52 protein-coding genes, 7 tRNA genes and 1 pseudogene (2 of these 60 running past the window's edge) are annotated in these 55,790 nt (G+C 70.1%); 18 read left to right on the top strand and 42 right to left on the bottom strand.

Annotated elements, in window-relative coordinates:
- The 3 genes in view from alaS to ACGFSB_RS13060 are tightly spaced (at most 7 nt apart) and all read right to left on the bottom strand, a layout consistent with a single transcriptional unit that may run on beyond the window.
- Window positions 1-819: the 5' portion of an alanine--tRNA ligase gene (gene alaS / locus ACGFSB_RS13070; RefSeq protein WP_393397823.1), read on the bottom strand. 1,851 nt of this gene lie to the left of the window's left edge; only the first 819 of its 2,670 coding nucleotides appear in the window; it begins with the start codon at window positions 817-819; the stop codon falls past the left edge of the window.
- Window positions 819-1,193, bottom strand: coding sequence for a DUF6167 family protein (locus ACGFSB_RS13065; RefSeq protein ID WP_393397821.1), 375 nt, complete (start codon window positions 1,191-1,193; stop codon window positions 819-821). Before ACGFSB_RS13065 ends, alaS begins: the two co-directional genes overlap by 1 nt.
- A 7-nt stretch (window positions 1,194-1,200) precedes the next feature.
- Window positions 1,201-1,650 carry a DUF948 domain-containing protein gene (locus ACGFSB_RS13060; RefSeq protein WP_393397819.1) on the bottom strand — a complete coding sequence of 150 codons (450 nt, stop codon included), beginning with the start codon at window positions 1,648-1,650 and terminating at the stop codon, window positions 1,201-1,203.
- 160 nt (window positions 1,651-1,810) lie between these two features.
- On the opposite strand from ACGFSB_RS13060, the pseudogene ACGFSB_RS13055 reads away from it, so the two are divergent.
- Window positions 1,811-3,956, top strand: a pseudogene (locus ACGFSB_RS13055) (ATP-binding protein).
- Between the two features lie 22 nt (window positions 3,957-3,978).
- Here the strand turns inward: ACGFSB_RS13055 and rpsD are convergent.
- From rpsD to ACGFSB_RS13030, 5 genes are all read right to left on the bottom strand, one after another.
- Window positions 3,979-4,593 carry a 30S ribosomal protein S4 gene (gene rpsD / locus ACGFSB_RS13050; RefSeq protein ID WP_249591119.1) on the bottom strand — a complete coding sequence of 205 codons (615 nt, stop codon included), beginning with the start codon at window positions 4,591-4,593 and terminating at the stop codon, window positions 3,979-3,981.
- Window positions 4,594-4,981: 388 nt separating this feature from the next.
- Complete coding sequence (locus ACGFSB_RS13045; protein ID WP_393397817.1) at window positions 4,982-6,331, bottom strand: replication-associated recombination protein A; 1,350 nt, start codon at window positions 6,329-6,331, stop codon at window positions 4,982-4,984.
- Window positions 6,332-6,387: 56 nt separating this feature from the next.
- The gene (locus ACGFSB_RS13040; RefSeq protein ID WP_393397815.1) at window positions 6,388-7,044 is read right to left on the bottom strand and encodes a vitamin K epoxide reductase family protein; all 657 of its coding nucleotides are present in this window, start codon (window positions 7,042-7,044) and stop codon (window positions 6,388-6,390) included.
- A gap of 147 nt (window positions 7,045-7,191) precedes the next feature.
- Window positions 7,192-8,466 (bottom strand): histidine--tRNA ligase, encoded by a 1,275-nt coding sequence (hisS, locus tag ACGFSB_RS13035; RefSeq protein WP_393397813.1) that lies wholly within the window; start codon window positions 8,464-8,466, stop codon window positions 7,192-7,194.
- Window positions 8,467-8,479: 13 nt separating this feature from the next.
- On the bottom strand, window positions 8,480-9,187 hold the full coding sequence (locus tag ACGFSB_RS13030) for an MBL fold metallo-hydrolase (protein ID WP_393397811.1): 708 nt from the start codon (window positions 9,185-9,187) through the stop codon (window positions 8,480-8,482).
- 146 nt (window positions 9,188-9,333) lie between these two features.
- Here ACGFSB_RS13030 and ACGFSB_RS13025 point away from each other — a divergent pair, with 146 nt between their 5' ends.
- The gene (locus tag ACGFSB_RS13025) at window positions 9,334-10,155 is read left to right on the top strand and encodes a peptidylprolyl isomerase (RefSeq protein ID WP_393397809.1); all 822 of its coding nucleotides are present in this window, start codon (window positions 9,334-9,336) and stop codon (window positions 10,153-10,155) included.
- Between the two features lie 134 nt (window positions 10,156-10,289).
- Window positions 10,290-11,522, top strand: coding sequence for a DUF349 domain-containing protein (locus ACGFSB_RS13020; RefSeq protein ID WP_393397807.1), 1,233 nt, complete (start codon window positions 10,290-10,292; stop codon window positions 11,520-11,522).
- Between the two features lie 73 nt (window positions 11,523-11,595).
- Here the strand turns inward: ACGFSB_RS13020 and ACGFSB_RS13015 are convergent, their stop codons facing one another.
- The 15 genes from ACGFSB_RS13015 to pgsA all read right to left on the bottom strand — a co-directional run bounded on the left by ACGFSB_RS13015 (window position 11,596) and on the right by pgsA (window position 27,038).
- Entirely contained in the window at window positions 11,596-14,232 is a 2,637-nt protein-coding gene (locus tag ACGFSB_RS13015; RefSeq protein WP_393397805.1) for a RelA/SpoT family protein, read from the bottom strand.
- 227 nt (window positions 14,233-14,459) lie between these two features.
- Window positions 14,460-15,008, bottom strand: coding sequence for an adenine phosphoribosyltransferase (locus ACGFSB_RS13010; protein WP_393397803.1), 549 nt, complete (start codon window positions 15,006-15,008; stop codon window positions 14,460-14,462).
- Window positions 15,005-16,129, bottom strand: a complete 1,125-nt coding sequence (gene secF / locus ACGFSB_RS13005) for a protein translocase subunit SecF (protein ID WP_393397801.1) — start codon at window positions 16,127-16,129, stop codon at window positions 15,005-15,007. The genes ACGFSB_RS13010 and secF overlap by 4 nt, the downstream gene beginning before the upstream one ends.
- Before the next feature lies 1 nt (window position 16,130).
- Entirely contained in the window at window positions 16,131-17,888 is a 1,758-nt protein-coding gene (gene secD, locus ACGFSB_RS13000; protein WP_393397799.1) for a protein translocase subunit SecD, read from the bottom strand.
- A 169-nt stretch (window positions 17,889-18,057) separates the two neighbouring features.
- Window positions 18,058-18,549, bottom strand: coding sequence for a preprotein translocase subunit YajC (gene yajC / locus ACGFSB_RS12995; protein ID WP_393397797.1), 492 nt, complete (start codon window positions 18,547-18,549; stop codon window positions 18,058-18,060).
- 164 nt (window positions 18,550-18,713) lie between these two features.
- Window positions 18,714-19,820: a Holliday junction branch migration DNA helicase RuvB gene (gene ruvB, locus ACGFSB_RS12990; RefSeq protein WP_393397795.1), complete on the bottom strand. Its 1,107-nt coding sequence runs from the start codon at window positions 19,818-19,820 to the stop codon at window positions 18,714-18,716.
- Window positions 19,821-19,856: 36 nt separating this feature from the next.
- Entirely contained in the window at window positions 19,857-20,465 is a 609-nt protein-coding gene (gene ruvA / locus ACGFSB_RS12985; protein WP_393397793.1) for a Holliday junction branch migration protein RuvA, read from the bottom strand.
- Entirely contained in the window at window positions 20,462-21,019 is a 558-nt protein-coding gene (gene ruvC / locus ACGFSB_RS12980) for a crossover junction endodeoxyribonuclease RuvC (RefSeq protein ID WP_393398076.1), read from the bottom strand. Before ruvC ends, ruvA begins: the two co-directional genes overlap by 4 nt.
- Before the next feature lie 134 nt (window positions 21,020-21,153).
- Window positions 21,154-21,912, bottom strand: coding sequence for a YebC/PmpR family DNA-binding transcriptional regulator (locus ACGFSB_RS12975; protein ID WP_393397791.1), 759 nt, complete (start codon window positions 21,910-21,912; stop codon window positions 21,154-21,156).
- 74 nt (window positions 21,913-21,986) lie between these two features.
- A complete protein-coding gene (pdxT, locus tag ACGFSB_RS12970; protein ID WP_393397789.1) occupies window positions 21,987-22,595 on the bottom strand; it encodes a pyridoxal 5'-phosphate synthase glutaminase subunit PdxT in 609 nt (202 codons plus the stop codon).
- Between the two features lie 12 nt (window positions 22,596-22,607).
- Window positions 22,608-23,522, bottom strand: a complete 915-nt coding sequence (gene pdxS, locus ACGFSB_RS12965) for a pyridoxal 5'-phosphate synthase lyase subunit PdxS (RefSeq protein WP_160503800.1) — start codon at window positions 23,520-23,522, stop codon at window positions 22,608-22,610.
- A 137-nt stretch (window positions 23,523-23,659) separates the two neighbouring features.
- Window positions 23,660-24,205: a hypothetical protein gene (locus tag ACGFSB_RS12960; protein ID WP_393397787.1), complete on the bottom strand. Its 546-nt coding sequence runs from the start codon at window positions 24,203-24,205 to the stop codon at window positions 23,660-23,662.
- Between the two features lie 81 nt (window positions 24,206-24,286).
- A complete protein-coding gene (locus tag ACGFSB_RS12955) occupies window positions 24,287-25,447 on the bottom strand; it encodes a glycosyltransferase family 4 protein (RefSeq protein ID WP_393397785.1) in 1,161 nt (386 codons plus the stop codon).
- Entirely contained in the window at window positions 25,444-26,370 is a 927-nt protein-coding gene (locus ACGFSB_RS12950) for a phosphatidylinositol mannoside acyltransferase (RefSeq protein ID WP_393397783.1), read from the bottom strand. The genes ACGFSB_RS12955 and ACGFSB_RS12950 overlap by 4 nt, the downstream gene beginning before the upstream one ends.
- Window positions 26,367-27,038: a phosphatidylinositol phosphate synthase gene (gene pgsA, locus ACGFSB_RS12945; protein WP_393397781.1), complete on the bottom strand. Its 672-nt coding sequence runs from the start codon at window positions 27,036-27,038 to the stop codon at window positions 26,367-26,369. Before pgsA ends, ACGFSB_RS12950 begins: the two co-directional genes overlap by 4 nt.
- Window positions 27,039-27,295: 257 nt before the next feature.
- On the opposite strand from pgsA, the gene ACGFSB_RS12940 reads away from it, so the two are divergent.
- The gene (locus ACGFSB_RS12940; RefSeq protein WP_393397779.1) at window positions 27,296-29,494 is read left to right on the top strand and encodes an elongation factor G-like protein EF-G2; all 2,199 of its coding nucleotides are present in this window, start codon (window positions 27,296-27,298) and stop codon (window positions 29,492-29,494) included.
- Between the two features lie 177 nt (window positions 29,495-29,671).
- Window positions 29,672-31,339 carry a hypothetical protein gene (locus ACGFSB_RS12935; protein WP_393397777.1) on the top strand — a complete coding sequence of 556 codons (1,668 nt, stop codon included), beginning with the start codon at window positions 29,672-29,674 and terminating at the stop codon, window positions 31,337-31,339.
- 6 nt (window positions 31,340-31,345) lie between these two features.
- Here ACGFSB_RS12935 and ACGFSB_RS12930 read toward each other — a convergent pair whose 3' ends face one another.
- The gene (locus ACGFSB_RS12930) at window positions 31,346-31,909 is read right to left on the bottom strand and encodes an HIT family protein (RefSeq protein WP_393397775.1); all 564 of its coding nucleotides are present in this window, start codon (window positions 31,907-31,909) and stop codon (window positions 31,346-31,348) included.
- Between the two features lie 67 nt (window positions 31,910-31,976).
- Between ACGFSB_RS12930 and ACGFSB_RS12925 the strand changes: the two genes are divergently transcribed.
- On the top strand, window positions 31,977-32,633 hold the full coding sequence (locus ACGFSB_RS12925; protein ID WP_393397773.1) for a potassium channel family protein: 657 nt from the start codon (window positions 31,977-31,979) through the stop codon (window positions 32,631-32,633).
- 25 nt (window positions 32,634-32,658) lie between these two features.
- Here ACGFSB_RS12925 and thrS read toward each other — a convergent pair whose 3' ends face one another.
- From thrS to ACGFSB_RS12910, 3 genes are all read right to left on the bottom strand, one after another.
- The gene (gene thrS / locus ACGFSB_RS12920) at window positions 32,659-34,635 is read right to left on the bottom strand and encodes a threonine--tRNA ligase (protein WP_393397771.1); all 1,977 of its coding nucleotides are present in this window, start codon (window positions 34,633-34,635) and stop codon (window positions 32,659-32,661) included.
- Window positions 34,636-34,942: 307 nt separating this feature from the next.
- The gene (locus tag ACGFSB_RS12915) at window positions 34,943-36,184 is read right to left on the bottom strand and encodes a hypothetical protein (RefSeq protein ID WP_393398074.1); all 1,242 of its coding nucleotides are present in this window, start codon (window positions 36,182-36,184) and stop codon (window positions 34,943-34,945) included.
- A complete protein-coding gene (locus ACGFSB_RS12910; protein WP_266868974.1) occupies window positions 36,181-36,747 on the bottom strand; it encodes a DUF4365 domain-containing protein in 567 nt (188 codons plus the stop codon). Before ACGFSB_RS12910 ends, ACGFSB_RS12915 begins: the two co-directional genes overlap by 4 nt.
- 168 nt (window positions 36,748-36,915) lie before the next feature.
- Here ACGFSB_RS12910 and ACGFSB_RS12905 point away from each other — a divergent pair, with 168 nt between their 5' ends.
- The gene (locus ACGFSB_RS12905; protein WP_393397769.1) at window positions 36,916-37,641 is read left to right on the top strand and encodes a 3'-5' exonuclease; all 726 of its coding nucleotides are present in this window, start codon (window positions 36,916-36,918) and stop codon (window positions 37,639-37,641) included.
- Window positions 37,642-37,726: 85 nt separating this feature from the next.
- Here ACGFSB_RS12905 and ACGFSB_RS12900 read toward each other — a convergent pair.
- Together ACGFSB_RS12900 and ACGFSB_RS12895 are read right to left on the bottom strand one after the other, a co-directional pair.
- Window positions 37,727-37,798: transfer RNA gene (locus ACGFSB_RS12900), tRNA-Val, on the bottom strand.
- 62 nt (window positions 37,799-37,860) lie between these two features.
- Window positions 37,861-38,307: an SRPBCC family protein gene (locus ACGFSB_RS12895; RefSeq protein WP_393397767.1), complete on the bottom strand. Its 447-nt coding sequence runs from the start codon at window positions 38,305-38,307 to the stop codon at window positions 37,861-37,863.
- Window positions 38,308-38,399: 92 nt separating this feature from the next.
- Here ACGFSB_RS12895 and ACGFSB_RS12890 point away from each other — a divergent pair, with 92 nt between their 5' ends.
- Window positions 38,400-41,123, top strand: a complete 2,724-nt coding sequence (locus ACGFSB_RS12890; RefSeq protein ID WP_393397765.1) for an SCO7613 C-terminal domain-containing membrane protein — start codon at window positions 38,400-38,402, stop codon at window positions 41,121-41,123.
- 128 nt (window positions 41,124-41,251) lie between these two features.
- On the opposite strand, the gene ACGFSB_RS12885 is transcribed toward ACGFSB_RS12890, so the two are convergent.
- Window positions 41,252-41,323: transfer RNA gene (locus tag ACGFSB_RS12885), tRNA-Val, on the bottom strand.
- Window positions 41,324-41,389: 66 nt separating this feature from the next.
- Window positions 41,390-41,821 (bottom strand): TIGR02611 family protein, encoded by a 432-nt coding sequence (locus ACGFSB_RS12880; protein WP_393397763.1) that lies wholly within the window; start codon window positions 41,819-41,821, stop codon window positions 41,390-41,392.
- Between the two features lie 190 nt (window positions 41,822-42,011).
- Between ACGFSB_RS12880 and ACGFSB_RS12875 the strand changes: the two genes are divergently transcribed.
- Window positions 42,012-42,425 carry an SsgA family sporulation/cell division regulator gene (locus ACGFSB_RS12875; RefSeq protein WP_003959770.1) on the top strand — a complete coding sequence of 138 codons (414 nt, stop codon included), beginning with the start codon at window positions 42,012-42,014 and terminating at the stop codon, window positions 42,423-42,425.
- A gap of 230 nt (window positions 42,426-42,655) precedes the next feature.
- Window positions 42,656-43,237 carry a CGNR zinc finger domain-containing protein gene (locus ACGFSB_RS12870; protein ID WP_393397761.1) on the top strand — a complete coding sequence of 194 codons (582 nt, stop codon included), beginning with the start codon at window positions 42,656-42,658 and terminating at the stop codon, window positions 43,235-43,237.
- A 42-nt stretch (window positions 43,238-43,279) separates the two neighbouring features.
- On the opposite strand, the gene ACGFSB_RS12865 is transcribed toward ACGFSB_RS12870, so the two are convergent.
- Window positions 43,280-43,459 (bottom strand): hypothetical protein, encoded by a 180-nt coding sequence (locus ACGFSB_RS12865; protein WP_393397759.1) that lies wholly within the window; start codon window positions 43,457-43,459, stop codon window positions 43,280-43,282.
- A 200-nt stretch (window positions 43,460-43,659) separates the two neighbouring features.
- Between ACGFSB_RS12865 and ACGFSB_RS12860 the strand changes: the two genes are divergently transcribed.
- Window positions 43,660-45,213, top strand: a complete 1,554-nt coding sequence (locus tag ACGFSB_RS12860) for a DUF4874 domain-containing protein (protein WP_393397757.1) — start codon at window positions 43,660-43,662, stop codon at window positions 45,211-45,213.
- Between the two features lie 28 nt (window positions 45,214-45,241).
- Here the strand turns inward: ACGFSB_RS12860 and ACGFSB_RS12855 are convergent, their stop codons facing one another.
- On the bottom strand, window positions 45,242-45,685 hold the full coding sequence (locus tag ACGFSB_RS12855; RefSeq protein WP_393397755.1) for a hypothetical protein: 444 nt from the start codon (window positions 45,683-45,685) through the stop codon (window positions 45,242-45,244).
- Between the two features lie 204 nt (window positions 45,686-45,889).
- On the opposite strand from ACGFSB_RS12855, the gene ACGFSB_RS12850 reads away from it, so the two are divergent.
- On the top strand, window positions 45,890-46,423 hold the full coding sequence (locus ACGFSB_RS12850; RefSeq protein ID WP_393397753.1) for a DsbA family protein: 534 nt from the start codon (window positions 45,890-45,892) through the stop codon (window positions 46,421-46,423).
- On the opposite strand, the gene ACGFSB_RS12845 is transcribed toward ACGFSB_RS12850, so the two are convergent.
- From ACGFSB_RS12845 to ACGFSB_RS12835, 3 genes are all read right to left on the bottom strand, one after another.
- Window positions 46,420-47,244 (bottom strand): GNAT family N-acetyltransferase, encoded by an 825-nt coding sequence (locus ACGFSB_RS12845; RefSeq protein WP_393397751.1) that lies wholly within the window; start codon window positions 47,242-47,244, stop codon window positions 46,420-46,422. The two genes, ACGFSB_RS12850 and ACGFSB_RS12845, sit on opposite strands and share 4 nt — an antisense overlap.
- Window positions 47,245-47,318: 74 nt before the next feature.
- Window positions 47,319-48,140: an aminotransferase class IV gene (locus tag ACGFSB_RS12840; protein WP_393397749.1), complete on the bottom strand. Its 822-nt coding sequence runs from the start codon at window positions 48,138-48,140 to the stop codon at window positions 47,319-47,321.
- Window positions 48,137-49,162 carry a chorismate-binding protein gene (locus tag ACGFSB_RS12835; protein WP_393398072.1) on the bottom strand — a complete coding sequence of 342 codons (1,026 nt, stop codon included), beginning with the start codon at window positions 49,160-49,162 and terminating at the stop codon, window positions 48,137-48,139. The genes ACGFSB_RS12840 and ACGFSB_RS12835 overlap by 4 nt, the downstream gene beginning before the upstream one ends.
- Window positions 49,163-49,361: 199 nt before the next feature.
- Between ACGFSB_RS12835 and ACGFSB_RS12830 the strand changes: the two genes are divergently transcribed.
- The 5 genes from ACGFSB_RS12830 to ACGFSB_RS12810 all read left to right on the top strand — a co-directional run bounded on the left by ACGFSB_RS12830 (window position 49,362) and on the right by ACGFSB_RS12810 (window position 49,848).
- Window positions 49,362-49,434 (top strand) — tRNA-Gly (locus ACGFSB_RS12830).
- A 39-nt stretch (window positions 49,435-49,473) separates the two neighbouring features.
- Window positions 49,474-49,547: transfer RNA gene (locus ACGFSB_RS12825), tRNA-Cys, on the top strand.
- A 1-nt stretch (window position 49,548) separates the two neighbouring features.
- A tRNA-Val gene (locus ACGFSB_RS12820) sits at window positions 49,549-49,620 on the top strand.
- Window positions 49,621-49,657: 37 nt separating this feature from the next.
- Window positions 49,658-49,729 (top strand) — tRNA-Val (locus tag ACGFSB_RS12815).
- A 44-nt stretch (window positions 49,730-49,773) separates the two neighbouring features.
- Window positions 49,774-49,848, top strand: a tRNA-Val gene (locus ACGFSB_RS12810).
- A gap of 54 nt (window positions 49,849-49,902) precedes the next feature.
- Here the strand turns inward: ACGFSB_RS12810 and ACGFSB_RS12805 are convergent.
- From ACGFSB_RS12805 to ACGFSB_RS12790, 4 genes are all read right to left on the bottom strand, one after another.
- Complete coding sequence (locus tag ACGFSB_RS12805) at window positions 49,903-50,217, bottom strand: zf-TFIIB domain-containing protein (RefSeq protein WP_393397747.1); 315 nt, start codon at window positions 50,215-50,217, stop codon at window positions 49,903-49,905.
- Window positions 50,218-50,286: 69 nt separating this feature from the next.
- Window positions 50,287-51,219 carry an aminoglycoside phosphotransferase family protein gene (locus ACGFSB_RS12800; RefSeq protein WP_393397745.1) on the bottom strand — a complete coding sequence of 311 codons (933 nt, stop codon included), beginning with the start codon at window positions 51,217-51,219 and terminating at the stop codon, window positions 50,287-50,289.
- Window positions 51,220-51,494: 275 nt separating this feature from the next.
- Window positions 51,495-51,701, bottom strand: a complete 207-nt coding sequence (locus tag ACGFSB_RS12795) for a hypothetical protein (RefSeq protein WP_160503827.1) — start codon at window positions 51,699-51,701, stop codon at window positions 51,495-51,497.
- A 197-nt stretch (window positions 51,702-51,898) separates the two neighbouring features.
- The gene (locus ACGFSB_RS12790) at window positions 51,899-52,165 is read right to left on the bottom strand and encodes a hypothetical protein (RefSeq protein WP_363210965.1); all 267 of its coding nucleotides are present in this window, start codon (window positions 52,163-52,165) and stop codon (window positions 51,899-51,901) included.
- 195 nt (window positions 52,166-52,360) lie between these two features.
- On the opposite strand from ACGFSB_RS12790, the gene ACGFSB_RS12785 reads away from it, so the two are divergent.
- Complete coding sequence (locus tag ACGFSB_RS12785; protein ID WP_393397742.1) at window positions 52,361-53,686, top strand: serine/threonine-protein kinase; 1,326 nt, start codon at window positions 52,361-52,363, stop codon at window positions 53,684-53,686.
- On the opposite strand, the gene ACGFSB_RS12780 is transcribed toward ACGFSB_RS12785, so the two are convergent.
- Window positions 53,677-54,495 (bottom strand): TrmH family RNA methyltransferase, encoded by an 819-nt coding sequence (locus ACGFSB_RS12780; protein WP_393397740.1) that lies wholly within the window; start codon window positions 54,493-54,495, stop codon window positions 53,677-53,679. The two genes, ACGFSB_RS12785 and ACGFSB_RS12780, sit on opposite strands and share 10 nt — an antisense overlap.
- Before the next feature lie 85 nt (window positions 54,496-54,580).
- Window positions 54,581-55,790, bottom strand: partial view of a uroporphyrinogen-III C-methyltransferase gene (gene cobA, locus ACGFSB_RS12775; protein ID WP_393397738.1) — the 3' portion only. Its footprint extends 23 nt past the window's final position; 1,210 of the gene's 1,233 nt are visible here — the last part of the coding sequence; its start codon lies off the right edge, out of view; it ends in the stop codon at window positions 54,581-54,583.

Raw genomic sequence — 55,790 nt, 5'->3', positions numbered from 1 at the left:
GCCCTGCTCGGCGCCGTACCGCACGCCGGTCAGCTCGGTGGCCTTGTCCATGACGACGCGCAGGGTGTCGGTCTCGTACATGTTCTGTACGCCCTGGAGGATCATGGCGAGGCGCTCGAGGCCGAGGCCCGTGTCGATGTTCTGGCTGGGCAGATCGCCGAGGATCTCGAAGTCCTCCTTCGAGGTGCCCTCGCCGCGCTCGTACTGCATGAAGACCAGGTTCCAGATCTCCACGTAGCGCTCGTCGTTGACGGCGGGGCCGCCCTCGACGCCGAACTCGGGGCCGCGGTCGTAGTTGATCTCGGAGCAGGGGCCGCAGGGTCCGGGGACGCCCATGGACCAGTAGTTGTCCTTCTTGCCCAGGCGCTGGATGCGCTCGGCGGGGACGCCCACCTTCTCGCGCCAGATGGTCTCGGCCTCGTCGTCGTCGAGGTAGACCGTCACCCAGAGGCGCTCGGGGTCGAGGCCGAAGCCGCCGTCCGCCACGGAGCTGGTGAGCAGCTCCCAGGCGTACTTGATGGCGCCTTCCTTGAAGTAGTCACCGAAGGAGAAGTTGCCGCACATCTGGAAGAACGTGCCGTGCCGCGTGGTCTTGCCGACCTCTTCGATGTCCGGCGTACGCACGCACTTCTGCACGCTCGTGGCGCGCGAGAACGGCGGCTTGACCTCACCCAGGAAGTAGGGCTTGAAGGGCACCATGCCCGCGGGGACGAGGAGCAGAGTCGGGTCGTCCGCGATGAGCGACGCCGAAGGGACGACGGTGTGACCGCGCTCCTCGAAGAAGCTCAGCCAGCGGCGACGAATTTCAGCCGACTCCATCAGTGGTCCTCATTCCGGTTGTACGAGTACTTCGACTTCGAGAGGTACTTGCCCTGCTTGTGCTTGTCGGTCTTACTGCTCTTGCTGGTCTTGCCGTTCTCGATGGCCACGACGACCGTGCGCTGCCCGGGGAGTTCGGGGTCGACCGGGGCTTCGAGGCCGAGGGCCTCGCCCAGTTCGGCCTCGCGCTGGGCCATTCCGTCGCGGACGTCGAGAGCGAAGTCCTTGAGCTTGTGACCTGCCTCGAGCGCCTTGTTCGCGGCCTGCGCCGCGAGGCTCTCGGGGGTCAGCTGCTTGATCTTGCGATTGACTTTGGTGGTGGCCCACACACCGGCAGCGGCGCCCGCGGTGAACCAGAACGTACGGCGGAACATCGCTGCGTCAGTCCTTCTTCCGCTTGCCCCGCCGCCGCGCGGAGGGGACCGTGCGCCCCACGATCACGGTACGTCGGGAGGGTGCCTGGGGCACATTGTTTGTTTCGGGTGCTGCCTTGCGGCCCAGGGCCCTGCGCACCCCGTAGCCGAACGCCGCGACCTTGACGAGGGGCCCGCCGAAGGTGGAGGCCACCGTCGTGGAGAGCGCCGACGCGTTCGACGTGACTTCCTGGACGTCCGACGCGATGGAGTCGACCCGGTCGATCTGGGTCTGCGCCGAGCGCACCGCGGTGGAGGCGTCCGCGAGGAGCGGGACGGCCTGCTCGGTCACTTCCGCGACGAGCTTGGTGGTCGCCCTGAGCGTCTGCGCCAGCCTCACCAGCACCACGGCCAGGAAGGAGACCAGGATCGCCCAGAAGACGGCCACCAGAATCCCGGCCACCTCTCCACCGGACACTGTGCACCGCTCCCTGAATATCGGCCCTGAACATCGAAAAGTCGTCCTCCGACCCTATCGCGCCGTGGCGAAGGGTCCGTACCGCATTACCGCGCGCGATCAAGGGAGTTGCCAGAAGTGATTGTACGGAGTGCTTATGGATGAGTACGCTCCGTATCTCATGCGACGCGATCAGGGCACCGGTAGCGGTCGGCACGACTCCCCCGCCCGCCCGCCGAGACCCGGCAACCTCCCCCTGGAGCTCAACGCCTTCGTGGGGCGCGGTGCCGAACTCACTGATCTGTCCGCCGCGTTGGCCGCCGGACGCCTGATCACGGTGACCGGTGTCGGGGGCGTCGGGAAGTCGCGCCTCGCCCTTCGGGCCGCCGCCCGTGACCAGCCGTACGACGGTGCCTGGCTGGTGGAGCTGGCCGCCGTACGGGATCCGGACCTGGTCGAGCACGCGGTCGCCGAAGCGCTGCGACTTACGGACCACACGCCACGGGCACCGCGCCAGGTCCTGCTCGACCATCTCGCGGAGCGGGAAGTCCTGCTCGTCATCGACGGGTTCGAGCACCTGGTGGACGCGTGTGCCTCCCTGGTGCGGGATCTGCTGCACCGCTCCCCCGGCCTCCGGGTCCTCGCCGTGGGCCGCAGGCCGCTGGACACCGGCGGCGAGCGGATCCTCCCGCTCGCGCCGCTGCCCACGCCCGACGCCGCCGCGCTCTTCGCCGACCGGGCGGCGTCCGGCCTGCCGGGCTTCACCCTCGACGAGGAGAATGAGTCCGACGTGGCGGAGCTGTGCCGCCGCCTGGACGGGATCCCGCTGGCGGTGGAGCTGGCGGCGGGGCGGCTGCGGGCCCTCTCACCGGCGCAGCTGCTCGACCGGCTCGACGACCGTTTCGGACTGCTCACGGGGACCCGTCGCGATGTGCCGCCGCGGCATCAGACCCTGCGTACGGCCATCGGCTGGAGCCATGAGCTGTGCACGGCGGGCGAACGCCTTCTGTGGTCCCGGCTCTCGATGTTCTGCGGTCCTTTCGACCTGGAGGCCGCCGAGTACATCTGTTCCGGGAACGGGCTGCACGCCGACGACGTGCTCGACGTACTCGGTGAGCTGCTCGCGCAGTCCGTGGTGACCCGCGAGGACGGGCCGACGGGCGTCCGCTACCGGATGCTCGACACGGTCAGGGCGTACGGCGCCGACTGGCTCGAGGCGACGGGCGACGCGGCCCGGATGCGGCGGCGCCACCGCGACTGGTACATGGGGCTCGCCACCCACTGCGAGCTCGACTGGTTCTCACCGCGCCAGGCGCGGGTCGCGGAGCTCATCGACTGTGAACTACCCAATTTGCGGGGCGCGTTGGAGTACTGCCTGACCGAGCCCGACGAGGCACATCTGGGCCAGTATCTGGCGGGCAGCCTGTGGTTCTACTGGGTCGGCTGCGGGCGGCTCGCGGAGGGACGGCACTGGCTCGACCGCGCTCTGGACCTGGACGGCGACCACGACGACTCCCGCCTGAAGGCGCTCTGGGTGCTCGGCTACGTCGCGGTCCTTCAGGGCGACACGGTCGCCGCGCTCGCCGCGCTGCAAGAGTGCAAGGACGAGGCGGAACGTACCGGCAGCGCCATCGCGGGCGCTTACGCCGTGCACCGCATCGGCTGCCTCGCACTGCTGAACGACGACATGCCGCGTGCCGAGACCCTGCTGCGCTCGGCACTCGACCAGTACCGCGAGATCGGCGAGCTCAACAGCAATGTCCTGATGGGCCAGGTCGAACTGGCGATGGCGCTCGCCTTCCGTGGCGAACTCGCCGACGCGGTCGAGCTCTGCGAGGACGTACGTCAGGTCTGCGAGGACCACGGCGAGCGCTGGACTCTCGCGTACGCCCTCTATGTCCTCGGCTACGCGGCCTGGACACACGGCGACGCGGCGAGCGCCCGTGAGCTGGTCATGCGGTGCCTGTCTCTGGACCACGCCTTCCACGACCTGCTCGGCACGGTGCTCGCGATCGAGCTGCTCGCGCTGTTCACCGCGGCGGACGGCGACCCGGCCGAGGCCGCGGTCCTTCAGGGCATCGCGTCCCGCATCTGGCCGTCGGTGGGCCTGCCGCTGTTCGGCTCCGCGCACTTCGGCGGGCCGCATGCGCTGTGCGAGTCGCAGGCCAGGGAGCAGCTGGGCGACGCGCGCTACGAGGAGTGCCTGGCCGCCGGTGCTCGCCTCGATCCGGACACGGCGGTGTCCCGGGCCCTGCGCACGGACACCCGGAGCAACGCAAAAACCCGCCGCCTGCCCCACCACGAAGGGAGGGCGGGCGACGGGCTGAAGCAGGGAGAGCTACGTCCGGGTCAGCGGGCGTAGTACTCGACGACGAGCTGCTCGTCGCAGATCACGGGGATCTCCTTGCGGTTCGGGTCACGGTCCAGACGGAAGGCCAGGGCCTTCAGGTTCACCTGGAGGTAACGCGGGATCTCGCCGTCGGGGGCGAAGCCACCCTCACGCGAAACCACGAACAGCGGCTTCTCGCGGCTGCGCTCGCGGACCATCACGACGTCGTCGGGACGGACGCGGAACGACGGCTTGTCGACCTTGCCGCCGTTGACCTCGATGTGGCCGTGGCTGACCATCTGACGGGCCTGGTAGATCGTGCGGGCGATGCCCGAACGAAGGATCAGGGCGTCGAGACGGCGCTCGAGCTCGATGACCAGGGCCTCGCCGGTCTTGCCTTCGGCCTTCTTGGCGCGGTCGTAGGCACGGGCCATCTGCTTCTCGCTGATGTCGTACTGCGCGCGCAGACGCTGCTTCTCGAGCAGACGGACCTTGTAGTCCGAGTTCTGCTTGCGCCCACGGCCGTGCTCGCCCGGCGGGTAGGGGCGGGCCTCGAAGTACTTGACGGCCTTCGGGGTCAGCGCGATGCCGAGGGCACGCGACTTCTTGACCTTGGGGCGGGACTGGTTCGGCATGAACCAACCTCTCTGTTCAATGTGAAATCGGCTTCACCAGGGTTAGGGGAGGTCGCAATCCGCAGCCTGGGAAACCCATCGGATCCGGTGGTGCTGGATCCGGCGGGCAGCCGCTCCCTGGTCTGGGCACTATGTGCAGCACGCGAGTGGCCCACCGACCGCTTCCCGGAGTACGAGATGGTGGTGGGCTGCCCGCGACACCTTCGACGGTGCGCGACGCTCCTGGAGGTCCCTGGACGGTGAGGTCCGGGGGCTCCGGCTGGATGTCCCGTTCTGGTGGCGCCCGGTACGAGACCGGACACGGGACGCAGCACTTCGGGCAAGTGTACCGGGTGGTGGGGGGTGCCTCAGCCACAGGTGGCGGGGCGGCCCTGGAGTCCCCGCGGGGCTAATCGCCCTTGAGGCGCTCGCGGACTCGCTCGACCACGTCCGCATACCGTGCCTCGGCGCCGTAGCGCGTCGGTTCGTAGTAACGCTTGGCGGCCACCGCGTCCGGTGCGTACTGCTGGGCCGCGATCGCGCCCGGCACGTCGTGCGGATACACATACCCCTGGGCGTGGCCGAGCTTGGCCGCTCCCTTGTAGTGCCCGTCGCGCAGGTGCGGCGGGACGGGGCCCGCGAGTCCCGCGCGGACGTCGGCCTGGGCGGACTGGATGGCCATGGTGGCGGCGTTCGACTTCGGGGCCAGGGCCAGGGCGATCGTCGCGTGGCTGAGGGTGAGCGCGGCCTCCGGGAAGCCGATCATGGCGACGGCCTGGGCGGCGGCGACCGCCGTGGGCAGCGCTGTCGGGTCGGCGAGGCCGATGTCCTCGCTCGCGGAGATCATCAGACGCCGTGCGATGAAGCGGGGGTCCTCGCCCGCCTCGATCATCCGGGCCAGATAGTGCAGGGCCGCGTCCACGTCCGAGCCGCGGATGGACTTGATGAGGGCGCTCGCGACGTCGTAGTGCTGGTCGCCGTCACGGTCGTACTTCACGGCCGCGCGGTCGACCGACTCCTCCAGGCTCTGGAGGGTGATCTCCTTCTCGCCCTTGGCGAGGGCCGAGCCCGCGCCCGCCTCAAGCGCGGTGAGCGCACGCCGGGCGTCGCCGCCCGAGATCCGCAGGAGATGCGCCTCGGTGTCTTCGGGCAGCTCGACCGCGCCGCCCAGGCCCCGCTCCTCGGTGAGCGCCCGGCGCAGCAGGCCGCGCAGGTCGTCGTCCGTGAGCGGTTCGAGCGTGAGGAGGAGGGAGCGGGAGAGGAGCGGGGAGATGATCGAGAAGTACGGGTTCTCGGTCGTCGCCGCGATCAGCGTCACCCAGCGGTTCTCGACGGCCGGGAGGAGGGAGTCCTGCTGGGCCTTGCTGAAGCGGTGGATCTCGTCCAGGAAGAGGACGGTCTCCTTGCCGTGGCCGCCCAAGGCTCTGCGCGCCCCTTCGATGACTGCGCGGACTTCCTTCACCCCTGCGGTGATCGCGGAGAGCTCCACGAAGCGCTTGTTCGTGGCCTTCGAGACCACGTACGCAAGGGTCGTCTTGCCGATGCCCGGCGGCCCCCACAGAAACACCGACGACGGTCCCGCAGGCCCGCCACCGCCTTCGCCGACCAGCCTGCGCAAGGGCGAGCCCTGCTTCAGCAGATGCTGCTGGCCGACTACTTCTTCGAGGGTGCGCGGGCGCATCCGGACGGCCAGGGGACTTGTCGAAGGGTCCTTCTCCTGGCGGTCCTCGGCAGCTGCGGTGAACAGGTCGGGCTCCACGGTTCGAACCCTACGTCAGCCCACTGACAACGCCGCCGGAGCCTCCGGCGGCCTTGTCAGCTGGTCCAGAAGTCCCACCAGCGCGTGAGGATCAACATGCCGATGATGCCGACGTGCAGCACCGGGAGCACCCACGTGAATTCGCTGAAGAACGTACGCAGCCAGGAGGGTGCGGGCAGCAGGCCGTTACGCACATTGAACGACGTCACGTACCAGAACATGATGATCGTGGCGACCCAGGCCAGGCAGCACCACAGGCACAGCGAGTTGATCTCGTAGAGCGACTGGTACTGCAGCCAGGTGCAGAAGCCGACCCCGAAGAGCGTGCCCGCGTTCAGCGTCAGCCAGTACCAGCGCGGGAAGCGCGCACTGCCCAGCAGGCTCATGCCGACGCAGATCACGACCGCGTACGCGGCGATGCCCAGCATCGGATTCGGGAACCCGAAAGCCGACGCCTGCTCGCTCTTCATGATGTTGCCGCACGAAACCACAGGGTTGAGGCTGCACCCCGGAGTGAAGTCCGGGTCCTCAAGGAGCTTGAACTTGTCAAGCGTGATGACCCACGCCGCGAGCAGACCCGCCGCACCCGTGATCACCAGGAGCAGGGCGAAGGCGCGGCTTCCACCGACGTTGCGTGGCGCGTCCGGGTCCGTTCCCCCGTGCTCGTGATCGTGCTCGGAGGGGCGGCTGCTTGCCGGGGTCGTCTTGCTCATCACGCCGTTCCGTCGCTTGTGGTGGCCTGCGGGCACGGACATTGTGCCGCACGCGCGCGGGTGCCCACCGTTCGTTGGACATAAGGAGGTACGCACGGAGGGCCCCAGGCGTTCGATTCACCGGGGCCCTCCGTCGTTGCTCAGTGGCTAGCCGACCGGCTCGGCCAGCTTGCCCTTCAGGACCTCCACGAGTGCGTCCACCGCGACAGCGTCCTGCTCACCGGACTCCATGTCCTTGAGCTGGACGACACCTTCGGCGAGGTCACGCTCACCGGCGACGACCGTGAACCGCGCGCCGGAGCGGTTGGCGTTCTTCATGGCGCCCTTGAGCCCCTTCCCGCCGTACGAGAAGTCGGCGGCGATCCCCGCTCTGCGCAGCTCCGTCACCTTGGAGAACAGGACCCGCCGCGCCTCGTCGCCGAGCGGCACAGCGAACACGCTGGTCGCCGACGGCAGTTCGAGCTCCACGCCCTCCGCCTCCAGGGCGAGGACCGTGCGGTCGACACCGAGTGCCCAGCCGACGGACGGCAGCGAGGGGCCGCCGATCATCTCGGACAGGCCGTCGTAGCGACCGCCGCCGCCCACCGCGGACTGCGAGCCGAGGCCGTCGTGGACGAACTCGAAGGTCGTGCGGGTGTAGTAGTCGAGGCCGCGGACCAGCTTCGGGTCGTCCTCGTACACGACGCCTTCCGACGTCAGGAGCTCACGCACCTGCTTGTGGTACGCCTGGCACGCGTCGCACAGGTAGTCGCGCAGCATCGGGGCGCCGACCAGCTGCTTCTGGACGTCGTCGCGCTTGTCGTCCAGGACCCGCAGCGGGTTGATGTCGATACGTCGACGTGTCTCCTCGTCCAGGTCGAGCCCGCGCAGGAAGTCCTGCAGCGCGGCGCGGTAGACGGGGCGGCACTCCTTGTCGCCGAGCGAGTTCAGCAGGATGCGGAACTGCCTCAGCCCCAGGGCGCGGTACGCCTGGTCGGCGAGGATGATCAACTCGGCGTCGAGGGCCGGGTCCTCCGCGCCGATGGCCTCCGCGCCGACCTGCGAGAAGTGCCTGTAGCGGCCCTTCTGCGGGCGCTCGTAGCGGTAGTACGAGCCGGAGTACCAGAGCTTGACCGGGAGGTTGCCCGCCTTGTGCAGGTTGGCCTCCAGGGCCGCACGCAGCACGGACGCGGTGCCTTCGGGGCGCAGGGCGAGCTGGTCGCCGCCCTTGGTCTCGAAGGCGTACATCTCCTTGGAGACGATGTCGGTGGACTCGCCGACGCCGCGTGAGAACAGCTCGACGTTCTCGAAGCCGGGCGTCTCTACGTAGCCGTACCCGGAGTTCCGCAGCGGGGTCGCGATCGCCTCGCGCACCGCCAGGTATTTCGCGGAATCGGGCGGGAGCAGGTCATAGGTGCCCTTGGGGGCCTTGAAGGTGCTCACGGGTTTTCTCTCGTCACATTCCTCGTCGGGGAGCGTCATCGGCTCCCTGGCCGGCGGCCACCTGGCGCAGATACGGGTTGGTGGCGCGCTCACGGCCGATGGTCGTGTGCTCGTTGTGCCCTGGCAGGACCACGGTCGAGTCGTCGAGCGGCAGGCACACGCGTGCCAGCGACTCGAGGATGTCGGGCTGCGATCCGCCCGGGAGGTCGGTGCGTCCGATGGAGCCGGCGAAGAGCAGGTCGCCCGAGAAGAACACCGAGGGGACCTCGGCGGACTCGGGGAGCTGGAAGGTCACCGACCCCTTCGTATGCCCCGGCGCGTGCGCGACGGAGAAGTCGAGACCGGCCAGCTTCAACTGCGCGCCGTCGCCGAGCTCCTTGACGTCGGAGGGCTCCCCCACGGTCAGCTCACCCATCAGCTGCGCGCCGAAGGAGCGGCCTATGGCCTTCTCCGGGTCGCTCATCATGTACCGGTCGGCGGGGTGGATCCAGGCGGGCACGTCATGCGCTCCGCAGACCGGGACGACCGAGGCGACATGGTCGATGTGGCCATGGGTGAGGATCACCGCGACGGGCTTGAGCCGATGCTTCTCGAGTGCGTCCTCGACTCCCTCGGTGGCCTGATGGCCCGGGTCGATGATCACGCACTCCTCGCCTGCGGCGGGGGCGACCAAGTAGCAGTTGGTGCCCCAGGCCCCGGCGGGAAACCCGGCAATGAGCACGATCGTCCTTCGTTCGTCGTCCGGCGGAGGTGACCGCGCGGGATCGCGGCAGATCAGAGCCTACCGGCGCTCCCGATTCCACAGCTAACCCATATACGGTACGGGGCACACAGAAGCGGTCACCCACGCAGAGGAGAGAGAACCCGGTGGTCAGCAACGATCAGCGGCGGCGTCAGCTCGCCCGGGAGAAGTTCTTGCGGCAGCAGCAGCGCCGGGAGTCCGCGCGACGCAGGGCGCGGATGCGCAACGCGGTGATCGCATCGGCGCTCGCGGTGGTGGTGGCCGGCGGCGCGGTGTCGTACGCGGCGGGCGCCTTCGACGACGACGGCAAGCCGAAGGACGAAGCGAACGCGAACCCCACCACCAAGGCGGATCCCTGCGAGAAGCCCGCGAGCGGCAAGGTGAAGCCGCTCAGCTTCAAGAAGGAACCGGCGCTCACGATCGACAAGTCGGCGGACTACGCGATGAAGCTGGGCACCACCTGCGGCGACATCGACCTCGCCCTGTGGGCGGCGAAGGCCCCGCACACGGTCAACTCCTTCAACTTCCTGGTGAACAAGGGCTACCTCGATCACACGAAGTGCCACCGGCTCGTCTCGGGCGGCATCTTCGTCCTCCAGTGCGGCGACCCGAAGGGCACCGGCCAGGGCGGCCCCGGCTACTCGATCCCGGACGAGAACCTCAAGGACAAGAACCTGAAGGGGAACGTGTATCCGGCGGGTACGGTCGCGATGGCCAACCAGTACGACGCCCAGAAGAAGAAGGGCCGGGACACCGGAGGCAGCCAGTTCTTCCTGGTCTATCAGGACAGTCAGCTGCCGCCCGACTACACACCGTTCGGGACCATTTCCGATTCCGGGATGAAGGTGCTCAAGAAGATTGCCGCCGCCGGCGAGAGCACCGGGAAGGGCGAGGGCGCCCCGAACGCGACGGTCGTCATCAACAAGGCGACCGTGTCGAAATCCTGAGCGTCAGCAGGCAAACTTCGGACGTGCGGGATGCGGACAGCCGCCCCGCCGGTCGCCTATGTTGGCGGTGACGAAACTGTGGACGATGCCGGGGGCCCCGAGGCCCTGCGCAGGCATCATGTGGAGGAGGCGCTGTGAGCAGCGACCCGTGGGGCCGCGTCGACGAGACGGGGACCGTGTACGTGCGCAAGGCCGACGGCAGCGAGCGGGAGGTCGGTTCCTGGAAAGCGGGATCTCCTGACGAGGCCCTTGCCTACTTCGAGCGCAAGTACGACGGTCTGGTCGTCGAGATCGGACTTCTCGAGCGCCGGGTGAAGACGACCGACCTGTCGGCCAAGGACGCCAATACCGCCATCGAGCACCTGCGCCAGCAGGTGGACGAGGCGCACGCGGTGGGCGATCTGGACGCCCTGAGCAAGCGTCTCGACAAGCTCGTCGAGACGGTCGACGCGCGCCGTGAAGAGCGCAAGGTCGAGAAGGCCAAGCAGTCGGACGAGGCGAGGCACGCCAAGGACGCGCTGGTCGTCGAGGCCGAGGAGCTCGCCCAGAGCGAGCAGTGGCGGGCGGCAGGCGAGCGGCTTCGCGCCCTTGTGGACACCTGGAAGGGGCTGCCGCGCCTCGACCGCAAGTCGGACGACGAGTTGTGGCACCGCTTCTCTCATGCCCGTTCGGCGTTCTCCAAGCGTCGCAAGGCCCACTTCGCCTCGCTGGACGCCCAGCGCGAAGAGGCCCGTAAGACGAAGGAGAAGCTGGTCGGCGAGGCCGAGGCCCTTTCCGGATCGGCCGACTGGGGTCCGACGGCCGCGCGTTACCGCGATCTGATGACCGAGTGGAAGGCCGCGGGCCGCGCCCAGCGCGAGCACGAGGACGACCTGTGGAACCGCTTCCGCGGCGCCCAGGACGTGTTCTTCGCGGCGCGCAGCGCGGTCTTCGCGGAGCGGGACGCCGAACAGACGGAGAACCTGAAGCTGAAGGAGGAGCTGGCCGAGGAGGCCGAGAAGCTCGTCCCGGTGAAGGACCTCAAGACGGCACGTGCGGCCTTCCGTACGCTCAACGAGCGCTGGGAGGCCATCGGACACGTCCCGCGTGACGCACGGCCGAAGGTCGAGGGCCGGATGCACGCGGTGGAGCGGGCCTTGCAGGACTCCGAGGAGGCCGAGTGGCGCCGGACGAACCCTGAGGCACGGGCTCGGGCCGAGGGCCTGACCGGTCAGCTGCAGGCTGCTGTCGACAAGCTCGTCGGTCAGATCGACAAGGCGCGCTCGGCGGGCAACGACGCCAAGGCGGACAAGCTCCAGCGGGAGCTCGACGGCCGTCAGGCGTTGCTGGACCAGGCGTTGAAGGGTCTGCACGAGTTCGGCGGCTGAGTAGTTTTCCGTTCGCTACGTAGAGGGGCTCCCGTACATCGTGTACGGGAGCCCCTCTACGTAGTGGCCCGGTTCAGGGCCTCCGCGCCGACGTCACCCGGTAGACGTCATAGACACCCTCAACTCCCCTGACCGCCTTGAGCACATGGCCCAGGTGCTTGGGGTCGCCCATCTCGAAGGTGAAGCGTGAGGTGGCGACCCGGTCGCGGGAGGTCTGGACGGCCGCGGACAGGATGTTCACGTGCTGGTCCGAGAGGATGCGCGTGACGTCCGAGAGCAGGCGCGAACGGTCCAGGGCCTCGACCTGGATGGCGACCAGGAAGACCGAGGACTGGGTGGGCGCCCACTCGACCTCGAGGATGCGCTCGGGCTCACGGGAGAGCGAGTCCACGTTCACGCAGTCGCTGCGGTGAACCGATACGCCGCTGCCGCGCGTGACGAAGCCGATGATCGGGTCACCGGGGACCGGCGTACAGCAGCGGGCCAGCTTGACCCACACGTCGTCGACGCCCTTGACGACGACACCGGGGTCGGCATTGGCACGGCGCTTGCTGCGGCTGCGCGAGGGCGGTGTGCTCTCGGCGATGTCCTCGTTGGCGGCCTCCTCGCCGCCGAGCGCCTGGACGAGCTTCTGTACGACGGACTGCGCGGTGACATGGCCTTCGCCGATCGCCGCGTACAGCGAGGAGATGTCGGGGTAGCGCATCTCGTGGGCGAGCGTGACGAGCGAGTCGCCCGTCAGGATCCGCTGGATCGGCAGGTTCTGCTTGCGCATGGCGCGCGCGATGGCGTCCTTGCCCTGCTCGATGGCCTCGTCGCGGCGCTCCTTGGAGAACCACGCACGGATCTTGTTGCGCGCCCGCGGTGACTTGACGAAACCGAGCCAGTCGCGGGACGGGCCCGCACCGGCCGCCTTGGAGGTGAAGACCTCCACCAAGTCGCCGTTGTCCAGGGTCGATTCGAGCGGTACGAGCCGTCCGTTGACCCTCGCTCCTATGGTGCGGTGGCCGACCTCGGTGTGGACCGCGTACGAGAAGTCGACCGGGGTCGCGCCCGCCGGGAGCGCTATGACGTCGCCCTTCGGCGTGAAGACGAAGACCTCGTTGCGCGACAGGTCGAAGCGGAGGGACTCGAGGAACTCGCTCGGGTCCTCGGTCTCCTTCTGCCAGTCGAGGAGCTGGCGCAGCCACGCCATGTCGTTGAGGTGGTCGTCCTTGCCACCGGCCTTCCTCGGCACGTCCGTACGCACCTTGGAGGCGCCGGCGGACGGCTCCTGCTTGTACTTCCAGTGCGCGGCGATGCCGTACTCGGCGCGGCGGTGCATGTCGAACGTACGGATCTGGAGCTCGACGGGCTTGCCGTTGGGGCCGATCACCGTCGTGTGCAGCGACTGGTACATGTTGAACTTGGGCATCGCGATGTAGTCCTTGAACCGGCCGGGGACCGGATTCCATCGCGCGTGGACCGTGCCGAGCGCCGCATAGCAGTCGCGGACCGTGTCGACGAGGACGCGGATGCCCACCAGGTCGTAGATCTCGGCGAAGTCGCGGCCTCGCACGATCATCTTCTGGTAGACGCTGTAGTAGTGCTTCGGGCGCCCGGTGACGGTGGCCTTGATGCGGGCGGCGCGCAGGTCGGCCTGGACCTCGTCGGTCACTATGGCCAGGTACTCGTCACGCTTGGGGGCGCGCTCGGCGACCAGGCGCACGATCTCGTCGTACATCTTGGGGTAGAGGATCGCGAAGGCGAGGTCCTCCAGCTCCCACTTGATCGTGTTCATGCCCAGGCGGTGGGCCAGGGGCGCGTAGATCTCAAGGGTCTCGCGGGCCTTCTTCTCCTGCTTCTCCCGCTTGAGATAACGCATCGTGCGCATGTTGTGCAGGCGGTCGGCGAGCTTGATGACCAGGACACGGGGGTCCTTGGCCATCGCGACGACCATCTTGCGTACGGTCTCGGCCTGTGCGGCCTCGCCGAACTTGACCTTGTCGAGCTTGGTGACGCCGTCGACCAGGAGGGCGACCTGGTCGCCGAAGTCGCGCTTGAGGGTGTCGAGGCCGTACTCGGTGTCCTCGACGGTGTCGTGCAGGAGCCCCGCCATCAGGGTGGCCGGGTCCATGCCGAGCTCGGCGAGGATGGTCGTCACGGCGAGGGGGTGCGTGATGTACGGGTCGCCGCTCTTGCGCTTCTGGCCGCGGTGCCAGCGCTCGGCGACCTGGTAGGCGCGCTCGATCTGGCGCAGCGTCGACGTCTCGATCTTGGGGTCGTTGCTGCGCACGATCCGCAGCAGCGGCTCGAGGACCGGGTTGTACGGATTGGAGCGCTGGACGCCGAGGCGTGCCAGGCGGGCGCGTACGCGGTTGGAGGAGCCGGAGCGCTCGTTCTTCGCCGCGGTGGGGCGGGGCGCGGGGGTGGTGCTTCCGGCGCGGGCCTCGGTGGGGGGCTTGGGGCGCGAGGCATCCGGACTCGACGGATCCGGGCGGGACGGTTCGGCGGCGGCCGGCTTGTCGCGCTTGGCGCTGTCGCCGGGCGTGCTCGGGGCGGGCTTGCCGCTGGGGGGCGTGCTCTCCTGCTTCGCCGGCGTCGCACCCTTGGCGGGTGTCGAACCAGTGGCCGGCGTCGCACCCTTGGCGGGCGCAGGAGTGGGCGCCGCCGCGCGAGCGGCCTGCTCTGCGGCCTTGGCGGCGGTGAGTGCCTTGGACTCGTCTGGCAAGAGGCGCTCCCTGTACGGATCCGGGTCCCCGGTCAGGCCCCGAAGAGCCCATGGTATCGATCCTGGACCTTCGGCTCGCCCTCGGCTTGTGAGACGGCCCACTACGGGAGAAACGCCTGAGGTCTCCACACCATGATCCCGCTGTCTGTGCACGGGGAACACCTGAGGCGGGCACCGGATTCCTCCGGGCCCGCCTCGGGGTGTGCGTGCGTGACTACTGAGACCGCTCAGACCGTGAGCAGGGCGTCCAGCGGGGCGCCCTGCAGAGCCGTCTCCAGCTTGGCGCGGCCCCCGAGGAAGCCGAGCTCCATCAGGACCGCCACACCGGCGACCTGAGCGCCCGCACGGCGGATGAGCCGCAGCGACGCCTCGGCGGTGCCGCCGGTCGCCAGGACGTCGTCGATGACCATGACGCGGTCGTCGGCGGCGAGGTCCTCGGCGTGCACCTCGATCTCCGCGCTGCCGTACTCCAGGTCGTACGACTGGCTGAGCGTCGCTCCGGGGAGCTTGCCCGCCTTGCGTACGGGAATGAAGCCGAGCCCGGCGCGGAGGGCGACCGGGGCGCCCAGGATGAAGCCGCGGGCCTCCAGGCCGACGACCTTCGTGGCGCCGTGCCGCACCGCGAGGTCCGCGAGGGCCTCGGTCAGCGCGGCGAAGGCCTCCGGGTCCGCCAGGAGCGGGGTGATGTCCTTGAACATCACCCCGGGCTCCGGGTAGTCCGGGACGTCCCGAATGCGGCTGAGCAGCAGCTCCGTCGTGACGGCGAGCTCGGTCATCGGCGCTTCCCCGAAGGACGGCCACGGCCCCGGCCCCGCGAGGCCGGCTGCGTGCGCGGGCCGACGACGCCCGCGGGGGCGGCGTCCTCCGGCATGTCGTCCCGCGACTCCTCGTCACCCTGCTCCGCGCTCTCCGCGGACTCGCCCTTGGCCGCGGCAGCGGCACGCTTGGCGAGGACGCGCTTCTTGAGCGCCTTCATCTGCGGCTCGGTCTCCTTGAGATCGGCGACGAGCGGCGTGGCGATGAAGATCGAGGAGTACGCACCGGCCGCGAGGCCGACGAACAGCGAGAGCGAGATGTCGTTGAGCATCCCCGCACCGAGGAAGCCGCCGCCGATGAAGAGCAGTCCGGCGACCGGCAGGAGCGCGACGACCGTGGTGTTGATCGAGCGCACCAGGGTGCTGTTGATGCTGCGGTTGGCCACTTCGCTGTACGTCCACCGGGTCTGCTTGGCGAGGTCCTTCGACTGCTCCTTCAAACTGTCGAAGACCACGACGGTGTCGTAGAGCGAATAACCGAGAATCGTCAGCAGACCGATGATCGTGCCCTGGGTGACCTCGAAGCCCACCAGGGCGTACACACCGACGGTGATCGTGATGTCGTGGATCAGGGCGACGAGGGCGGCTACCGCCATCCGCCACTCGAAGGCGATCGCCAGATAGATCACCACGAGAACCATGAAGATGATCAGGCCTGTCCAGGCCTTCTTGCTGATCTGCTCACCCCAACTGGGGCCCACGAGGTCGGCGTTGATGGAGTCGGCCTTGAGGCCCATGTCCTTGGCCAGATCCGCCTTGATCTGGTCGGACTTGGCGGTGTCCACGCCCGCGACCTGGATCCGCAGGCCGCCGGAGCCGAGCTCCTGGACGACCGCGTCGTGGCCGGAGGCCTTCTCCGCGTACCCCTCGGCCTTGGCGACCGAGACGCTGGTCTTGGGGGTGCTGAAGACAGCACCGCCCTCGAACTCGATGCCCATGTTCAGGCCGCGCACCGCGAGGCCGACGATGGCCGTGATGGTGATCAGGATCGAGACGCCGTACCAGATCTTGCGCTTGCCGACGAAGTCATAGCCGACCTCGCCGCGGTAGAGCCTGGCGCCGAGATTGCCGAGCTTCGACATCTCACGCCTCCTTCGGGTCGACAGGGCCAGCGGACGAACCAGTGGCACGGCGGGTGCGGCGCAGCGGGGGCTTGGCGCCGAGCCGCTTCGGGTCGAGGCCGGACCACTTGTGGCCGTTCGCAAAGAACTTCTTGCGCGCCATGAGCGTCATCAGCGGCTTCGTGAAGAAGAAGACCACGACGACGTCCAGCAGCGTGGTCAGGCCGAGAGTGAACGCGAAGCCCTGGACCTTGCCGACCGTCACGATGAAGAGCACCGCGGCGGCGAGGAACGACACGAAGTCGGAGACCAGGATGGTGCGCCGGGCACGCGGCCAGGCACGCTCGACGGCGGGCCGCAGCGTCCGTCCCTCTCTGACCTCGTCCCTGATGCGTTCGAAGAACACGATGAACGAGTCCGCCGTGATGCCGATCGCAACGATCGCACCACACACCGCGGGCAGGTTCAGGGTGAAGCTGATGGCCGGGCCGAGCAGCGTCATCAGGGTGTACGTCAGAGCGCCCGAGACCAGGAGGCTCGCGATGGCGATGAGCGAGAGGCCGCGGTAGTAGGCCACCAGATAGATGATGACGAGCGCGAGGCCGATGGCGCCCGCGATCAGACCCGCGTGCAGCTGCTCGCCGCCGAGCGCCGGGCTGACGGTGGTGACGCTCTGCTCGTGGAAGGTGAGCGGCAGCGCGCCGTACGACAGGATGTTGGCGAGGTCCTGGGCCGAGTCCTGGGTGAAGCTGCCGGAGATCTCGGCGTTCGAGTTCAGCGTCGTGTTGACGCTGGGGGCCGAGGCCACCTCGCCGTCGAGGACGATGGCGAACTGGTTCATCGGCGACTGCTGCTGCGAGAGCTTGCTGGTCGTCTTGGAGAACTTCTTCGAGCCGCCGCCCGTGAACTCCATGTTGACGACCCAGGCGCCGCTCTGCTGGTTGATCGTGGCCTTGGCGTCGTCGACGTCCTTGCCGTTCAGCTCGGCCGGGCCGAGTACGTACTTCTCCCACTGGCCCGCGTTGTTCTTGCCACAGGCCACGGTCTGCTCGGACGGCTTGATGCCGTCACCCACCTTGCCGCGCTGTGCCTTGTCGGTGCAGTCGAGCTCGGTGAACTTCTTCTGCAGCGCCGCGGTGGCCGGGTCGGCGGACGGGGTGGGGGTCGGTGCCGCCTTGTCCTTGTCGCTGCCCTTGTCCGAGGACTTGGGGGACGGGGTGGCGTCGGCCTTCAGACCGTCGGTGACGGCGCGGCCCTGGGGGCTGGGGGAGCCGGTGGCGGCCGGGGGCGTTGTCGCCTTGTCGGCGCCCTTCTCGGTCGCCTTGTCCTTCGCCTTGCCGGACGAGCTGGCGGACGGCTTGGGGGTGGGCTCACCGCTGGCCACCGTCAGGACGGGGCGGAAGTAGAGCTGAGCGGTCGTGCCGACCTGCTCGCGCGCCTGCTTCTCGTTCGTGCCCTTGGGGATGTTGACGATGATGTTGTCGGCGCCCTGGGTTTGCACCTCGGCCTCGGACACACCCAGACCATTGACGCGGTTGTTGATGATGCTGACCGCGGTGTTCATGTTGGTCGGGTTGATCGCGTTCTTCTGGCCGGGCTCGTTCTTCGCCTGGAGCGTGATGCTCGTGCCGCCGGCGAGGTCGATGCCGAGGCGGGGCGTGGAGTGCCCGGAAAGGAACATCCCTCCGGTGAGCGCCACGAGGGCGATCAGGATGAAGACCAAAGAGCGGCCCGGCTTGCCCGGGGCGCTCTGCCTTCGGCCCTTCTTAGGTGCTGCCACCTTCTCGTTCTCCCTGTCCAACCGCCCGTCGTCCCGTGCACTGCCCCGTCACTGAGCGGGGAGTTCCCAGGTGGGCGGCCATGAAATGGTGTCGAGCCCCGTCACGAAACCCACGCACTGCGGGGGCCGTGGCAGCGCGAGCGGCGCGCCCCACGGGCCCCGGTCGTGGTTACTTCGCGCCGGACTCGCCGTCGGTCTTCTTCGGCTCGGCGTCCTCGGCCTCGGGGGCGCTGTCGGTCGCGGTGTCCGTGTCCGCGTCCTTCTTGCCGAGGTCGATGGGCGAGTCGTCGGAAGCGTCGGCGGCGGGCTCGTCGGTCTCGGTCAGGGAGGAGGCGTCGTCCGGGACGACGGGGGCGTCGTCGGACTTCAGGTCGATGGCCGTGCCGTGAACGATGCGGTTGTACTCCTCGTCCTCGAGAACGGCGCCGATGGAGTTCTTCGCGTAGAACGCGTGCACGCCCGGAGCCACCTCAAGGAGGACCGCGTCGTCGTGAACCTCCTTGACGGTGGCGTACATCCCCCCGATCGTGCGGATGCCGGTGCCGGGCTGCATCTCATTGCGCATCTCTGCGGCCGCCCGCTGCTTCTTCTTGGCGGACCGGGTCATCAGGAACATGGCCCCGATGAGCACGATGAACGGGAGGAGGGTCACGATATTCACGGGACGGAGTTTCCTTCGCATGACCGCGCGGATAAGCGGCCTGATGGACGGGGGTGGGCGCGCCGCCCGCAAGGGCGGCATCGGCGGAGTCTAGGCGAGTCCGCACCTAACGAACAACGCTCAGCATGGCACCGCAGTTCCTGACCGTGCGACTACGCGCGCCGTCACGCCCCGAACAGGTCCCCTTGTCCGATTCCGCCCGCCTGCCGCGGGGGGACGAGGCCGAGATGCGCCCATGCCGCGGGCGTCCCGACCCGGCCGCGCGGGGTGCGCGCGAGCAGTCCCTCCCGTACGAGGAAGGGCTCGGCCACCTCTTCGACCGTCTCGCGCTCCTCCCCCACGGCGACGGCGAGCGTCGAGAGGCCGACGGGTCCGCCGCCGAAGAGCTTGAGCAGTGCCTCGAGGACCGCGCGGTCGAGGCGGTCGAGGCCGCGGTCGTCCACTTCGTAGACCTTGAGGGCAGCGCCCGCGATGTCCTTGTTGATCTCTCCATCGGCCTTGACCTGTGCGTAGTCCCGCACGCGCCGCAGCAGACGGTTGGCGATACGGGGCGTGCCGCGCGAGCGGCCCGCGATCTCGGCGGCGCCGGCGGGATCGATCGCCACGTCGAGGAGCTGCGCTGAGCGGTGGATCACGCGCTCCAGTTCGGCGGGTTCGTAGAACTCCATGTGCGCGGTGAAGCCGAAGCGGTCGCGCAGCGGCGGCGGGAGCAGGCCCGCGCGGGTGGTGGCGCCGACCAGGGTGAAGGGCGGCAGTTCCAGCGGGATGGCGGTGGCACCGGGCCCCTTGCCGACGATCACGTCGACGCGGAAGTCCTCCATCGCCATGTAGAGCATCTCTTCGGCGGGCCGGGACATGCGGTGGATCTCGTCGAGGAAGAGGACCTCTCCCTCCTGGAGGGAGGAGAGGATCGCGGCGAGGTCGCCCGCGTGCTGGATGGCGGGGCCGCTCGTGATGCGGATCGGGGCGCCCATCTCGGCCGCGATGATCATCGAGAGGGTGGTCTTGCCGAGGCCGGGGGCACCGGAGAGCAGGACGTGATCGGCGGTGGCGCCGCGCGCGCGGGCCGCGCGCAGGACGAGGTCGAGCTGCTCACGGACCTTCTCCTGGCCGATGAACTCGTCCAGGTCCTTGGGGCGAAGGGCGGCCTCGACCGCCTGGTCCTCGCCGTCGGCGACAGAGTCCACCAGCCGCTCCGCGGCGGGCCCCACGAGCCGCTCGGTCGCGCCTGCCGGGGCAGTCGCGTCGTCGGTCGTCTCGTCCCAGTTCATGAGCTTGCCTCGCGATGCGGTTCTGGTGGTCAGGAGCTAGCGGGTGCGGTTCAGCGTCTGCAGGGCCGCCTTGAGGAGCTGGCCCACCTGGGGCTTCTCGCTCGCCTCGGCCTGCGGGGTGACGGCGGCGACCGCTTCGTCGGCCTCGCGCGTCGCGTACCCGAGGCCGATGAGCGCGGCGTGCAGCTGGTCGCTCCAGCCGGCGGTGACGGGGGTGCCGATCGCGGGGCCGCCGGTGCCGAGGGGCTCGCCGAGGCGGTCCCTGTACTCGAGGAGGAGCTTCTGGGCACCCTTCTTGCCGATGCCGGGGACCGCGGTGAGTGCCTTCTCGTCGCTGGTGGCGACCGCGCGGCGCAGCGCGTCGGGGCTGTGCACGGCGAGCATCGCCTGCGCGAGGCGCGGTCCGACGCCGCTCGCGGTCTGCAGGAGCTCGAAGGTCTGACGCTCGTCGTCGTCCGCGAAGCCGTACAGGGTCAGTGAGTCCTCGCGGACGACGAGGGAGGTGGCGAGTTTCGCCGGCTGGCCGATACGGAGCGTGGAGAGCGTGTTCGGCGTGCACTGAATGGCCATGCCGACGCCGCCGACCTCGACCACCGCGGTATCGGGGGCGAGCGCGGCTACGGGGCCGCTGACGAAGGCGATCATGCGGTACGGCCTTTCGATGCGTGCAGGGCTGCTGCCTGCTGGAGACGGTTCTGGGCGACGGCCTGCTGGAGGCGGTTCTGCGCGGGGGCGCGCCAGATGTGGCAGATGGCGAGGGCGAGGGCATCCGCAGCGTCGGCGGGCTTGGGCGGTGCGTCGAGCCGCAGGAGCCGGGTGACCATCGCCCCGACCTGTGCCTTGTCGGCGCGGCCGCTGCCGGTGACGGCGGCCTTGACCTCGCTGGGCGTGTGCAGGGCGACGGGGATGCCGCGACGCGACGCGCAGAGCATGGCCACGGCGCTTGCCTGGGCCGTGCCCATCACCGTACGCACGTTGTGCTGGCTGAACACCCGCTCCACGGCGAGGACTTCGGGCTTGTGCTCGTCGAGCCACTGCTCGATGCCCTCCTCGATGGCGACCAGGCGCAGGCCGAGCTCGGCGTCGGCGGGCGTGCGGACAACGCCGACCGCGCGCATGGTCAGCGGGCGTCCGGCGACTCCGTCGACGACCCCCACACCGCACCGGGTCAGACCCGGGTCCACACCCAGCACGCGCACGAGTACCCCCACTTCTTCGCTCACCTGTTTGTGCAGGCTATCGGCTCGCACTGACAACGCGACGGGCCGACAGGGGGCGTGTCCCCTGTCGGCCCGTCAGCGAAAGCCGTCGCACGGCCGGTCCGGTGCCCGGCTCAGGCGTCGACCTTCTCCATGACCTCGTCGCTCACGTCGAAGTTGGCGAAGACGTTCTGCACGTCGTCGCTGTCCTCGAGCGCGTCGATCAGCTTGAAGATCTTCCGAGCGCCGTCCTCGTCGAGCTCGACCTGCATGGTCGGGACGAAGTTGGCGTCGGCCGAGTCATAGTCGATGCCGGCCGCCTGGAGGGCGGTGCGGACCGCGACCAGGTCGGTGGCCTCGCTGAGCACCTCGAAGGACTCACCCAGGTCGTTGACCTCTTCGGCACCCGCGTCGAGGACCGCGCCCAGGACGTCGTCCTCGGAGAGCTCGCCCTCGCCCTTGGAGACGATCACGACGCCCTTGCGGTGGAAGAGGTACGAGACGGAGCCCGGGTCGGCCATGTTGCCGCCGTTGCGCGTCATGGCGACGCGGACGTCCGACGCGGCGCGGTTGCGGTTGTCGGTGAGGCACTCGATGAGCACCGCGACGCCGTTCGGGCCGTAGCCCTCGTACATGATCGTCTCGTACTCGGCGCCACCGGCTTCGAGACCGGCACCGCGCTTGACCGCGGAGTCGATGTTCTTGTTCGGGACCGAGCTCTTCTTGGCCTTCTGGATGGCGTCGAAGAGGGTCGGGTTCCCGGACAGGTCGGCGCCGCCCGTGCGGGCCGCGACCTCGATGTTCTTGATCATCTTCGCGAAGAGCTTGCCGCGCTTGGCGTCAATCACGGCCTTCTTGTGCTTCGTCGTAGCCCATTTAGAGTGGCCGGACATCTGCCTGTCTCCTTCGCGTAACCCAACCAGTACGAACGCCCCCGGTCTCAAGGGCCCGGGAGGTACCCGAGATCCTACAAGGATCCCGCCGCCGCGTTCCCCCGCACCATCCCGACGAACAGCTCGTGCACGCGGTGGTCGCCCGTCAGCTCGGGGTGGAACGACGTGGCGAGCGCGTTGCCCTGACGTACGGCGACGATGTGCCCCTCGTGCTCGGCGAGCACCTCGACGCGGGCGCCGACCGATTCGACCCAGGGGGCACGGATGAAGACGCCCTCCACCGGGGCCCCTTCGATGCCGGCGATGTCGACGGCCGCCTCGAAGGACTCGTTCTGTCGCCCGAAGGCGTTACGGCGCACGATCATGTCGATGCCGCCGAACGTCTCCTGCTCCGAACGCGGATCGAGGATCTTGTCGGCGAGCATGATCATGCCCGCGCAGGTGCCGTAGACCGGCATACCGGCGCGCACGCGCGCGCGCAGAGGCTCCAACAGGCCGAAAAGGGCGGCCAGTTTGGAGATGGTGGTGGACTCACCGCCCGGGATAACCAGGCCGTCCACCTCGGCGAGCTCTTCGGGGCGCCTGACCGGCCTGGCCACGGCGTCCGCCGAGGCCAGGGCGATCAAGTGCTCCTGTACGTCGCCCTGGAGTGCCAGGACGCCGACCACAGGGGTGTCGTTCATCTACGTAGCGCCTTACCAGCCGCGGTTGGCGTAGCGCTCGGCCTCGGGGAGGGTGTCGCAGTTGATGCCGACCATGGCCTCGCCGAGGTTGCGGGACGCGTCCGCGATGATCTTGGGGTCGTCGTAGAAGGTGGTGGCCTTCACGATGGCGGCGGCGCGCGCGGCCGGGTCGCCCGACTTGAAGATGCCGGAGCCGACGAAGACGCCCTCGGCACCGAGCTGACGCATCAGGGCGGCGTCTGCGGGGGTGGCGACGCCACCGGCCGAGAAGAGGACCACCGGCAGCTTGCCGAGCTCGGAGACCTCCTTGACGAGCTCGTACGGGGCACGCAGGTCCTTGGCGGCGGCGTACAGCTCGTTGTTGTCGAAGCCGCGCAGCTTGGCGATCTCGTTCTTGATCTGGCGCAGGTGACGCACGGCCTCGACGACGTTGCCGGTGCCGGCCTCGCCCTTGGAGCGGATCATGGCCGCGCCCTCGGCGATGCGGCGCAGAGCCTCGCCCAGGTTGGTGGCGCCACACACGAACGGGGTCGTGAAGGCGAACTTGTCGCTGTGGTTGACCTCGTCGGCCGGCGTCAGGACCTCGGACTCGTCGATGTAGTCGACGCCGAGGGACTGAAGCACCTGGGCCTCGACGAAGTGGCCGATGCGGGACTTGGCCATGACCGGGATGGAGACAGCCTCGATGATCTCTTCGATCATGTTCGGGTCGGACATCCGGGCCACGCCGCCGTCCTTGCGGATGTCGGCGGGGACCCGCTCCAGGGCCATGACGGCGACGGCGCCCGCGTCCTCGGCGATCTTCGCCTGCTCGGCGTTGACCACGTCCATGATGACGCCGCCCTTGAGCTGCTCGGCCATGCCGCGCTTGACGCGCGCGGTGCCGGTCTCGGGCGACTGGTTGCTGCTGGGAAGGGTGCTGGACACGGAGTTGACCTCGCTCGCTGAAGACGGGTTCCTGCGTCTACGAGGAAACGCCCGGCGACCAGTCCACAGCAAGGGCCAATAGCTGACCCGTGGCTCATTTTTCCCCGACATCCCTGGTCAGCGGGGACTCCATGGCTCTACGCGGTCGCGCGATCCGCCAGCGCGACCGGCGGCTCGTCGTCCATCTCGAACGCCATCGGGAACGGCGCGTGACCCGCGAGGCGGAACCAGCGGACCGTGCGGTGCCTGCGCAGGGCACGGGCCGCGCGTACGGCGTCGTTGTGGAAGCGCCGGGCCATCGGCACCCTGCGTACGGCCGCCGCCAGCTCGGTCGCCGCCTCGTCGCCACCGGGGGCCTCGCGCACCACCTCGACCTGCTGCACCTCGCCGAAGATCGCACGCAGCGCCTGGCTCAGCTCGCTCTCGGCGACCTCGCGGTGCTCCTCCTCCGCCTGCCGGGCCGCGTGCGCCGCTTCGTAGAGCACGATGGACGCCGCGGGATCCAGGACCCCTGAGGTGGCAAGCTCCTGGGCCACCGACGCACGGCGCAGCAACTGGGCGTCGAGGGCGGCGCGGGCCGCGTCGATGCGTGCATGCAGCCGGTCGAGCCGGCCCGCGGTCCAGCTCAGGTAGAGGCCGATCGCGAAGAGGGCTACCGCGATCCAGATCAGTGTCGAGGTCACCGGCCCGAGGCTAGTCCAGGCGGCACACCCCGTTTACCGCCGGGCTCCCCGCACCTGTGTCAGGGAGCCCCGCGGGCGGGGTCAGTCCCTGGCGAGCCCGAACCGCGCCCGCAGCCCCGTCCGCTCATCGGCGGCCACCGCCGTCGCGCCGTCCGTCACCGTCTCGTACACGGAAAGGATGTCCGCGCCCACCGTCGACCAGTCGAAGCGGCGTACGTGCTTGCTGCCCCGCTCTCGCAGCTCCTCGCGGCGCGCGGGGTCGCCGAGGAGCCGCACGGCGGCATCGGCCAGCGAGTCCGCGTCCTCGTTGGTGAACAGGTCACCGGCGGCGCCCTGGTCGAGGACCTGCGCGAAGGCGTCCAGATCGCTGGCGAGTACGGGTGCGCCCGCCGACAGCGCCTCGACCAGGATGATCCCGAAGCTCTCGCCCCCGGTGTTGGGAGCGACGTACACATCGACACTGCGCAGCAGCCGCGCCTTGTCCTCGTCGCTGATCATGCCGAGGAACTCCACGCGCTCGCGCATCTCGACGGGCAGCGAGGAGACGGCCTCGTGCTCGTCGCCGCGTCCGGCGACCAGCAGCCGGGTGCCGGGGCGCTCGGCGAGGATCTTCGGCAGCGCCTTCATCAGCACCGGAAGGCCCTTGCGGGGCTCGTCGATGCGGCCGATGAAGCCGATCGTGTCCCCCTGCCACTCCGCCTTGGGTTCGGCATCGGCGAAGAAGTCGACGTCCACGCCGTTCGGGATGACGACCGCGTCGCCGCCCAGGTGCTCGACGAGCGTGCGGCGGGCGTACTCGCTCACCGCGATGCGCGCGCTGATCTTCTCCAGGGCGGGCTGCAGGATCGGATACGCCGCGATCATCGCCCGGGAGCGCGGGTTGGACGTGTGGAACGTCGCGACGATCGGGCCCTGCGCCGCCCAGCACGTGAGCAGGCCGAGGGACGGCGAGGTCGGTTCGTGGATGTGGATGACGTCGAACGTGCCGTCGTGCAGCCAGCGCCGCACGCGCGCGGCCGACAGGAAGCCGAAGTTGAGCCGGGCCACCGAGCCGTTGTACGGCACGGGAACGGCGCGGCCCGCCGACACGACGTACGGCGGAAGCGGGGTCTCGTCGTCCGCGGGGGCCAGTACGGACACCTCGTGCCCGAGGCGGATCAGGTGCTCCGCCAGATCGCGGATGTGGAACTGGACGCCGCCCGGCACGTCCCACGAGTAGGGGCAGACGATGCCGATCTTCACGGCGTCCCCTCGGTCGGAGCGTCGGCGGGAGCCTGCGCGGGGTCGAGATCAGCGAGCCACAAGCGCTGCAGCATGTGCCAGTCCTCCGGATGGTCGGCGATACCCGTGGCGAAGGCGTCTGCCAGCGCCTGCGTCATGACAGACGTCTTCTCGGTGCGGGTACCTGTCTCGGGGACGTCGACGGGCGCGTGGATACGGCCCTTCATGATCGGGGTGTCGTCGTAGTAGAGCGTCACGGGAAGGAGCACCGCCCCGGTCTGCTGGGCGAGCAGCGCCGGCCCGGCGGGCATCCGTGCGGTGTCTCCGAAGAACTTCACCTCGACGCCGGACGCCGAGAGGTCGCGGTCGGCGACCAGGCAGATCAGGCCGCCCGCGCGCAGTCGCCGCGCCAGCGTGCCGAAGGCGGAGCCGCCCTCGTGCGGCAGGACCTCCATGCCCAGGCCCTCGCGGTAGGCGACGAAGCGGTCGTACAGCGTCTCGGGCTTGAGCCGCTCGGCGACCGTCGTGAACGGGGTCTCCAGCTTCGTGGTGACCCACGCGCCCGCCAGGTCCCAGTTGCCCAGGTGCGGAAGCGCGATGATGACGCCCTTGTCCGATGCGAGGCTGTCGGTCAGGTGGTGGACGTCCTTGACGTCGAAGCCTTCCTTGATGCGCTCCCTGCTCCAGGACGGCAGCCGGAACGACTCCATCCAGTAGCGCAGGTACGAGCGCATACCCGCCCTGGAGAGCTCGGCGAGGCGCTCCGGAGTCGCGTCGGGCACCACGCGCGCGTAGTTGGCCTCGAGGCGCAGGACGCCCTTGCCGCGCCGCTTCCACACGGCGTCGGCGATGGTCCGGCCGAGCCGCACCGCCACGGGTTCGGGGAGCTTCTTGACCGTGCTCCAGGCGGCTCCGTAGAGCGCGTCGGTCAGTCGGTCCTTCACGACGTTGCCTCACTGCCCTGCGCCGGGGCCTCCGAAGCCGCGTCTGCCTCCTCGGCCTCCCTGCGCACGGTCACGACGCGCTGGACGAGCGTGACGAGGCTGCCCACGGCGACGGCCCACAGGGCGACGGGCAGCAGTACGTCGATGCCGGGCACCCCGAACTTGTGCAGCCCGGCGAGGCCCGCGGCGACCAGCGTGATCACCAGGCGCTCGGCGCGCTCCACCAGGCCGTTGACCGCGACGGGCAGGCCGATCGCCTCGCCGCGTGCCTTCGTGTACGAGACCACCTGGCCGCTGGCCAGGCAGAAGATGGAGACGGCGCACAGGACGTTGTCGTCTCCGGAGCCCGCGTACCAGAGCGCGAGGCCGCCGAAGATCGCGCTGTCGGCGACCCGGTCGAGCGTCGAGTCCAGGAAGGCTCCCCAGCGGCTCGAGCGTCCCAGCTGCCGCGCCATGTTCCCGTCGACGAGGTCGGAGAACACGAAGAGCGTGATCACGATCGTGCCCCAGAAGAACTCCCCACGAGGGAAGAAGACCAGCGCGCCCGCCACCACACCGGCCGTGCCGATGAACGTGACCGCGTCGGGACTCACGCCGCGACGGATGAGAAACGCGGCGAACGGCGTGAGAACACGCGTGAAGAATGCACGCGCGTACTTGTTCAGCATGGCCTTCCCGAGGGGTCGGTGAGCCGTGCGGCCCTGGTGGCCACCGGCTGGCCCATCGTAGTCACGCCCTTGACGGACCGGCTCGCCCCCTCACGATCGCGTACGACGTATGGACGCACAGTGACCCGAGTGGAAAGCTCGAAAGCACCGCGGGCGTCGCCGGGCCGACCCGCACGCGGCCCCGCGTGTCCGCGAGCAGCCAGCATCCCCGAGGGGGCTGTGCCTCCTCACCGTGCACGTAACCGGGAGGCCAAGGCATGGGCGACAAGGCGAATGCACACCCCGGAGCCGCCGGCAGGGCTACAGCGGCCGACCACCCCGCGTCCGTACGGAATGTGGTGCTGGTCGGCCACAGCGGATCGGGCAAGACGACTCTGGTGGAGGCCCTCGCGCTGACCGCGGGGGCGGTGAACAGGGCGGGCCGTGTGGAGGACGGCACGGCCGTCTCCGACTACGACGACATCGAGCACCGGCAGCGCCGCTCGGTGCAGCTGTCCCTGGTCCCCCTCGAATGGGACGGCTACAAGATCAACCTTCTCGATACGCCCGGATACGCCGATTTCGTCGGGGAGTTGAGGGCCGGTCTGCGCGCGGCGGACGCGGCCCTCTTCGTCGTCTCGGCGGCCGACGGCGTGGACGGCGCGACCCGCATGGTCTGGGAGGAGTGCGCGGCGGTCGGTATGCCGCGGGCCATCGTGGTGACCCACCTGGAGGCGGCCCGCGCCGACTTCGGCGAGATGACACGGACCTGCGCCGAGGCGTTCGGGGCCGACGACCCCGATGCCGTACTGCCGCTGTATCTGCCGCTGCACGGCGCGCAGGGTCCTGACGGGCACGCTCCGGTGACCGGCCTCGTCGGGCTGCTCTCGCAGCGGATCTTCGACTACGCGTCCGGCGAACGCAAGGAGTCCGAACCGGGCGACGACCAGCTCCCGCTGATCGAGGACGCACGGAACAAACTGATCGAGGGGATCATCGCCGAGAGCGAGGACGAGTCCCTCATGGACCGCTATCTCAGCGGCGAGGACATCGACTTCAAGACCCTCGTGGACGATCTGGAACGGGCCGTGGCGCGCGGCATCTTCCACCCCGTGCTCGCGGCGGCGCCCGCGGCCCAGGGAGCCCGGCAGGGCATCGGCACGGTCGAGCTCCTCGAACTGATCACGGGCGGCTTCCCCACCCCCCTGGAGCACCCGGCACCCGCCGTCACCACCCCGGACGGCACAGCGCGGCCCCCGCTCGTCTGCGATCCCGGAGGGCCGCTGGTCGCCGAGGTCGTGAAGACGGCATCCGATCCCTACGTAGGGCGCGTCTCGCTCGTCCGGGTCTTCTCCGGCACCCTGCGCCCCGACGAGACCGTGCATGTCTCGGGGCACGGCCTCGCCGATCGCGGCCACGAGGACCACGACGTGGACGAGCGCATAGGAGCGCTCTCCTCCCCCTTCGGCAAGCAGCAGCGCACCCTCACCAGCTGTATCGCGGGCGATCTGGCCTGCGTCGCCAAGCTGAACCGCGCCGAGACCGGCGACACCCTCTCCGCCAAGGACGACCCACTCCTGATGGAGCCCTGGGACATGCCCGACCCGCTCCTGCCCCTCGCCATCGAGGCACACAGCAAGGCGGACGAGGACAAGCTCTCACAGGGGCTCTCCCGCCTGGTCGCCGAGGACCCGACGATGCGCCTGGAGCAGAACCAGGGCACCCACCAGGTGGTCCTGTGGTGCCTGGGCGAGGCCCACGCCGATGTGGCGCTGGAGCGGCTGCGCAGCCGGTACGGCGTGCAGGTCGACGTGATCGCTCACAAGGTCTCCCTACGGGAGACGTTCGCGGGCAGGTCGGCGGGGCGCGGCCGTCATGTGAAGCAGTCCGGCGGCCACGGCCAGTACGCGATCTGCGAGATCGAGGTCGAACCGCTGCCGGGCGGCAGCGGCATCGAGTTCGTCGACAAGGTGGTGGGCGGCGCCGTGCCGCGGCAGTTCATCCCGTCCGTCGAGAAGGGCGTGCGGGCCCAGGCCGCGAGGGGGGTGGCCGCCGGCTACGCCCTCATCGACGTACGCATCACGCTGCTCGACGGCAAGGCGCACTCGGTGGACTCCTCCGACGCCGCGTTCCAGACGGCGGGCGCGCTCGCCCTGCGCGAGGCCGCGGCCGACGCCAGGATCCACCTGCTGGAGCCGGTCGCCGAGGTGCAGGTCCTGGTCGGCGACGACCATGTGGGCGCGGTACTGAGCGACCTCTCGGGGCGCCGCGGCCGGGTGGTCGGCACCGAGCAGGCGGCCGAGGGACGCACGCTCGTCCGGGCCGAGGTGCCCGAGATCGAGATCGGGCGGTACGCCGTGGATCTGCGGTCCCTCTCGCAGGGCACCGCCCGCTTCAGCCGCACGTACGCACGCCACGAACCCATGCCGCCCCAGCTCTCCGAGAGGATGCGTGAACAGGCCCGTGGCGTCTCCTAGTTGAGGACTTCCGGAAGATGACCCGCCGGATGCCGCCCGTTCCCTCCCCTTGGGCGCGCGTGGCATCCGGCTGCCCACTGCCGGATGTCGGTGCACACAGATACGCTGATGACCTGATCAACAGGTGTGCCAGGCACGGAAGTCGGGAAAAGCCGCAGCAGCGAACGGATTGCGGCGATGGGGGCGGCAGTGGCGGACGACGTATTCGACTTCAGGCCCGGGGCTCAGGTCCCGCTGTCCGGGGCCGCGGGACAGACGGCGGCGACCCATGCCCTCGCATCGGCGGCGTACCGCGACGACAAGGCCGCGAAGATACTCGATGCCAACAACGAATGGCACAAGTCCGAGGTGAAAGACGGCCTGTTCTCGCTCTTCGCGCCGAATCTGGGCGAGGCGTTCGCACGGGCCGTGCAGGTGAGGATGCTCGGCGGCGCCCGCAAACCGCTCATCCAGTCCTTCGGCATGGAGCCGCAGTCGATCGTCGAGCACTGCCTCGCGGCGAACAACATCCGCAAGGAGCGCGACCGCTGGCTCACGGTCGTGATGGTGCTGTGCGGGCTGCTCTTCCTGCCCGGACTCCTCGCCTGGCTCCTGATCTTCATGGCCAGGCAGACCGTGGCCAAGCGCGACGACAAGCGCGTGAGCGCGATCGCCACGGCCGTCCTGGTCGCCGCGGGCGTCCTCGCCGTGGTCTTTCTCATCAAGCTGCCGATCGGCGGCCCTCTCGGCTGGTACATACGCGCGGCGATCGTGGTCCCCGTAGCGGGCTGGTTCTGGGCCAAGCTGATCGCCGAGCGCACCGCGAGGAACCTGCGCGACCGCTGGGCGAGCCTGCTCTCCGGCGGCGGCATCGGCGCCAAGATCCCCGAGGCGGTGCCCGGCAACCCCGGCGAGACCACCGCGGAGCGGCTCCGCCAGGGCCTGGAGCGCCTCTCCGCCGAGCAGCAGAGCAACTCGGTGTTCTACGCGGGCCCCAAGGGGATACTCGGCATGGGCACCCGCTGGGGCAGCTGGCAGCTCGCCGAGGAGCTGGTCTCCAGCAAGAAGGACACGGAGATCCACCCCTTCCGCAGCTGGGACGTCATACGGTCGGTGCACGACCAGCTGCGCCTCCTGGAGCGCGGCCCCCTGCACACGGGCGGCTTCCCGACCCCGTCGATAAAGCACTGGATCGTCTCCCCCATCGGAGAGAACGCGAAGGCCGTGGCCCGACCCAGCGGCACGGACGTCGAGGCCTTCCAGGTCCGGGGCCACGAGATCCAGCGGATCTGCAACGAACAGCAGTTCGGCGGCGGCGACCGACACTATCTCGGCTGCCAGTTCACGCTCTGGGACGGCCAGTTGGTCATCACGATGCTGATCACCGTGACCGTCCTGCACGAGACCCTGCGCATCGAGGTCACGGGACACGCGCTCGGCCCGGTCCACTCCCTGTTCACCAGCAAGCCCGATCCCAAGGTCAAGAAGGTCTCCAAGCCCATCAAGTTCTGGGAGACCATGGAGCGCAAGCTGCCGCTCGTCGACGCGGACGAGGTCGTGCGCCTCGCGCTCCGCGCACCCTTCACCTGGTATCCGCCGATCCTGGACTATCTCGGCGGCAAGCTGGTCCTGCCCGAGCCCTTCGGCCTGCGGCACGCCTGGGCCGACAAGCCCTGGCGGCACCGCTTCATGGCGGACGACGCGATGCGCGCGGCCACACCGGTGCTGCGCGTGGTGCACTCGGCGGCCATCAGGGTCCTCGAGGAGAACGGCGTCGACACGGAGAAGTTCGGCAACCGCTCCGGCTTCCTCAGCGGGATGATCCAGGACCCGATGCCGAGGAAGGCGGACGTGTACGACGCGTGAGCCGCGTCAGCCGACGGCGGGCCAGGCGTCGGCCAGCATCTCACGGGTGTCCGCGAGCAGCTGCGGCAGCACCTTCGTGTGCCCGACGACCGGCATGAAGTTCGTGTCCCCGCCCCAGCGGGGCACGAGGTGCTGGTGCAGATGCGCGGCGATGCCGGCGCCCGCCACCGTGCCCTGGTTCATGCCGATGTTGAAGCCGTGCGCCCCTGAAGCGGTGCGCAGGGCCGTCATGGCCTGCTTGGTGAACTCGGCGAGTTCAGCCGTCTCCGGGACGGTCAGCTCGGTGTAGTCGGCCACGTGGCGGTAGGGCACGACCATCAAGTGGCCGCCGTTGTACGGATAGAGGTTGAGCACCGCGTACACCTGCTCGCCGCGCGCGACGACAAGCCCGTCCTCGTCGGATTTGGCCGGGATGGAGCAGAAGGGACAGCCGTCTTCGGCCCCCGGACCGCTCGGCTTGTTCTCGCCCTGGATGTACGCCATCCGGTGGGGCGTCCACAGGCGCTGGAACGCGTCCTGCGTCCCCACTCCGATCTGCTGCTCCGGCTCACTCGTCATGAAGTGCAGCATATGACTTCGCCCGTTCGAAGCGTGTCGGCGGGGCGCCCGCCGGGTGCGGCCCGACGAAGCTGGACCGATGACCGATGACAGCCGTCAGGCACGCTGGGAGAAACGCACAGAGGCGCCGCTCGCCGTGGCGTCGCTTCTGTACCTGACCTCGTACGCGGTACAGGTCCTGGCCGCTGGCCTGCCGGCGGCATGGCACGGCATATGTCTCGCGGTGCTCTTCGCGGCCTGGGCCGCGTTCGCCGTGGACTACGCGGTGCGGTGGCGGCTGAGCGGGCAGGGCCCCCGCTTCGTACGCACCCACTGGCTCGACACCCTCGTCCTCGTCCTGCCCCTGCTGCGGCCGCTGCGCGTCGTGCACATCTACGAGGCCGTCCAGCGCAGGCACGACAGGCCACGTCTCGCGCTGCACGCGCGCGTGGTCGCGTACGCCGGTCTCTCGGCGCTGCTCCTCGGCTTCGCCGGGGCACTCGCTGTCTATCAGCACGAGCACGCGGCGAAGGGCGCGACGATCCGTACCTTCGGGGACGCGGTGTGGTGGGCGTCGGCCACGCTCGCGACCGTGGGCTACGGCGATGTGACACCCGTGACGCCACTGGGGCGCCTGATCGCGGTGGGTCTGATGCTCGGCGGCCTCGCGCTGCTCGGCGCGGTGACGGGGTCGTTCTCGTCGTGGCTCTTGCAGGTGTTCGCGCGGGAGGACGACGAGAGGCCCCCGGGACGATGAACGTCCCGGGGGCCTCTCCTGCACGTCACACCTGTACGCGGCTCTCCACCACGTCCAGGAGCTTGGCAAGGGCCTGGTCGCGCGGGATGCCGTTCTCCTGCGAGCCGTCGCGGTAGCGGAAGGAGATCGTGCCCGCGTTCATGTCGTCGTCACCGACAATGATCATGAACGGGACCTTCAGCTTCTGCTGCGTCCTGATCTTCTTCTGCATCCGGTCCGAGGAGGCGTCCACCTCGACCCGAAGGCCCTTCTTCTTGGCGTCCGCCGCGAACTCCTGGAGGTACGGGATGTGCGCGTCACCGACGGGGATGCCCACCGCCTGGACCGGGGCGAGCCACGGCGGCATCGCGCCCGCGTAGTGCTCGAGGAGCACCGCGAAGAACCGCTCGATCGACCCGAAGAGCGCACGGTGGATCATCACCGGACGCTGCTTGGAGCCGTCCGGCGAGGTGTACTCCAGGTTGAAGCGCTCCGGCAGGTTGAAGTCCAGCTGCACGGTCGACATCTGCCAGGTACGGCCGATGGCGTCCTTGCACTGCACGGAGATCTTCGGGCCGTAGAACGCGGCGCCGCCCGGGTCGGGGACCAGCGGAAGGCCCTGCTTCTCGGCGACCCTGCGCAGCGTCTCGGTGGCCTCTTCCCAGGCCTCGTCCGAGCCGACGAACTTCTCCGGGTCCTTGGTGGAGAGCTCCAGGTAGAAGTCGGTCAGGCCGTAGTCGCGCAGCAGGTTCAGGACGAAGGTGAGCGTCGTGTCGAGCTCGTCCGCCATCTGCTCCTTGGTGCAGTAGATGTGCGCGTCGTCCTGGGTGAAGCCGCGGGCACGGGTGAGACCGTGCACGACGCCCGACTTCTCGTACCGATAGACAGTGCCGAACTCGAAGAGGCGCAGCGGCAGTTCACGGTAGGAACGCCCGCGCGCATCGAAGATCAGGTTGTGCATCGGGCAGTTCATGGGCTTGAGGTAGTAGTCCACGCCCTCGTCGAGCTGCATGGGCGGGTACATGCCGTCGGCGTACCAGTCCAGGTGGCCCGAGGTCTCGAAGAGCTTCCCCTTGGTGGCGTGCGGGGTGTAGACGAACTCGTACCCCTCCTCCTCGTGGCGGCGCCGCGAGTAGTCCTCCATGACCCGGCGGATGATGCCGCCCTTGGGGTGGAAGACCGCGAGGCCCGACCCGATCTGCTCCGGGATGGAGAACAGGTCGAGCTCGCTGCCGAGCTTGCGGTGGTCGCGCTTCTCGGCCTCGGCGAGGAACTCCAGGTGCGCCTTGAGCTCGTCCTTGGTGGGCCAGGCGGTGCCGTAGATGCGCTGGAGCATCGGGTTCTTCTCGCTGCCGCGCCAGTACGCGGCGGCGTTGCGCATCAGCTTGAACGCCGGGATGTTGCGGGTGGTGGGCAGGTGGGGACCGCGGCAGAGGTCCTTCCAGCACAGGTCGCCGGTCTTCGGGTCGAGGTTGTCGTAGATGGTCAGCTCGCCGCCGCCCACCTCGACGTCCGCGCCGTCGTCGCTCGAAGCGGAGCCCTTGATGCCGATGAGCTCCAGCTTGTACGGCTCGTCGGCGAGCTCCTCGCGGGCGGCCTCGTCGGTGACGACGCGGCGAGAGAAGCGCTGGCCGCGCTTCTGGATCTCCTGCATCTTCTTCTCGACGGCCTTGAGGTCCTCGGGCGTGAAGGGCTTCTCGACGTCGAAGTCGTAGTAGAAGCCGTCCTTGACCGGCGGGCCGATGCCCAGCTTGGCGTCGGGGAAGAGCTCCTGCACGGCCTGTGCCATCACGTGCGCGGTGGAGTGCCGCAGGATGTTCAGGCCGTCCTCGGAGGAGATCTCGACGGGCTCGACCTCCTCGCCGTCCTGGACGGCGTACGCGAGGTCCTTCAGCTCGCCGGCCACGCGGGCGGCGACGATGGTGCGCTCACCGGTGAAGAGTTCGGCGGCCGTAGTGCCCGTCGTCACCACGCGCTCTTCCCGCTCGGAATCGCGTTGGATGATCACACGGACGTCTGACACCGGTCTTCTCCTACCTGAAGGGGTCGCGGCAGTTCTGCTCCTGCACGCGAAACGAATCGTACCGAGCCGGGGGCGCCCATCGCGAAACGGTTGTCCCCCCGGGCCCCGGCCGCACCCGACTAGGGCGCTTCTGATGGATCTCCGTGGGAGAAGGAGCGGCGTTCGGTGCGTGCGCTGGGGCCCCTGCTCGCAGAGCTTGGGGAGTGCGGTGTGAAGGGTCATGTGGCGGAGCCACATGACCCTTCGCGCCCTGCGTTGAGGGTGCGTGCCGGGCGTCGCGACGCCGCGGAGATCCATCAGAAGCGCCCTAGTCCCCGCTGCACGCCTCCTCGAAGAAGTCGAGATTCTCCTGGAGCGACTTCATCAGGCGGTCCTTCTCCGCCTCGTCCACCTGCACAGGCACCACACCGGAGGCCCCGGTGAGCCGCCGGAACCCGCCCCGGCTCTCCAGCCTCCCGTGCACCCGGATCGGCAGCCCGACCAGGTGGGCATGGCCCGCGATGCGGTACGACTCCTCGTCGAGCATCATGCGTACGTGGGGGACGTCAGCCCCGGCGAGCACCCGTACACGCACCGTCCCGTCACCCCGCGGCCCCGACCGCCGCATCCGCACCACGGCCCCCGTGATCCGCACCGGCATCGCAGGCTCGTCCCGCAGATAGCGGGCACCCGCCTCCCGCAGGACCGGCAGGTCACCCGGCGAGAACTCGACAGGCCCGGCATCGACCGCGCACCCCTCGGGCACCCCGGCGGCGGGCGCCCACTCCACGGCGACCCGCGCCCCTTCGGTGCCCCGCACAAGCGCCACCACGGCCTCCGTCAGCTCATGGCTGACGCCCGCCTCCACGGCGCCGTCGAAGGCGTCCATGCCACCCGTGGCTCGCTGATAGTCGACGGCCTCGCGGACCGCGTACAACGCCTGGTGAAGCCGCACCGCGAGGAGCCGCCCGGTCAGGACAGGCACGAACGCGGTGAGCTGCCGCCCGCCGGGAGCGGGCCCGACCAGGACGTTCTCCAGGGACGCGGCGGCGGGCCCGCGGTGCCGCGCACCGTAGTACCCGGCACGCCCGCGCGCCGCCAGGGCGCCGGCCAGCAGCATCTGCCGTGCCGCCGACCGCAGTTGTTCCTCCGCCGTCCAGGTCGCGGCGCCCGCCGGGCCCACCGGGACATCGCGCCACCAGCGGATCTCGTCGCTGGGCACAGCGAGCCCGACGAGCACGTCGCGCGCGGACGGCGCCGCGCTGCGGGACAGCGCGGTGAGCGCCTCGCCCAGCAGGTCGTCGCAGTCGGGGAAGGCCCTGCTCCCCGGCACGAGCAGGCTCGTGCCGCCCCCTCCGGGGCCCGGTGCGGTCCAGCGGGCATAGCGGCCCGCCGCTCCCCCTCGCCGGTGCCAGCCGTGCCGGTGGAGCAGCGCGCCGAGCACGGCGGGGTCGACCTGGGTGGGATCGGGGGGACCTGGCGGCCCCGGCGGAACGGCCCAGGGGCCCGCGACCTCAACGGGGTGCGGGCGAACGGGGCGTACTGGCTCTTCGATCGGGCGGTGCATCAGGGTCTCCCTCCCGTCCCGACCCGCGTCATGATCTCGCAGAGGGCCCTGTCGTCGAAGATCCGCGAGGTCGGAACGCGCACGGTGGTCCTGCGCCGGCCGGTCACCTGGTGTCCGGCGAGGTTGGTCCAGTAGCAGCAGTGCCGCAGGTCGAGCCGGTCGTGCCCCGCGCGCAGCCAGTCGTCCTGCGACCGGGGCACGAGCATCACGACCAGGATCTTGTGCACCGAAACCGGTGTGCGGGCGAGCTTCTCCAGGTGGGGGTTGTCGAGCGTGAAGGAGAAGGCGGGCCCCGGTGGGTTCGGCGCGATCTGGTAGGTGCATTTGAGCTGCACCTTGATGGTGACTTCGTCGTCGACCGTGTGCCCGGGGGCGCTGTGGCTGACGTGCCAGTCGATTCCGTTGTCGGGAAAGGGCTGTGAGAGCGAGCACCCCGCCGCGGCGGCGACAGCGTGCAGATAGCCCACCTGAAGGGTCTCCATACAGGCGGTGGTGGCGAGTGTGCCGCGCGGCGGTGCGATCCGCTCGGGCAGCAGCCCACCCTGTTCGGGCTGCGCGAGCGCCATGTCCAACGAGCCTTCCGAACCAGTGAATCCCCGCATCGGGCCGGTCAACTTCCGGGCCCTGTACCTCTGTTGTCTCCGAGCCGCGTACAGCGCAAACGGCCCGGGTATCACCAGCGTGGGCAGGGGAGGAAACCCATCTGCCGGACATGAACGAGGAGTTGCGTCACTATGACGTGCTGGTACGAGGGGCCGTTGGCCGCATTCGACACGGAGACCACAGGCGTCGACGTCGAGACCGACCGCATTGTGTCGGCCGCCGTCGTCGTCCAACAAGGCGCGGGCACGCGTCCGCGGATCACCCGCTGGCTGGTGAACCCGGGCGTTCCGGTGCCCGAGGGCGCCACCGCTGTGCATGGTCTGACGGAGGACCATTTGCAGCGCAACGGGCGCTGGCCGGCGCCGGTGATGGAGGAGATAGCACGGGAGCTCGCCGAGCAGGGCGCGGCGGGCCGTCCGATCGTCGTCATGAACGCGCCGTTCGATCTGACGATCCTGGACCGGGAGTTGCGCAGGCACCGCGCGTCATCCCTCGGCCACTACATGGCGGGCTCACCCCTGTGCGTCCTTGACCCACGGGTCCTCGACAAGCAGCTGGACCGCTATCGCAAGGGCCGCCGCACACTGACCGATCTGTGTGCGCACTACGCCGTGGAGCTGGACGAGGCGCACGACGCGGCGGCCGACGCGCAGGCCGCCCTGGATGTCGTACGCGCTGTGGGGAAGCGTTTCGCCGCACGGCTCGAACGGCTCTCGGCAGCCGAGCTGCACGCGCTCCAGGCGGTGTGGCACGCGGCGCAGGCACGCGGTCTGCAGGCCTGGTTCGCGCGCAGCGGTACGCCGGAGATGGTGGATCCCGCATGGCCGCTTCGTCCCGAAATGCCTGCGGCTGCCTGATGATTGACGCCTGAAGGGCCGAAGGCATGAGGGCACAAGGGCATGAAAAAACCGGTCCGTCGGTGACGGACCGGCATTCTCCGGGTGGGCGATACTGGGTTCGAACCAGTGACCTCTTCGGTGTGAACGAAGCGCTCTCCCACTGAGCTAATCGCCCGGGAACGGACTGAACAATACAGGTCCCGGCGGGTTTCCTTCAAACCGCTTCCGCGAGGGCCGTCAGCTCCGCCCGAGGTACGCCTTCAGGCCTCGCTCGCCCGCGCGCATCATCAGCGCGTGGTTGAGGAGGAAGGCGGGCCGCCCGGGGACGGCGAGGCGCCGCATCAGCGGTTTGCGCACCACCACTTCCTGGTCGTAGACCGCCCGCGTGCCGCCCGGCACCGCCGTGACGGTCCAGCGCGCCCAGCCGTCCAGATCCCCGGTCATCGCGATCTCCAGGATCCCGGCCTCGGGATCACGGCGCCGCTCGTCGGCGGTGACGAACAGGTCGTACGGCAAGAAGGAGCGGAAGCGCGCCGTGCCGCTGCGTTCGCCGACCGGCGTCACCTCGCGCACCTGCGGCCACCACTGCGGATAGTCCTCGGCGCGCTCGAGGGCGGCGTACACGTCGGCGCGCGGCGCCCGCAGGTTCCATACGTCGCGGAAGCGGTAGTGACTCCAGTCCATGGACCGAGTCTGCCGGTCGGGCCCCGATCTGAGTACGTACTGAGTATCCGCACCGATGCCAGCCGGTGTGTCCTGGACCACACTCCACCGACATGACGAACATTCCGCCCCCGGTCGAGGAGCTCCGCATCCTCGACCTGGAGCTGCACCAACTCGATGCGCGCAGGGCGCAGTTGCTGCAACGCCGCGCCTGGCTGCTCGGCGCCTTGCGGGCGACGGCCGCACCCGCTCCGGCTCCCCTGCGGCCGGTCCGCACCGCTGAGGCCACTCCGCCGAACGTGCAGAACGCGCTGCTCACCCTGGGCGGCGTCCTGCTGACGATCGCGGCGATCGCCTTCACCCTGGTGAGCTGGGGGCACCTGGGCATCGGCGGGCGCAGCGCGGTCCTGGTCGCCGTGACGCTGACGGCGCTCGGCGTCCCCGCGCTGCTGCTGCGCCGGAAGCTGCGTTCCACGGCGGAGACGGTGGCCGCGCTCGGCCTCGCCCTGACCGTCCTCGACGCGTACGCCCTCCATGTCGTCGCCCTGCCCCAGAGCGACCCCCTCGGCTATGCGGCCGCCACGTCCGCCGTGCTCGCCGCACTGTGGGCCGCGTACGGACTGCTGTTCCGCGAGCTGCGGCTGCCGTCGCCGCTTGCCGTGGCGACCGCTCAACTCCCCCTGTTCCTCTGGGCGCAGGCCGCGGGCGCGGGTGATCACGCGACGGCGGCCGCGCTCCTGGTGACGGCGGCGTTCGATGTCGCCGTCGCGCGGTGGGTGACCGAGGAGGCCGTACGCGTCGTCGCCTCCGTCGGCGCCTGCGGCGCGGGCATGTGGGGTGCGGTGGGCGCGGCGTGGCTCTCCTGGTCGGCCACTGATCTGCCCGACGCCACGCGGGCGGGCGCGCTCCTGATACTGGCCGCTTCGATCGCCCTGGTGGCCGCGTGGCTGATCACGCAGCCCTCGCAGGCGACGGGTGCGGCGTTCGCGGGCGGCCTGCTCGTGGCGGCCGCGGCCGGGGGCGTGCTGCGCGAGGCGCTGCCCGCCGCGTGGGCCGTGCCCGGCTATCTGGCGTGCGCCGTCGTGCTGTTGGCGGCCGTACGCACCGCCTTGCCGATCCCCGTCCTGCGGGGGATCGCCGGGGCGGCACTCCTGGTGCACGCGCTCGCGGTGCTGTGGACGCTGCCCGCGATCGTCACCGCGCTCGCCGGACCCGTGAGTTGGGCCGGGAAGGCGTGGTCGGGCGCGCCGCAAGACACGGGTGACGCGTCCGCCGTGCCCGGACTTCCCGTGCAGCACCCCGTCATGGCCTCTCTCGTACTGGCAGCCGTCGCCGGGGTCCTGTTCGCCGCGCCCCGGCTTCTGCCCGCCACGGCGCGGCCGGGGGAGCTGCCACGGGACCAGGCGTCGGCCAAACCTGCCACCCTGCCCGCATCCCCGCCTGACGAACCCGCCGCAGCTCCCGCTTCAGGACCCAGCGCAGGACCCGCCTCAGCTCCGGCTTCAGGCCCCAGCGCAGGACCCGCCTCAGCTCCCGCTTCAGGCCCCAGCGCGGGACCCGCCTCAGCTCCCGCTTCAGGTCCCGCCACAGAGCCCCACTCAACTCCCGCTTCAGGACCCGCCACAGAGCCCCGCTCAACTCCCGCCTCAGGCCCCTTCGCCGAACCACCCCCCGCCGCAGCGCGGCCCAGCACACCGCAGTTCAACAACCCCGGCATCACCCGCTCCGGCGCCCTGGCCCTCGCCTGGGCCGCCCTCCTCATCCTCCCGTCCGCCCTCCAACTCCCGTACGCAGTCGGGGTGTCGGCGTACATCGCACTGACCGCCGCCCTGCTCGCCGTCGCGTCGCGCGTCGGCTCGACGCCCCTCGCCCTCACCTCGCTGAGCCTGGCGGTCGCCTCATCGGTGAGCGTCGCGTGCCTCGCCCTGGCCACGACGGAGGCGACACTCGGCACCCTCGCCGCCCTGACGGCACTGTTCCTGACGGCGACCGTGCTCGCCGCCCGCCGCCAGGAGCCCGTCCCCGGGGTGGCGCCCACCGCCGTCTGCGCCGCCGTCACGTACGCCACCGCGCTCGCCTGCGCCACGGGCGCCGCGTGGGACCTGCGCCCGGACCACACCGGGCTGCTCACGCTCGTCGTCCCTGCGCTCGGCGCCCTCGCCGCGGCCCGGCTCGGCCGTCATGCGCTGACGCTGCCGGTCGAGATCACCGGTGCGGCGGCGGGCGGCCTCGCGATCGTTCTCACCGCGGGGCACGCGACAACCCTCGCCCTGGCCCTCGCACTCAGCGGCGTGATCACCGCGGGCACAGCGCTCCGCGCCGACCGCCGCTCCGTCGGGTACGCGGCCGGAGTGCTGTTCCTCCTGGCGAGTTGGGTACGCCTTGCCGCCTGGGCAGTCGAGACACCGGAGGCGTACACCCTGCCGGTGACCGTCCCCGCGCTCCTGATCGGCGCGCTGCGCCGCCGCCGAGACCCCGAGGCACGCTCCTGGACGGCCTACGGCCCCGGCCTCGCGGCAACCCTCCTGCCGAGCCTCGCCGCCGCCTGGAGCGACGCGCACTGGCAGCGTCCGCTGTTCCTCGGCATCGCGGCCCTGCTGATCACGTTGGCGGGTGCCCGGCACCGACTGCGGGCGCCGCTCGTCCTCGGCGGCACGGTCCTCGCCCTGGACGCGCTGCACGAACTGGCGCCCTACATCGTCCAAGTGGTGGACGCCCTGCCCCGCTGGCTGCCGCCCGCGCTCGCCGGACTGCTCCTGCTCGCCATCGGCGCGACGTACGAACAACGACTGCGCGACGCACGCCGGGTCCGTGACGTTCTCGGCAGAATGCACTGATCCGCTTTACCGGTGCGACATCCGAAGCCACATCCGACGGTGCATCAATTCCCTTGTGGCACAAGGGAAACAGAGTGAATACAACTGCGGCCCGGAGGCTTTTAAGCCTCCGGGCCGCAGTTCCGGGGTGGGCGATACTGGGTTCGAACCAGTGACCTCTTCGGTGTGAACGAAGCGCTCTCCCACTGAGCTAATCGCCCCGGGCGCACGGAGAACATTACCGCATGTCAGCGGGTGCCTCCGACCGCCTTGGAGTCACCCGTGGGTCACTCCTTGATCTTCCACGGCATCTCCATGCCGAACTTCCAGACGTAGATCCCGACGAGGACGGCGATGATCACCAGGCCGATGGTCGTCAGGATGATGTTCCGGCGGCGCACCTCGGGGTCGAGCGCACGCTGCGCAGCCTCGGTGACCTTCCGCTTCGTCCAGCGAAGGACCAGCTGAGCCCAGACGAACTCGGTCGCCCAGATCGCCATTCCGCCGAAGATCACCAGCCAGCCGGGGCCGGGCAGCGGCAGCATGACGATGCCCGCGGCAACCACCGCGAGGCCGACGATGAACACGCCCACCTGCCAGCTGAGGTGCAGCACCCTACGCGCCTGGACGTACTCCGGCGCACGCGAACCGAGCGGCTGTTCGTCCTTCGCGCCGGTGGCCGTTTCGGCGACCTCCGGCTCGTTACTCCCCGTATTCATACGGCCAAACCCTACCGGACGGAAACCCGTCACCGGAATGGCTGTACGACCGAACAAACAACCCGCCGTACGAGCTACCTAAAGACACCCATAACCCTCAGAGGGGTTTACAACGGCACCGTAGGTGGCATGTCGATTTCGCCGACGTGCGAATCCCCGAGCGCACACTGAGCGAAAGGCCCTGGCGCTTATGAACACCACGGTCAGCTGCGAGCTGCACCTGCGCCTCGTTGTGTCGAGCGAGTCCTCACTGCCTGTACCCGCAGGACTGCGGTATGACACGGCCGATCCCTATGCCGTGCACGCCACCTTCCACACCGGAGCCGAGGAAACCGTCGAGTGGGTGTTCGCCCGCGACCTCCTCGCCGAGGGCCTGCACCGGCCCACCGGAACCGGCGACGTCCGAGTCTGGCCGTCCCGGAGCCACGGTCAAGGCGTTGTCTGCATCGCCCTGAGTTCCCCCGAGGGTGAGGCTCTGCTCGAGGCCCCGGCGCGGGCCCTGGAATCGTTCCTGAAGCGAACCGACGCGGCCGTGCCTCCCGGTACGGAACACCGCCACTTCGATCTGGATACGGAGCTCTCGCACATCCTGGCCGAAAGTTAGCTCCAGGCAGCGCGAGAGCGCCCGGCGCCGTCCGACTCGGGGCGACGGCACGGGCATGCACAACAACCGCATAGGGCAGACACCGGCGCCGTCGCCGCGGATACCCGCGGGGACGGCGCCGGTGCGTCGTGTCGTGGAGCCGCTAGCATCGGCCAGCATCGGCGGGCACCCTTCCCCCAGCTCTCCCTGAGCGGGGAAGGCCCCACTACCCCCAGGCCAGGGAGCAAATCGTGCTGATCACCCACGACACCCGGTGCGCGCTCGACGCCGTGGTCGATCTGGTGAACACCGCACCAGACACCGAGAGCGCCACGAGCGCCGATGGCACCGAGACGGAAGGGCTCGCGGACCTAGCAGCTCTGGGCGAATTCGTACGAAGCCATGACATAAGTGACGTCGGGGTGCTCTCGGAGCGTGACCTGGCCGGCGTGCGGCACATCCGGAGCCGCTTCCACGAGGTCTTCGCGGCCCCCGAGCCACAGGCCGCAGCGGCGGTGATCAACGAACTGATCGCGGCGGCAGGCACCACGCCCCGGCTCACCGATCACGACGGCTACGACTGGCACGTGCACTACTTCGCGCCCGGCGCGTCCATCGCCGACCACCTGGCCGCGGACTGCGGGATGGCGCTGGCGTTCTTCGTGGTCGCCGGTGAGCAGGAGCGGCTGCGGCGCTGCGAGGCGCCGGACTGCCGGCGCGCCTTCGTCGACCTCTCCCGCAATCGCTCACGCCGCTACTGCGACAGCCGCACCTGCGGAAACCGGCTGCACGTCGCCGCCTACCGGGCCCGGCGCAAGGAAGCGGCGGGCTGAGGTCCCGGCCGCGGGCCCCTGGAGCCCTGTGGCGCCGGCCCCCTAGAGCCTCAGCAGATCGTGCAGCGAACCCATCAGGAGCAGGCAGCCGATCACCGCCAGGAAGATCATCAGGGGTGGCTGGGAGAGCGCGAACAGACAGCCCTGCGGCTCATCGGTCGCGGCTCGCTCATCGGTCGGCTCGGTCGGCGGGGCGGCATCGCCCTGTGCGGTGTCCAGCATCTCGCGGCGATGATGACGCAGTCCCGGGGGTGCCGCTGACCAACACGCCAAGAAGGCGCGGGAGTTCGCTGGATTCCGTGACCTTGATCGTTGACCTTGAAAAGTCCAGCGTCCGGCGCGTTCCGTCCATGGCTCGTCAGTGCGGCCCCTCGTCAAACTCAGCGGCAGCAGAATCCACACGAACGAGGGAGCCGCCGCTCATGCCCATCGAACGCAGACGGTTGTTGACCACCGCGCTCGGCACGGCCGCGGCCACGCTGGTGCCGCTCTCCACCCCATCCGCCGTGTCCGCCGCACCCCGCGCGTCCGCCGCGTGGCAACGGGTCCCCCATCGCGGCATCCGCCCCGACGACCCGGCGGGCCGCTCCCCCTTGGCCAATCCCCGCCGCGGGTTCCGCTACGAGATGTCGTACAACGCCGTCGACCTGACGAGCCCCTGGCCGAACGAGCAGGACCACTCCCCCGACGCCGCGCGGACGCTCGACCTCCTGGAGCGCGAGTACGGCCCCGGCGCGAACCTGACCCAGCTCTACTTCTACCTCTGGGACTACGCGACCTCCACGATCCCGCAGGGCGCGCTCGACAACATCGAGAGCGTCTTCCGCGGGCTCCGACGCAAGGGGTACGCGGCGGTCCTGCGTTTCGTGTACGACGACGGCGTGCGTGAGAACCGCCGCTACACCGTGCAGGACATCCAGCGGCACATCGGCCAGCTCGCGCCGCTCGTCACACGGAACAGCGATGTGGTCGCCGTGTGGCAGGCCGGGTTCCTCGGCACCTGGGGCGAGTGGCACGGGAGTCATTACGCCCACGAGACCTATCCGGACGCCGTCACCGCCATCATGACGAGCCTCGTCGAGGCGCTGCCGCCGGGGATGCAGACCCAGGTCCGCTACGCCGAGAAGCGCGACATGATCACCAATCGGGCGATCCTGGACCGGGTCGGCTTCCACAACGACTACGTGACGCTCGGCGAGGGCGAGTGGGACTACTACGTCCCCGACAACCCGGGCTGGCCCAGCTATCTCGACGTATCGCGGACGCGGATGGTGGACGGGGAGATGCCGTGGGACAAGGGGCAGAGCGCCGATCCGTACGCGTGGAGCACCGTCATCCCCGGAGTGGCCGCCGCGCGGCGGCTGCAGACGCTCCGGTTCGACAGCCTCTCCCTGGTGCACAACGCCACGGTGACCGTCCCGGCCTGGAAAGCGGCGGAGCTGACCGAGCGGCAGACGACGGACGCGCTGCTTCCGGTCTCGGACGGCTACTTCCGGGGGCGTGACGGGCGGCCCGTGGCGCGCACGCAGTTCGAGTATCTGCGGGATCACCTCGGCTACCGGATCGAGGTGCGCGAGGCGCGCCACGACCTGTCCGCCGCGCGGCCGGGCCGCCTCTCCGTGCAGGTCGACGTGGTCAACCGCGGCTTCGCCGCGCCGAAGCATCCGCGTCCCGTCCGGCTCGTGCTCCTGGACGCGGACGGGCGGACGGTGGCCTCGGCGGAGACCGGGGCGGACTGGCGCGAATGGCTGCCGCAGGGGCGTGCGGAGACCGGTGGCGATCACTCGGGCCCTGCCCCCGCGACCGTACACGGAGAGCTCGCCGTGCCCGCCGGGGCGCGTGGCCCGCATCGCGTGGGGCTCGCCCTGCCCGACCCCGCGTTCCCCGGCAGAGGGGCCGCGGTTCGGTGCGCGAACGGCTCTGTGGAGTGGGTCGACGGCGTGAACGTCGTCGCGAAGGTGCGCCTCGGCGGCTAGTCGGCCCTCCGTCCGGCCCCCTGCGGTATCAGATGCCGTGCTTCTTCAGGATGGCCTCGATGTCGCTGAAGTCCTCCTTGGGCGCGGCCGCCTTCGGCTTGGCCGCCGGCTGGGCGGCCGGGCGCGAACCCTGGCCCAGGGAGGGCGCGGACGCCGCGGGGGCCACCGCTTCGCGCTGGGCGGCCTTCGCCGCCTTGCGCTCCTTGCGGGTGCCGCCGGAGCGGCGCTCCACGGCACGGGTCGTCATGAAGAGCAGCCAGGCGGCGCCGAGGACGCCGAAGCCCGCCCATGCCTTCATGCTGAAGGCGGTGTCGGCGGCCCAGCCGACGACGCCTGTCATCACCAGGCCGACCGGGACCAGCGAATAGGCGGCGAGGCGCGTCGCCGCGAGGAAGCGCTTGCGGTACGCCGTGATGGCGGCAATACCGAGGCCGGCCGCGGATACGGCGGCACAGACGGTCTCGGCAATCATCTGGTCCTCCAGGCGTGCGGGCGTTGACGGTGACACTGTCGTCCCCTCCATCCTGCACCGGGTGGGGGCCCACAGGCCACGCCCCGAGCCGACTTCAGGGACATATCAGGGTCGGGCCTCCTCCCCAGGTTCCGGTCGGCGGTTTCCGGTCGGCGCCCGCGGTCCCGGTTGGGAGGGCGGACACGGGGCTGGAAGACTGTGCCCATGAGCGACTCTGCCCCCGCCGGCTCCACCGCCCCCGCAGGCCCCCTCGTCATCGACATCTGGTGCGAGCTGGAGTGCCCGGACTGCCGGACCGCCCTGGACGACGTACGCGCGCTGCGTGCCCGCTACGGCGACCGCGTCGACCTGCGCCTGCGGCACTTCCCCCTGGAGAAGCACAAGCACTCCTTCGCCGCCGCCCAGGCCGCCGAGGAGGCCTTCGAGCAGGGGCAGGGCTGGCCGTACGTCGAGGCCGTGCTCGGCAAGGTCGAGCAGCTGGCCCGCGACGGCGAACCCTTCCTGGTCGCGGCGGCCCGTGAACTGGGCCTGGACGCCGAGGAATTCGACACCGCCCTGGTCGACGGCCGGCACATGCTGATCGTCGACGCCGACCAGGCCGAGGGCAAGGCGATCGGCGTCACCGGGACACCGACGTACGTCATCGGGGACGAGCGCCTCGACGGCGGCAAGAGCCAGGACGGCCTGCGCGAGCGCGTCGAGGAGATCGCAGACCGGCTGCTCGCCGCCGGCCTCTAGAGCAGGTCCTTGTAGACGTAGTACGTGAGCGGCTCGTAGCCGAGGGACTCGTACAGGCGCAGTGCCGGAGTGTTGCCCGCGAAGACGTTGAGGCCGATGCGGGTTCTGCCCGCCTCGCGGGCCTGGGCCTCCGCGAGGAGCATCAGGGAACGGCCGTGGCCGCGCCCGCGGTGCTCCTCTTCGACCTCGACGTCGAAGACGAACGCGTCGTCGTCGCGCAGCGCCAGCCAGAGAGTGCCGACCTTCACGCCCTCATGGGTGAGCGCGCTCAGCAGGACGCCGGGCGTGGCAAGGCCTTGCGCCAGGTGGTCGGCGTGGTCGGCCTCGGACTTTGCACGGGCCTCAGCCTCAGGGACGCCGCGCTCGATCCAGGTCTGTGCATAGACCTCCGTCTCGTGCGCCAGCCACACCTCGTACTCGTCCTCGCTCATCGGCCGCCCCGCCACGCCCTCGGGCAGCGCGGGAGGGTCGACGGTCAGGGGCTTGGCCATCTGACGGTTGCGCTCGACATAGCCGAGGGACGTGGCGAGACGGTGGGCGGCCTCGGCCTCGGCGGGCACGGCCACCTCGATCCGCTTGCAGCCCCAGCCGCGCACCACTTCCTCGGCGGCGAGCACGGCGACGGTGGCACGCCCGCGCCTGCGGTCGGTGTCTTTGACGCGCAGGTCCCGGATCTGGGCGACGGCGGGGCCGAACACGGCGTGCGTGGCGAGTTCTATCCCGCCTACAGGACGGCTGTTGACACACACTTCGTAGGTGCGTGACTTCGCGCCGTCAGCGCTCTTCTTGAGCGGCCCGGTCGGCCGCAGGGTCGTGGTCATCAGTGGTGTTCTACCCGCCCTGCGGCTCGTACGTCATCGGGAATACGCGCGGATCGAGGTCTCTTGCCCGGCGATCACGGGTCGAGGTCGTCCGCCGCACGCTCGTCGAAGATCCTCATCGCCTTGGCGGTGACCGGGCCCGGGGTCCCCGGCAGTTCGCGGCCGTCGATCCGGCGCACGGCCTGTACGTCACGGAGTGTCGACGTCAGGAACACCTCGTCGGCGCGATCGAGGACGTCGAGCGGCAGATCGGTCTCCCGCGCGCCCGTCCAGTCGACGGCCAGCGCGCGCGTGATGCCCGCCAGGCACCCGGAGGCGACCGGCGGCGTGTGGATCTCGCCGTCGAGCACGACGAAGACATTCGATCCGGTGCCTTCGCACAGCTGCCCCACGGTGTTGGCGAACAGCGCCTCCGAAGCGCCCTGTTCGTGGGCGCGCGCAAGGGCGACGACGTTTTCGGCGTATGACGTGGTCTTCAGGCCGGTCAGAGCGCCGCGTTCGTTGCGCGTCCAGGGGACCGTGATCACGGCGGTCGTGTCGGGGCGCCTGTCGGCATCGCCGAGGGCGACAACCAGCGTCTGGCCCTGGTCACCACGGTCCGAGCCGAGCGGCGAGAGACCTCCGGTGTACGTGATGCGCAGCCGTCCCAGGGGCATCGGGTTGGCGTCGATGACGGCGGCGCAGGCGGCGCGCACCTCGTCCAGGTCCGGCTCGGGCAGGCCGAGACCCCGCGCCGAGCGGGCGAGCCGGTCCAGGTGCCGGGTCAGCGCGAAGGTCCGCCCCTCGACCGACTTCACCGTCTCGAAGATTCCGTCGCCCACGGTCAGTCCGTGGTCGAACACGGAGACGCGGGCGGTATCGAGGTCCTGCAGCCCGCCATTGAGCCAGATCTTCACCAAGGGGTCCCTCCACTCACTTCGTACGCTCCCGACGCTACCGCCAGCAGCCTTTCCGCCTTCAGCTCGGTCTCCCGCCACTCCCCCTCGGGGTCCGAGCCCCAGGTGATGCCCGCGCCGGTGCCGAAGCGCAGCACGCCCTCCGCGCGGTCGATCCAGAAGGTGCGGATGCCGACGGCCAGTTCACCGGTGCCCCGGTCGGCGTCGACCCAGCCGATGCCGCCGCAGTACGGCCCGCGGGGCGCGGTCTCCAGGGCGTCGATGATGCGCAGGGCGCTGGACTTGGGGGCGCCCGTGACGGAACCGGGCGGAAAGGTGGCGTCGAGAAGCTCGGGCCAGCCCGCGTCCGGGCGGAGCTCGCCGCGAACGGTGGAGACGAGATGGACGAGCCCGGGGTGCTTCTCGACCACGCAGAGGTCGGGCACGGTCACGGAACCGGTCTCGCAGATCCGCCCGAGGTCGTTGCGGACGAGGTCGACGATCATCACGTTCTCGGCGTAGTCCTTCTCAAGAAGGTCCGCCTCGGTGCGGCCCGTGCCCTTGATCGGCCCCGACTCCACGACGCGGCCCGCGCGGCGCAGGAACAGTTCGGGCGAGGCCGTGGCTATCTCGACGCCGTGTCCGGGGACGCGGATCGTGCCGGCGTACGGAGCGGGGTTCCCGCGCGCGAGGAGCGCGGTCAGGGCGTCGACGTCGGCGCCGTCCGGGACCGGCGCCGACAGGACGCGGCAGAGATTCGTCTGATAGACATCGCCCGCCGCGATGTGTTCGCGCACACGCCGTACGCCGTCCATGTACGCGGCGCGGTCGAGCGACGACGTCCAGTCACCGGCGGCGGGACCCCGCCACGCCCCCGGCACCGGAGCGGGCACCGGCTCCGCGCGTACGTCGTCGAAGCGGGCGCAGACGAGACCACCGTCGAAGCTCGCTGCGACCGCCCAGAATCCGCCCGCGTCCAGGGCCGAAGGATCGCTGGTCACGTCCCTGAGGCCGGTCGCGAGCAGGCCGCCGAAGCGCGCCATGGGCAGGGGCGGCACGGAGGGCGGTCGTGAGGGTGTCTGAGGGGCGCTGTGCACGTCTGCGAGTCTATGACCGGCGTCCTGGGCGCGCCCCGGGCCGGTGACAGCGCAGCACGCTGCGCAAACGCGTTTTTGTACTGGCCCAGGAATCCGCTAGAGTTCAACACGTCGCCGGGACGCGCAAGCGGGCCGGGAAAGACAAGCGGACGTAGCTCAGTTGGTAGAGCGCAACCTTGCCAAGGTTGAGGTCGCCAGTTCGAACCTGGTCGTCCGCTCGCAGGAAGTGGGGGATCTTCCCGACCCCCCGCACTCCTGGTGGAGTGGCCGAGAGGCGAGGCAACGGCCTGCAAAGCCGTCTACACGGGTTCAAATCCCGTCTCCACCTCCAAGCGCGATTAGCTCAGCGGGAGAGCGCTTCCCTGACACGGAAGAGGTCACTGGTTCAATCCCAGTATCGCGCACGCAGCACAACTGAAGGTCTGGTCCGCAAGGATCCCCGCGCGATTAGCTCAGCGGGAGAGCGCTTCCCTGACACGGAAGAGGTCACTGGTTCAATCCCAGTATCGCGCACGCAGTAGTCATCACACGCAGTACGCAGCACACGCAATTGACCCGCGCGATTAGCTCAGCGGGAGAGCGCTTCCCTGACACGGAAGAGGTCACTGGTTCAATCCCAGTATCGCGCACCATCCGTACGAAGCCCCCGGCCGTTCCCACGGCCGGGGGCTTCGTCGTTCCTCCCGTCAGGAGGAGAAGAGCATGTGCCCGAAGCTCTTGTGGCGCCTGTCGTGGCCGTAGTGCCCACCGTGACCGCCGTGGTGGCCGCCGTGCTGGGGAGCGCCCCACTGCGGGGCGGGAGCGGCCGGGTACGCCTGTGGGGCGGGCGGTGGCGGCGGGACCTGCTGGCCGCCCTGGCCGCCCCACTGGGACTCGACCCGGCTCAGGGCCTCGAGCTCGCCGTAGTCGAGGAATATCCCGCGGCAACCACTGCACTGCTCGATCTGGACGCCATTGCGGTTGTACGTGTGCATCGGTGCATGGCACTTGGGACACTGCATGGTCGGCTCAACTCCTCGCCGGTCGTGACTGTTTCGCCGGATCTCTGCCCGGCTTCGGTGCGTTGCAGCCTACTTCGTGACGGTGGGCGCCAACTCCGGCGGGAGGGCGGCCATGCGATCACATGCGTCGACGACGGCCAGCTCGATCTCGTCGAGAGGCCTGTCCTCCTTGAGGGACTTCACGATGGCCAGAGCGGCGGTCTGCGCGGTGAGCGCGCGGGCCGGTGCGTCGAGGGCGGGCCACGGGTCGGCGCCGTCGGCCGGTACCGCGGGGCCGCGTGCCGCGCGGTAGGCGGTGAGGAAGCGGGTCCACTCGTCGGGGGCGAGGAGACCGCAGGCGTACCAGGCCGCGGGGCGGGCCAGGTCCCAGGCCGGGTCGCCGAGGCCGAGGTCGTCGACGTCGATGAGCAGCCAGCGCCCTTCGGGGGTGCGCACCAGCTGGCCCAGGTGCAGGTCTCCGTGGCACAGGAGCCCCGGGAGCGGTGCGGGGGCCTCGGCTCGGGCCCAGGCGGGCAGCGTGGCCCAGGCGCGCTCGACGGGGGCGGCCGCGGAGTGCGGGCCCGCCGCCCGCATCCGCGCCATCGCCAGGGCGGCCTTGGCCGGGCCCCGCATGTCCGGGAGCGAGTGCGGGAGTTCGGCCGCCGGCGTGGCGTGCAGCCGTGCGAGGAGGGTGGCTACGGCCTCCCAGGGGGCCGCGTCGGGGTCGTCGCGGTCGACCGGGGTACCGGCCCTCCAGAGGGTGACCAGGCGGCCGTGGAGCGGCATCGCTGCCTCACTGAGCGGGGGGAGGAGGGTGCCGTGGAGTGCGGCGGCCACCTTCAGGCGTGCCGCGAGCTCGACCGGGTCCGTGCCGGGGGCGTGGGCCTTGGCGACGGTGTCGCCGTGGCGGATGACCGTGGCGTCGTCCCGGTCCGCGAGAACCGCCTCGGGGGCGCAGGCGCACGGGGTGCGGTGAGCCGCGTGGCGGGCCTTGGCGGTGAGGGCGGGCAGCAGTGCGGTCACAAGTCCCTCGGGGTACGTCGACGGGTCTTCCCGAGAGGGTACGCACTGGCAGCGGGTACTACCGGGGGCCTGGTGTCCGCAACCATCAATTGCGCAACCCCAACGGCGATCAGCCACCTACGCGAGAGCGGCGCCGGTTCAGGCGCAAAGAAAGGCCCGCGCAGCTCCCCAGCTGCGCGGGCATTTCTCATTGCCGTCCGCCGCACCCCCGTCCCCACGGGGTTTCCTGGCCGGATGTCCCCGCCCGGACCGCTCATCCGGGCCTGGGGCGCCGCTCAGCGCCCCAACATCACGCCCACGGACGACGCCTGTGTGACCACCGCTTCCCAGCCGCCGAAGACGACTACGAGCAGGGCCGCCAGAGGAAGAACCATGGCCGTCGCCACCAAGGGGTGACGCGTGCCGGACGGGCGGACGCCGAACGTGGCGAAGGCCTTACGTCCCTGCGTGCGGATCATTGCCCGCGGTGCCGTGTCCGCCATGGTTCCTCTCCTGACCGAGTCTGTTCAGATGTGGAGCGGCGGGTGTCTGACCTCGGGGGACGAGTGCGGCACCCGCCGCTTGACTTCAAATTTAGGTGCATCCGAGGACCTGGTCGTCATGCCCTCGTATCGATTGCCGGGCCTCCCGGAGGATGACCGATCGTCGGTCATGTACTCCCATGGGTGGAGACGGGGGCCTAGGTCTCAGGGTCTTCCCGGAGGGGGCGGGCGGCCTGCTCGGATGTGTCCTCCCGGGGGATGGGCTGTTCGACCAGAGCCAGGACGCGGGTCGCCATGAACCGCGCCGTCCGCACGACGGAGCCGCTGCGGGTGACTTCGCTCACTTCCACCACTCCCCTGCGGACCGCTGTCTCCACCCGGCGACCCGCTCGGCTCGCCACCACCTCGTACGTCCGCGTCGTGTCCCCGGCGTCCACGACTATCTCCACGCGATCACCCTTCACGGGATCAATCCCCCTTCAGCGACGGATGGTTGGGCAGCGCGGCGCACGCAACGGCCGCTCGCCCCAAAGCCCCTGACCACTCTTCAAGTTTCCCATCCGGCACTGACAATCGGTCGGGCCGTGAGGGCGCGGCCTCTGCACCTGCCCGGCCACGGAAACGTAAGCTGTGGCACGACAACGGACCGGGCAGCGGGGATGGACATGGCGATGATGCGGCTCCGGCGCGAGGACCCGCGTGTCGTCGGCTCGTTCAGACTGCACAGGCGGCTGGGTGCCGGCGGCATGGGTGTCGTCTATCTGGGGTCGGACCGGCGGGGGCAGCGCGTCGCCCTGAAGGTGATCCGGCCCGATCTCGCGGAGGACGAGGAGTTCAGGTCGCGCTTCGCGCGCGAGGTCTCCGCGGCCCGGCGGATCCGCGGGGGCTGTACCGCGCGGCTCGTCGCCGCCGATCTCGACGCGGACCGGCCGTGGTTCGCCACGCAGTACGTCCCCGGGCCCTCCCTGCACGACAAGGTCGTCGGAGAGGGGCCGCTCTCCGCGGCCGATGTGGCTGTCGTGGGTTCGGCCCTTGCCGAAGGGCTCGTCGCCGTACATGAAGCCGGAGTCGTACACCGCGATCTGAAGCCGTCGAACATTCTGCTGTCCCCGAAGGGGCCGCGGATCATTGATTTCGGTATCGCCTGGGCCACCGGCGCCTCGACGCTGACCCATGTGGGAACCGCTGTCGGCTCCCCCGGCTTCCTCGCGCCCGAGCAGGTGCGCGGCGCCGCCGTCACACCCGCCACGGACGTGTTCGCCCTCGGTGCCACCCTCGCCTACGCGGGCATGGCGGACTCGCCCTTCGGGCACGGCAGTTCAGAGGTGATGCTCTACCGTGTTGTCCATGAGGAGGCGCAGCTCGGCGGAGTGCCTGACGCGCTCGCCCCGCTCATCAGGGCCTGCCTCGCCAAGGACCCGGAGGAACGTCCCAGCACGCTCCAACTGTCGCTGCGGCTCAAGGAGATCGCGGCCCGTGAGGCGCAGGGCCTCGGCGACACGAGACCGCCCGCGCCCCGGCAGGACCAGGACAGGCCCACGGGACGCATGGCCGCCGAGTACGCGGACCAGCGCACCCAGCGGCGTCATCCGCAGGGCACTCCCCCACCGCGTCCCAGCTCGTCACGGCCGAATTCCTCGCGGGCCGGGTCGGCGAGCAGCGGGTCGTCACGCACCGGTTCATCGCGCACCGGGTCGTCGCGGCCGAATTCCTCGCGGGCCGGGAACAGTTCTTCGCGGCCAGGATCGCGCCCCGCGCCGTCGAGGAACACGACCCGTTCCGGCGGCAAGCGGCGTCCCGCCAATCCGCGGCTCCTTCGCCAGCGGCTGTTCGTCTTCGTGGTCGTCACGCTGCTGGTGGCCCTGGGGATCGCGGCAGCCCAGGGGTGCCAGGGGCCCGCGCGCGGGCTCGGTGGCGGGCAGGGCGTGCCCGGCGTACAGCAGCAGGACCAGCGGCCGGACCCCGGGCCGGGTTCTCAGAGCTGAGGGCGTCCCGTCGCCACCGCGTAGAACGCGACCGCCGCCGCCGCTCCCACATTGAGGGAGTCGACGCCGTGCGCCATCGGGATACGGACCCATTCGTCGGCGGCGACCAGCGCCTGCGTGGAGAGGCCGTCGCCCTCCGCCCCGAGCATCAGCGCCACCCGGTCCATACGGTGGGGCGCGGCCTCGTCCAGGGTCTTCGCCTTCTCGTCCGGGGTGAGCGCGAGGAGGTTGAAGCCTGCTTCGCGTACGCCCTCAAGACCCTTGGGCCAGGATTCGAGGCGGGCGTAGGGGACGGAGAAGACCGCGCCCATGGAGACCTTCACCGAGCGGCGGTAGAGCGGGTCGGCGCAGTCCGGTGAGAGCAGGACCGCGTCCATGCCGAGGGCGGCGGCGCTGCGGAAGATCGCGCCGATGTTGGTGTGGTCGTTGACCGACTCCATGACGACGACGCGGCGCGCAGTGGTGAGGAGTTCGTCCGACGTCGGCAGCGGCTTGCGCTGCATCGAGGCGAGTGCGCCGCGGTGCACGTGATAGCCGGTGACCTGCTCGGCCAGGTCGGGGTTGACCGCGTACACGGGGGCCGGGACCTCGTCGATGACGTCCCGCATGACGTCGACCCACTTCGCGGAGAGCAGCATCGAGCGCATCTCGTAGCCCGCCTGCTTGGCCCGTCTGATCACCTTCTCGCCCTCGGCGATGAAGAGGCCCTCGGCGGGCTCGCGCTTGCGGCGCAGTTCGACGTCGGTCAGGCCTGTGTAGTCGCGCAGGCGCGGATCGGTGGGGTCGTCAACGGTGATGAGATCAGCCACAGGGTGATACTGCCTTGTCCTGGGTGTGGTGCCAACGCCTGGGGGCGAGTTGGGTTACCGGTGGTTACGCGGGGGCTCTGGGTGGCTACGCGGGGCTGTGCGGACCCACGTTCACCACGTCGCCGATGACGATGACCGCCGGGGGCTTCACCTCGTGGGCGGCAACCTGGGCGGCGACCGTGGAGAGGGTGGCGTCCACACGGCGCTGGGCCGCGGTGGTGCCCTCCTGGATCAGCGCCACGGGGGTCTCGGGCGACCGGCCGTGGGCGGTGAGCGTCTCGGCGATCCTGCCGATCTTGTCCACGCCCATCAGGACGACGAGGGTGCCGCGCAGCTTGGCCAGGGACGGCCAGTCGACCAGAGAGCGCTCGTCGTCGGGCGCGACGTGACCGCTGACCACCGTGAACTCGTGGGCGACGCCTCGATGCGTGACGGGGATGCCCGCGGCGCCGGGGACCGAGATCGAGCTGGAGATGCCGGGGACGACCGTGCAGGGGATGCCCGCTTCGGCGAGTGCCTGGGCCTCTTCCATGCCGCGGCCGAAGACGAAGGGGTCGCCGCCCTTGAGACGTACGACCGACTTGCCCTGCTTCGCGTGCTCGATGAGGGCGTTGTTGATGGCCTCTTGGGCCATGAAGCGGCCGTACGGGATCTTCGCGGCGTCGATCACCTCGACGTGCGGCGGGAGTTCGTCGAGGAGGTCGCGGGGGCCGAGCCGGTCGGCGATGACCACGTCCGCCTCGGCGAGGAGGCGCCGGCCGCGGACCGTGATGAGGTCCGGGTCGCCGGGGCCGCCGCCGACGAGGGCGACGCCGGGGGTGCGGGTGCGGTGGTGCGGCGCCACGAGGGTGCCGTCGCGCAGGCCCTCGACGACCGCGTCGCGGATGGCGGCGGTGCGGCGGGGGTCGCGGCCGTGGATGTCCGTGGTCAGGACGGCGACCGTGACGCCTTCGGAGCGGCCCGTCGCCGGGGTCAGGGCGGTGGCGGCATCGGCGTCGTCGGAGCGGACGCACCAGACGCGGTGCGCTTCCGCTTCCGCGGAGGCCGCCGTGTTGGCCTCGCTGTCGCTGGTGGCGATCAGGGCGTACCAGGCGTCCTTGAGGTCGCCGTGCTCGTAGCGGCGGCGCTCCCAGGTGATCTCGCCCGAGTCCGCCATCGCCTCCACGGACGGGGTCGCCGTCGGCGATACGAGGAGGATGTCGGCGCCTGCCGCGATCAGGGCGGGGAGGCGGCGCTGGGCCACCTGACCGCCGCCGAGTACGACTGCGCGTCGGCCGGTGAGGCGGAGGCCTACG

The organism is Streptomyces sp. NPDC048441 (assembly GCF_043200235.1).
GTDB lineage: Bacteria > Actinomycetota > Actinomycetes > Streptomycetales > Streptomycetaceae > Streptomyces.
The sequence above is the reverse complement of the archived record's forward strand: the minus strand, read 5'-3'. Positions and strand labels throughout refer to the sequence as shown.

Coding starts and splice junctions, on each gene's coding strand:
- ACGFSB_RS13065 (WP_393397821.1), bottom strand. CDS start 1,193: ATGTTCCGCCGTACGTTCTGGTTCACCGCGGGCGCCGCTGCCGGTGTG.
- rpsD (WP_249591119.1), bottom strand. CDS start 4,593: ATGCCGAACCAGTCCCGCCCCAAGGTCAAGAAGTCGCGTGCCCTCGGC.
- ACGFSB_RS13040 (WP_393397815.1), bottom strand. CDS start 7,044: ATGAGCAAGACGACCCCGGCAAGCAGCCGCCCCTCCGAGCACGATCAC.
- ACGFSB_RS13010 (WP_393397803.1), bottom strand. CDS start 15,008: ATGACCGAGCTCGCCGTCACGACGGAGCTGCTGCTCAGCCGCATTCGG.
- secF (WP_393397801.1), bottom strand. CDS start 16,129: ATGTCGAAGCTCGGCAATCTCGGCGCCAGGCTCTACCGCGGCGAGGTC.
- ruvB (WP_393397795.1), bottom strand. CDS start 19,820: ATGAACTGGGACGAGACGACCGACGACGCGACTGCCCCGGCAGGCGCG.
- ruvA (WP_393397793.1), bottom strand. CDS start 20,465: ATGATCGCCTTCGTCAGCGGCCCCGTAGCCGCGCTCGCCCCCGATACC.
- ACGFSB_RS12975 (WP_393397791.1), bottom strand. CDS start 21,912: ATGTCCGGCCACTCTAAATGGGCTACGACGAAGCACAAGAAGGCCGTG.
- pdxT (WP_393397789.1), bottom strand. CDS start 22,595: ATGAACGACACCCCTGTGGTCGGCGTCCTGGCACTCCAGGGCGACGTA.
- pgsA (WP_393397781.1), bottom strand. CDS start 27,038: ATGCTGAACAAGTACGCGCGTGCATTCTTCACGCGTGTTCTCACGCCG.
- ACGFSB_RS12940 (WP_393397779.1), top strand. CDS start 27,296: ATGGGCGACAAGGCGAATGCACACCCCGGAGCCGCCGGCAGGGCTACA.
- ACGFSB_RS12935 (WP_393397777.1), top strand. CDS start 29,672: ATGGGGGCGGCAGTGGCGGACGACGTATTCGACTTCAGGCCCGGGGCT.
- ACGFSB_RS12930 (WP_393397775.1), bottom strand. CDS start 31,909: ATGCTGCACTTCATGACGAGTGAGCCGGAGCAGCAGATCGGAGTGGGG.
- ACGFSB_RS12925 (WP_393397773.1), top strand. CDS start 31,977: ATGACCGATGACAGCCGTCAGGCACGCTGGGAGAAACGCACAGAGGCG.
- ACGFSB_RS12910 (WP_266868974.1), bottom strand. CDS start 36,747: ATGGCGCTCGCGCAGCCCGAACAGGGTGGGCTGCTGCCCGAGCGGATC.
- ACGFSB_RS12905 (WP_393397769.1), top strand. CDS start 36,916: ATGACGTGCTGGTACGAGGGGCCGTTGGCCGCATTCGACACGGAGACC.
- ACGFSB_RS12895 (WP_393397767.1), bottom strand. CDS start 38,307: ATGGACTGGAGTCACTACCGCTTCCGCGACGTATGGAACCTGCGGGCG.
- ACGFSB_RS12890 (WP_393397765.1), top strand. CDS start 38,400: ATGACGAACATTCCGCCCCCGGTCGAGGAGCTCCGCATCCTCGACCTG.
- ACGFSB_RS12880 (WP_393397763.1), bottom strand. CDS start 41,821: ATGAATACGGGGAGTAACGAGCCGGAGGTCGCCGAAACGGCCACCGGC.
- ACGFSB_RS12875 (WP_003959770.1), top strand. CDS start 42,012: ATGAACACCACGGTCAGCTGCGAGCTGCACCTGCGCCTCGTTGTGTCG.
- ACGFSB_RS12865 (WP_393397759.1), bottom strand. CDS start 43,459: ATGCTGGACACCGCACAGGGCGATGCCGCCCCGCCGACCGAGCCGACC.
- ACGFSB_RS12860 (WP_393397757.1), top strand. CDS start 43,660: ATGCCCATCGAACGCAGACGGTTGTTGACCACCGCGCTCGGCACGGCC.
- ACGFSB_RS12855 (WP_393397755.1), bottom strand. CDS start 45,685: ATGATTGCCGAGACCGTCTGTGCCGCCGTATCCGCGGCCGGCCTCGGT.
- ACGFSB_RS12850 (WP_393397753.1), top strand. CDS start 45,890: ATGAGCGACTCTGCCCCCGCCGGCTCCACCGCCCCCGCAGGCCCCCTC.
- ACGFSB_RS12845 (WP_393397751.1), bottom strand. CDS start 47,244: ATGACCACGACCCTGCGGCCGACCGGGCCGCTCAAGAAGAGCGCTGAC.
- ACGFSB_RS12835 (WP_393398072.1), bottom strand. CDS start 49,162: ATGGCGCGCTTCGGCGGCCTGCTCGCGACCGGCCTCAGGGACGTGACC.
- ACGFSB_RS12805 (WP_393397747.1), bottom strand. CDS start 50,217: ATGCAGTGTCCCAAGTGCCATGCACCGATGCACACGTACAACCGCAAT.
- ACGFSB_RS12795 (WP_160503827.1), bottom strand. CDS start 51,701: ATGGCGGACACGGCACCGCGGGCAATGATCCGCACGCAGGGACGTAAG.
- ACGFSB_RS12785 (WP_393397742.1), top strand. CDS start 52,361: ATGGACATGGCGATGATGCGGCTCCGGCGCGAGGACCCGCGTGTCGTC.